51 protein-coding genes and 1 other RNA gene (2 of these 52 running past the window's edge) are annotated in these 57,671 nt (G+C 53.5%); 19 read left to right on the forward strand and 33 right to left on the reverse strand.

The window, feature by feature from the left end; all coding sequences use genetic code 11:
• The 7 genes from AACY82_RS10145 to AACY82_RS10175 form a co-directional block, all read right to left on the reverse strand.
• Positions 1–157, reverse strand: partial view of a DUF3301 domain-containing protein gene (locus AACY82_RS10145; RefSeq protein WP_339616697.1) — the 5' portion only. 161 nt of this gene lie to the left of the window's left edge; the window shows 157 of its 318 coding nt (coding positions 1–157); it begins with the start codon at positions 155–157; the stop codon falls past the left edge of the window.
• Positions 158–273: 116 nt separating this feature from the next.
• The gene (locus AACY82_RS10150) at positions 274–486 is read right to left on the reverse strand and encodes a cold-shock protein (protein WP_339616698.1); all 213 of its coding nucleotides are present in this window, start codon (positions 484–486) and stop codon (positions 274–276) included.
• A 155-nt stretch (positions 487–641) separates the two neighbouring features.
• Positions 642–983: a hypothetical protein gene (locus tag AACY82_RS10155; protein ID WP_339616699.1), complete on the reverse strand. Its 342-nt coding sequence runs from the start codon at positions 981–983 to the stop codon at positions 642–644.
• A 32-nt stretch (positions 984–1,015) separates the two neighbouring features.
• Positions 1,016–2,230, reverse strand: coding sequence for a UbiH/UbiF/VisC/COQ6 family ubiquinone biosynthesis hydroxylase (locus AACY82_RS10160; RefSeq protein ID WP_339616700.1), 1,215 nt, complete (start codon positions 2,228–2,230; stop codon positions 1,016–1,018).
• A complete protein-coding gene (ubiH, locus tag AACY82_RS10165; RefSeq protein WP_339616701.1) occupies positions 2,223–3,449 on the reverse strand; it encodes a 2-octaprenyl-6-methoxyphenyl hydroxylase in 1,227 nt (408 codons plus the stop codon). Before ubiH ends, AACY82_RS10160 begins: the two co-directional genes overlap by 8 nt.
• A gap of 1 nt (position 3,450) precedes the next feature.
• Positions 3,451–4,785 carry a Xaa-Pro aminopeptidase gene (gene pepP / locus AACY82_RS10170; RefSeq protein WP_339616702.1) on the reverse strand — a complete coding sequence of 445 codons (1,335 nt, stop codon included), beginning with the start codon at positions 4,783–4,785 and terminating at the stop codon, positions 3,451–3,453.
• Positions 4,786–4,848: 63 nt separating this feature from the next.
• The gene (locus AACY82_RS10175; RefSeq protein ID WP_339616703.1) at positions 4,849–5,433 is read right to left on the reverse strand and encodes a UPF0149 family protein; all 585 of its coding nucleotides are present in this window, start codon (positions 5,431–5,433) and stop codon (positions 4,849–4,851) included.
• Positions 5,434–5,628: 195 nt separating this feature from the next.
• On the opposite strand from AACY82_RS10175, the gene AACY82_RS10180 reads away from it, so the two are divergent.
• From AACY82_RS10180 to AACY82_RS10195, 4 genes are all read left to right on the forward strand, one after another.
• Positions 5,629–5,835: a TIGR02449 family protein gene (locus tag AACY82_RS10180; protein ID WP_339616704.1), complete on the forward strand. Its 207-nt coding sequence runs from the start codon at positions 5,629–5,631 to the stop codon at positions 5,833–5,835.
• Positions 5,836–5,872: 37 nt separating this feature from the next.
• Positions 5,873–6,172 (forward strand): cell division protein ZapA, encoded by a 300-nt coding sequence (locus AACY82_RS10185; RefSeq protein WP_339616705.1) that lies wholly within the window; start codon positions 5,873–5,875, stop codon positions 6,170–6,172.
• Between the two features lie 57 nt (positions 6,173–6,229).
• Positions 6,230–6,407, forward strand: a non-coding RNA gene (gene ssrS, locus AACY82_RS10190) — 6S RNA.
• A gap of 12 nt (positions 6,408–6,419) precedes the next feature.
• Complete coding sequence (locus AACY82_RS10195; protein ID WP_339616706.1) at positions 6,420–7,079, forward strand: 5-formyltetrahydrofolate cyclo-ligase; 660 nt, start codon at positions 6,420–6,422, stop codon at positions 7,077–7,079.
• Between the two features lie 445 nt (positions 7,080–7,524).
• On the opposite strand, the gene ilvA is transcribed toward AACY82_RS10195, so the two are convergent.
• Positions 7,525–9,039 carry a threonine ammonia-lyase, biosynthetic gene (gene ilvA / locus AACY82_RS10200; RefSeq protein WP_339616707.1) on the reverse strand — a complete coding sequence of 505 codons (1,515 nt, stop codon included), beginning with the start codon at positions 9,037–9,039 and terminating at the stop codon, positions 7,525–7,527.
• 141 nt (positions 9,040–9,180) lie between these two features.
• On the opposite strand from ilvA, the gene rpiA reads away from it, so the two are divergent.
• Complete coding sequence (gene rpiA, locus AACY82_RS10205; protein ID WP_339616708.1) at positions 9,181–9,855, forward strand: ribose-5-phosphate isomerase RpiA; 675 nt, start codon at positions 9,181–9,183, stop codon at positions 9,853–9,855.
• Positions 9,856–9,978: 123 nt separating this feature from the next.
• On the opposite strand, the gene rpmG is transcribed toward rpiA, so the two are convergent.
• From rpmG to radC, 3 genes are all read right to left on the reverse strand, one after another.
• Positions 9,979–10,134, reverse strand: coding sequence for a 50S ribosomal protein L33 (gene rpmG / locus AACY82_RS10210; RefSeq protein WP_012489089.1), 156 nt, complete (start codon positions 10,132–10,134; stop codon positions 9,979–9,981).
• Positions 10,135–10,149: 15 nt separating this feature from the next.
• Entirely contained in the window at positions 10,150–10,386 is a 237-nt protein-coding gene (gene rpmB / locus AACY82_RS10215; RefSeq protein WP_339616709.1) for a 50S ribosomal protein L28, read from the reverse strand.
• 319 nt (positions 10,387–10,705) lie between these two features.
• Positions 10,706–11,380: a DNA repair protein RadC gene (gene radC / locus AACY82_RS10220; protein ID WP_339616710.1), complete on the reverse strand. Its 675-nt coding sequence runs from the start codon at positions 11,378–11,380 to the stop codon at positions 10,706–10,708.
• 169 nt (positions 11,381–11,549) lie between these two features.
• Between radC and coaBC the strand changes: the two genes are divergently transcribed.
• The 4 genes from coaBC to slmA all read left to right on the forward strand — a co-directional run bounded on the left by coaBC (position 11,550) and on the right by slmA (position 17,047).
• The gene (coaBC, locus tag AACY82_RS10225) at positions 11,550–12,743 is read left to right on the forward strand and encodes a bifunctional phosphopantothenoylcysteine decarboxylase/phosphopantothenate--cysteine ligase CoaBC (protein ID WP_339616711.1); all 1,194 of its coding nucleotides are present in this window, start codon (positions 11,550–11,552) and stop codon (positions 12,741–12,743) included.
• Between the two features lie 47 nt (positions 12,744–12,790).
• On the forward strand, positions 12,791–15,322 hold the full coding sequence (locus AACY82_RS10230) for a phosphomannomutase/phosphoglucomutase (RefSeq protein ID WP_339616712.1): 2,532 nt from the start codon (positions 12,791–12,793) through the stop codon (positions 15,320–15,322).
• Positions 15,323–15,324: 2 nt separating this feature from the next.
• Positions 15,325–16,233, forward strand: coding sequence for an acetylglutamate kinase (gene argB / locus AACY82_RS10235; protein ID WP_339616713.1), 909 nt, complete (start codon positions 15,325–15,327; stop codon positions 16,231–16,233).
• A gap of 199 nt (positions 16,234–16,432) precedes the next feature.
• Positions 16,433–17,047, forward strand: coding sequence for a nucleoid occlusion factor SlmA (slmA, locus tag AACY82_RS10240; protein ID WP_339616714.1), 615 nt, complete (start codon positions 16,433–16,435; stop codon positions 17,045–17,047).
• 26 nt (positions 17,048–17,073) lie between these two features.
• On the opposite strand, the gene AACY82_RS10245 is transcribed toward slmA, so the two are convergent.
• Together AACY82_RS10245 and pyrE are read right to left on the reverse strand one after the other, a co-directional pair.
• Positions 17,074–17,700 (reverse strand): hypothetical protein, encoded by a 627-nt coding sequence (locus tag AACY82_RS10245; protein ID WP_339616715.1) that lies wholly within the window; start codon positions 17,698–17,700, stop codon positions 17,074–17,076.
• Positions 17,701–17,727: 27 nt separating this feature from the next.
• A complete protein-coding gene (pyrE, locus tag AACY82_RS10250) occupies positions 17,728–18,369 on the reverse strand; it encodes an orotate phosphoribosyltransferase (RefSeq protein WP_339616716.1) in 642 nt (213 codons plus the stop codon).
• 208 nt (positions 18,370–18,577) lie between these two features.
• Here pyrE and AACY82_RS10255 point away from each other — a divergent pair, with 208 nt between their 5' ends.
• Positions 18,578–19,348: an exodeoxyribonuclease III gene (locus tag AACY82_RS10255; RefSeq protein WP_339616717.1), complete on the forward strand. Its 771-nt coding sequence runs from the start codon at positions 18,578–18,580 to the stop codon at positions 19,346–19,348.
• A gap of 72 nt (positions 19,349–19,420) precedes the next feature.
• Here the strand turns inward: AACY82_RS10255 and rph are convergent, their stop codons facing one another.
• On the reverse strand, positions 19,421–20,140 hold the full coding sequence (rph, locus tag AACY82_RS10260) for a ribonuclease PH (protein WP_339616718.1): 720 nt from the start codon (positions 20,138–20,140) through the stop codon (positions 19,421–19,423).
• 162 nt (positions 20,141–20,302) lie between these two features.
• On the opposite strand from rph, the gene AACY82_RS10265 reads away from it, so the two are divergent.
• A complete protein-coding gene (locus tag AACY82_RS10265) occupies positions 20,303–21,169 on the forward strand; it encodes a YicC/YloC family endoribonuclease (RefSeq protein ID WP_339616719.1) in 867 nt (288 codons plus the stop codon).
• Positions 21,170–21,177: 8 nt separating this feature from the next.
• Here AACY82_RS10265 and AACY82_RS10270 read toward each other — a convergent pair whose 3' ends face one another.
• The 10 genes from AACY82_RS10270 to AACY82_RS10315 all read right to left on the reverse strand — a co-directional run bounded on the left by AACY82_RS10270 (position 21,178) and on the right by AACY82_RS10315 (position 30,981).
• A complete protein-coding gene (locus AACY82_RS10270) occupies positions 21,178–21,630 on the reverse strand; it encodes a hypothetical protein (protein WP_339616720.1) in 453 nt (150 codons plus the stop codon).
• A 270-nt stretch (positions 21,631–21,900) separates the two neighbouring features.
• On the reverse strand, positions 21,901–23,862 hold the full coding sequence (locus tag AACY82_RS10275) for a DUF2075 domain-containing protein (protein WP_339616721.1): 1,962 nt from the start codon (positions 23,860–23,862) through the stop codon (positions 21,901–21,903).
• Between the two features lie 39 nt (positions 23,863–23,901).
• Complete coding sequence (locus tag AACY82_RS10280) at positions 23,902–24,081, reverse strand: helix-turn-helix transcriptional regulator (RefSeq protein ID WP_339616722.1); 180 nt, start codon at positions 24,079–24,081, stop codon at positions 23,902–23,904.
• Positions 24,082–24,538: 457 nt separating this feature from the next.
• Positions 24,539–25,486 (reverse strand): glycoside hydrolase family 16 protein, encoded by a 948-nt coding sequence (locus AACY82_RS10285; protein ID WP_339616723.1) that lies wholly within the window; start codon positions 25,484–25,486, stop codon positions 24,539–24,541.
• Positions 25,487–25,667: 181 nt separating this feature from the next.
• A complete protein-coding gene (locus tag AACY82_RS10290) occupies positions 25,668–26,093 on the reverse strand; it encodes an FKBP-type peptidyl-prolyl cis-trans isomerase (protein ID WP_339616724.1) in 426 nt (141 codons plus the stop codon).
• A 58-nt stretch (positions 26,094–26,151) separates the two neighbouring features.
• Complete coding sequence (locus AACY82_RS10295) at positions 26,152–26,577, reverse strand: DUF488 family protein (RefSeq protein WP_339616725.1); 426 nt, start codon at positions 26,575–26,577, stop codon at positions 26,152–26,154.
• 87 nt (positions 26,578–26,664) lie between these two features.
• Positions 26,665–28,110: a sodium:solute symporter family protein gene (locus AACY82_RS10300; RefSeq protein ID WP_339616726.1), complete on the reverse strand. Its 1,446-nt coding sequence runs from the start codon at positions 28,108–28,110 to the stop codon at positions 26,665–26,667.
• A gap of 81 nt (positions 28,111–28,191) precedes the next feature.
• Positions 28,192–28,581, reverse strand: coding sequence for a RidA family protein (locus tag AACY82_RS10305; RefSeq protein ID WP_339616727.1), 390 nt, complete (start codon positions 28,579–28,581; stop codon positions 28,192–28,194).
• Positions 28,571–30,052 carry a D-aminoacylase gene (locus tag AACY82_RS10310; protein WP_339616728.1) on the reverse strand — a complete coding sequence of 494 codons (1,482 nt, stop codon included), beginning with the start codon at positions 30,050–30,052 and terminating at the stop codon, positions 28,571–28,573. Before AACY82_RS10310 ends, AACY82_RS10305 begins: the two co-directional genes overlap by 11 nt.
• A gap of 62 nt (positions 30,053–30,114) precedes the next feature.
• Positions 30,115–30,981 (reverse strand): MurR/RpiR family transcriptional regulator, encoded by an 867-nt coding sequence (locus AACY82_RS10315; RefSeq protein WP_339616729.1) that lies wholly within the window; start codon positions 30,979–30,981, stop codon positions 30,115–30,117.
• A gap of 299 nt (positions 30,982–31,280) precedes the next feature.
• Here AACY82_RS10315 and AACY82_RS10320 point away from each other — a divergent pair, with 299 nt between their 5' ends.
• From AACY82_RS10320 to AACY82_RS10330, 3 genes are all read left to right on the forward strand, one after another.
• Complete coding sequence (locus AACY82_RS10320) at positions 31,281–32,537, forward strand: amino acid deaminase (protein WP_339616730.1); 1,257 nt, start codon at positions 31,281–31,283, stop codon at positions 32,535–32,537.
• 74 nt (positions 32,538–32,611) lie between these two features.
• Complete coding sequence (locus tag AACY82_RS10325) at positions 32,612–34,993, forward strand: family 20 glycosylhydrolase (RefSeq protein WP_339616731.1); 2,382 nt, start codon at positions 32,612–32,614, stop codon at positions 34,991–34,993.
• Between the two features lie 127 nt (positions 34,994–35,120).
• Complete coding sequence (locus AACY82_RS10330) at positions 35,121–36,032, forward strand: SMP-30/gluconolactonase/LRE family protein (protein ID WP_339616732.1); 912 nt, start codon at positions 35,121–35,123, stop codon at positions 36,030–36,032.
• A gap of 11 nt (positions 36,033–36,043) precedes the next feature.
• Here AACY82_RS10330 and AACY82_RS10335 read toward each other — a convergent pair whose 3' ends face one another.
• The 8 genes from AACY82_RS10335 to AACY82_RS10370 form a co-directional block, all read right to left on the reverse strand.
• Positions 36,044–37,057 (reverse strand): LacI family DNA-binding transcriptional regulator, encoded by a 1,014-nt coding sequence (locus tag AACY82_RS10335; RefSeq protein WP_339616733.1) that lies wholly within the window; start codon positions 37,055–37,057, stop codon positions 36,044–36,046.
• Between the two features lie 303 nt (positions 37,058–37,360).
• Positions 37,361–39,379 carry a glycoside hydrolase family 97 protein gene (locus AACY82_RS10340; protein ID WP_339616734.1) on the reverse strand — a complete coding sequence of 673 codons (2,019 nt, stop codon included), beginning with the start codon at positions 39,377–39,379 and terminating at the stop codon, positions 37,361–37,363.
• A 216-nt stretch (positions 39,380–39,595) separates the two neighbouring features.
• On the reverse strand, positions 39,596–40,276 hold the full coding sequence (locus tag AACY82_RS10345) for a SapC family protein (RefSeq protein WP_339616735.1): 681 nt from the start codon (positions 40,274–40,276) through the stop codon (positions 39,596–39,598).
• A gap of 2 nt (positions 40,277–40,278) precedes the next feature.
• Positions 40,279–41,823 carry a tryptophan halogenase family protein gene (locus AACY82_RS10350; RefSeq protein WP_339616736.1) on the reverse strand — a complete coding sequence of 515 codons (1,545 nt, stop codon included), beginning with the start codon at positions 41,821–41,823 and terminating at the stop codon, positions 40,279–40,281.
• Between the two features lie 170 nt (positions 41,824–41,993).
• On the reverse strand, positions 41,994–44,948 hold the full coding sequence (locus AACY82_RS10355; RefSeq protein ID WP_339616737.1) for a TonB-dependent receptor: 2,955 nt from the start codon (positions 44,946–44,948) through the stop codon (positions 41,994–41,996).
• Positions 44,949–45,306: 358 nt separating this feature from the next.
• Positions 45,307–46,209 (reverse strand): aspartyl/asparaginyl beta-hydroxylase domain-containing protein, encoded by a 903-nt coding sequence (locus AACY82_RS10360; protein WP_339616738.1) that lies wholly within the window; start codon positions 46,207–46,209, stop codon positions 45,307–45,309.
• A 248-nt stretch (positions 46,210–46,457) separates the two neighbouring features.
• Positions 46,458–46,667 (reverse strand): hypothetical protein, encoded by a 210-nt coding sequence (locus AACY82_RS10365; protein WP_339616739.1) that lies wholly within the window; start codon positions 46,665–46,667, stop codon positions 46,458–46,460.
• 315 nt (positions 46,668–46,982) lie between these two features.
• Positions 46,983–48,113: a hypothetical protein gene (locus tag AACY82_RS10370; protein ID WP_339616740.1), complete on the reverse strand. Its 1,131-nt coding sequence runs from the start codon at positions 48,111–48,113 to the stop codon at positions 46,983–46,985.
• A gap of 453 nt (positions 48,114–48,566) precedes the next feature.
• On the opposite strand from AACY82_RS10370, the gene gmk reads away from it, so the two are divergent.
• The 3 genes from gmk to AACY82_RS10385 all read left to right on the forward strand — a co-directional run bounded on the left by gmk (position 48,567) and on the right by AACY82_RS10385 (position 51,786).
• Positions 48,567–49,184 (forward strand): guanylate kinase, encoded by a 618-nt coding sequence (gmk, locus tag AACY82_RS10375; RefSeq protein ID WP_339616741.1) that lies wholly within the window; start codon positions 48,567–48,569, stop codon positions 49,182–49,184.
• A gap of 186 nt (positions 49,185–49,370) precedes the next feature.
• Positions 49,371–49,631, forward strand: a complete 261-nt coding sequence (gene rpoZ, locus AACY82_RS10380; RefSeq protein WP_339616742.1) for a DNA-directed RNA polymerase subunit omega — start codon at positions 49,371–49,373, stop codon at positions 49,629–49,631.
• 40 nt (positions 49,632–49,671) lie between these two features.
• A complete protein-coding gene (locus tag AACY82_RS10385; protein WP_339616743.1) occupies positions 49,672–51,786 on the forward strand; it encodes a RelA/SpoT family protein in 2,115 nt (704 codons plus the stop codon).
• Between the two features lie 9 nt (positions 51,787–51,795).
• Here AACY82_RS10385 and AACY82_RS10390 read toward each other — a convergent pair whose 3' ends face one another.
• Complete coding sequence (locus tag AACY82_RS10390; RefSeq protein WP_339616744.1) at positions 51,796–53,085, reverse strand: DUF3300 domain-containing protein; 1,290 nt, start codon at positions 53,083–53,085, stop codon at positions 51,796–51,798.
• Between the two features lie 669 nt (positions 53,086–53,754).
• Between AACY82_RS10390 and AACY82_RS10395 the strand changes: the two genes are divergently transcribed.
• On the forward strand, positions 53,755–56,766 hold the full coding sequence (locus AACY82_RS10395; protein ID WP_339616745.1) for a TonB-dependent receptor: 3,012 nt from the start codon (positions 53,755–53,757) through the stop codon (positions 56,764–56,766).
• A gap of 238 nt (positions 56,767–57,004) precedes the next feature.
• A protein-coding gene (locus tag AACY82_RS10400) for a SapC family protein (RefSeq protein ID WP_339616746.1) crosses the window boundary here: on the forward strand, positions 57,005–57,671 show its 5' portion. The gene runs 53 nt beyond the window's last position; 667 of the gene's 720 nt are visible here — the first part of the coding sequence; its start codon is at positions 57,005–57,007; its stop codon lies off the right edge, out of view.

Below are 57,671 nucleotides of genomic sequence, written 5' to 3' on the forward strand. Positions count from 1 at the left end.
GCAGATACACGCTCTGGTCGAGCATCTGCACGTCCATTTCTTTGCAGTGGCGCAGTGCCCAGCCAAGCGCCACGGCTTTTGATTGCAGCGCGCGCCACCAGTAGTAGACCACGGCAACAATAACAAAACACCAGATAACAACGCTTAGATCAGACATATAGGCCTATACAAACACAAAAGCGCCCGCGCCCACACTGGGTGCGGGCACGGGCGCGAGTACTATTGCCGTGCGAGTTACCGCGCGCGCAAACAAAACTTTAGGTGGGTTGTGGCTTACAGGGCGGTAACGTTTTCTGCCTGCGGACCTTTTTGGCCCTCTACCACTTCAAAAGAGACGTTTTGCCCCTCTAATAACGTGCGACGGCCAGTGCCGTTAATAGCCCGGAAGTGTACAAATACATCCGCGCCGCTTTCGCGCTCGATAAACCCATAACCTTTTGCGTCATTAAACCATTTAACGACACCAGTGACCAATTGCTCCGACATAACACCCTCGTCTGCGTCCGTTGTCAGCCCGGCTGACCTTAGTTGTCCGTAACGTTGAGGCGCTTACATTAAACGTTACTGGTCAAAATTAAAGCACTTCAGTATGGCCAGTTCAATAGCTTTGTGGGCGATTTTAGACAGTCAATAACGCGGTTTTACGAGTCGGAGGAGGATTGTTTTATTTTGGGGCGGCGGCAGAAAACTTCGTGCAAATACAGGGCAATAATCACCACAGCAAAGCCCCCTAACATGGCAGGGCGCTTTACTTGCTCCAGAGCCAGCCCCTCTTTGGCCAGTTGGTAGCAGGCCAAGCCCCAGGCGGCAGCGGCAAAATATCCCCAGCGCATACGCTTCCAGACAAATACGGCAATAACCAAGGTTAGTACGGCGGCAAAAACGGTTTGTATTTTAAGTTCCGAGGCAAGCACTCCCGCACTGGCCAGCAACCAGAGCAATAACAAGGCGTTAAGCAGGTGGGGAATTTTTGATTTGGTCATGGTGTTTAGCTCGTTGGGTGATCAAGGGAGGCTTAGAGCGATAGTCCCATCGCCTGTTGCGCCAGTAAATTCTTTAACGCCGGCAGTGTGTTTACACCGCTTAAGGCGCGGTTGCGCAGCAGTGTAAGGCCCGGCTGGCGGCTGCCAAACAGGCGTTTAAAGCCCTCCATAGATGCCATCATGGTCAAGTTGTGGCCCATTCGCTGGCGCTCGTAGCGGCGCAAGGTGGCGTACTCGCCAGTGCTCAGGCCGCGCTCTTGGGCGCGCTGTAGCTCGCGCGTTAAGCAGGCAACATCCAGTAAGCCCAGGTTAACCCCCTGGCCGGCTAGCGGGTGAATACTGTGGGCGGCATCGCCGACAAGTGCTAAACCCCGCTGTGCGTAGCGGGTGGCGTGGCGCTGGTGCAAAGTAAAAGCATGGCGCGTGCTGACGTGCTCAATGGTGCCTAAACGGCGCTCAAAGTGACGCTCCAGCGCTTGGCAAAACTCGGTATCGTCAAGGGCCATAAGCGAGTCGGCAAACGCCTGATCGGCCGACCAAACGATCGAGCAGTGGTGGCCGTCGCTCGCGTGCGGGGTATCGATCAGCGGCAGCAGCGCCAGCGGCCCGGTGTTCATAAAACGCTGCCTAGCCACCAAGCCGTGGGGCGCTTGGCTGCGCACGGTGGCGACGATAGCGCTCTGCTGATACGACCACTGGCGCTCGTCGATGGCGGCCATTTTGCGCAGGAGCGAGCGGGCGCCATCGGCGGCAATAATCAGGGGCGCCTGCAGGGGTTCGTTGGTGCTTAACTCGACACCGTTAATGCTGCCATCGGGCTGGCGTAATAGCGCGCTAACGGGCTGTTGCCAGCGCTCGACGGCGGTTAATTCCAGGGCGCGCTCAAGGGCTTGGTTGAGTACCCGATGCTCGACAATATGGCCCAAGGTATCGCGGCCTAGGTCGTGGGCGCTAAATTCGATGTGACCGGCGCCCTCGCCATCCCACACATGCATATCGCGGTACGGGCAGGCGCGCTGCTCGGCCACGCTGCGCCATACACCGAGCTGCTCGAGCAGTTGGCGCGACGCCTCCGTCAGGGCCACCACGCGTGGGTCAAACGGTTCTGGGGCGGTCGCCGGCTGGGCCGCCGGTGCCACTAACGCGATGCGGGTATGGGGCGCCAGCGTTTGGCTGAGGTGGGCGGCGATGCTGGTGCCGACAATACCGGCGCCCACCACGATAATGTCGTAGTTTGTCCTAACCATGTCGGGCCTCCTGGGTTGTGCGGGTAAGCCCCATCATTTGCCTGCCAAAGGCGCTGCGCAGTGTCGGTGCCAGCTCCAGGCTGAGCAGCCCTAAGTGGCGCAAGGCAACCGCGGGTAGCGCTGTGGTGCTAAACAGCCGCACCATGGCATCGCCGGCGCGAGAGGTGATGGCCTGATCGCGCTCGCGCTGGGCAAGATAGCCTTGCAGCACACTCAGCTCACCGGGGCTGTCGCTGGCAGTAATGGTGCGCGACAGGGCCGCGCAGTCGCGCAGGGCCAAATTAAAACCCTGGCCGGCCACTGGGTGTAAAAAGTGCGCCGCATTGCCCACGAGCACTAAGTTTGAGCGCACTTGCTCGCGTGCTTGGCGCAGCACCAGCGGGTAGCTGTGGCGCTCGCTCGCCGCCATAAAACGGCCCAAGCGGTGGCCAAAGTGCTGTTGCAAACGCGCTAAAAACTCTGTGTCGGGTGCGTTTTGCAGGTCGCTGGCGCGATGGCTGGGTTGCGTCCATACCAACGCCATCTCGCGCGCCTGTGGCGACTGCCCAAGGGGCAATAGCGCCAGTGGGCCGGTTTCGGTAAAGCGCTCGTAGGCGACGCCCAGGTGCGGTTTAGCGCAGCGGACGTTGGCGATAATGGCGTTTTGATAATAGGGCTTGTCTTGGGTGGTAATACCCAGCGCTTGGCGCAGCGGCGAATTGGCGCCGTCGGCCAGTGCGGTTAGCCGCGCCGTTAACGGGGCAAGGTGGTTGTCGAGCATTAGACGACCGCTGCCGGCCTGCGGCACAAAGCCGGTAGCGCCGGCCTTGTGTTGCTGAATATTGCTCTGCTCGCTGAGCGCGCGCAACAACACTTGGCCCAGCCAGGTATTGGGCACAACATAACCTTGAGTGTCCATGCCGGTCGCGCTGGCATCCAGCATTTGGCCGGGCAAGTAACCGCGATCTGAGACATGCACGGCGCTGATGGCGGTGGCGTGGCGCTGCAGCGTTTGCCACAGGCCCAGTTCGTCAAACAGCTGCGCGCTGCCGGCCGATATCGCCGTGGCGCGGGCATCAAAGCTTGGGTGATAGGGGCCGCTGTCTGGCACGCGGGGGTGCGGGTCGACAATGGCAATGCGCCAGTCTGGCCTGGCGCGCGCGCACAGCAGCGCTAAGCAGGCACCGGCAGGGCCGGCACCGACTATGGCAAGGTCCAGTGGCGCCTCTTGCTCGCTCACCTTACGCGCCTCGCGCGCTGGCCGCCTCGGCCATTAGTGCCTCGATGGCGTCAATGGTTTTGGGGACGGTTTTGGTAAGTACCTCACAGCCGTCTTTGGTAATCAGGACGTCGTCCTCGATGCGAATGCCAATGCCGCGCCATTTTTGCGCGACCTGCTCATCATCGGGCGAGACATAAATGCCCGGCTCGACGGTCATTACCATGCCCGGCTCCAGCACGCGCCACTCGCCGCCGACTTTATAGTCGCCCACATCGTGTACATCCATGCCCAGCCAGTGGCCAACGCGGTGCATATAAAACCGGCGGTAGGCGCCGTCCTCGATGAGTTTGTCCAGCTCGCCCTCAAGCAAACCGAGTTTGACTAAGCCCTCGGTGATTACCCGCACGGAAACCTCGTGGGGTTCGTTCCAGTGGGCGCCGGGTTTTAGGGTGGCCATGGCTGCATCTTGGGCGGCCAGTACGATCTCGTACAGGGCGCGCTGCTCGGGGCTAAAGCTACCGCTGACGGGGAAGGTACGGGTAATGTCGGCGGCATAGCCTTCTAGCTCGCAGCCGGCGTCGATTAACACTAAATCGCCGGTTTTGAGGGCGGCGTCGTTTTCGATGTAGTGCAAAATACAGCCGTTTTTACCGCCGCCGACAATGGTGCTGTAGGCGGGGTGACGGGCGCCGGCCATGGCAAACTCGTGCAGTATCTCGGCCTCTAGCTGATACTCCATGACGCCGGGTTGGCAATAGCGCATGGCGCGGGCGTGGGCACGGGCCGAAATTTCGCCCGCCTCGGCCATAACCCGGGCCTCAGCGGCGCTTTTGTAAAGGCGGTTATCGTGTAAAAAGTGCGATAAATCTAAAAACTCGCCCGGTGGGGTCGCGCCCGAGCGCACCTTGGCGCGAATGGTGTTTACCCAGTCCATTACTTGCCGATCAAAACCGGCGTCTTTGCCCATGGCGTAATAGACCCGCTCGCGGCCCTCTAATAGGCCGGGCAAAATATCGTCGATGTCGTCGATAGGAAAGGCGTCATCGGCGCCATAATCTTTACAGGCGCCATCGGGGCCGGCGCGGTAGCCGTCCCAAATCTCGCGCTCGGGGTCGCGGTCGCGGCAAAACAGGACAAATTCGCCGTGCTCGCGACCGGGGATTAACGCAACTACCGCCTCTGGCTCGTGAAAACCGGTAAGGTAAAAAAAGTCGCTGTCCTGGCGATAGGGGTACTCGGTATCGCGCGAGCGCGTGCACTCGGGCGCGGCCGGCACGATGGCGATACTGTCCGGCTCCATAACGCTCATTAGGGCTTTGCGGCGGCGGGCGAATTCGGCTTTGGTGATGCGCATGCAGACCTCGATGTTCGGTGGTAAAAATCGCTTGCTACGTCGGTGCTTAATAGCCGCGTGCCATTAATGAAGCGTTTTAGTGCTTTTGGCGCTGTTGTCGGCCGTATCATATTCGCCAAAGGTTTGGCACAGGCTAAGGGCCGATAAGCGCACGTACTCGGCCACTTCGATAAAATCGGCTTCGCCGCTGGCGGCATCGTTGTCGTCAGCTTGTACTTGGATTATGGCGGCAAAGTCGCTTAACGTTTCCTGTACTTCCTCGGGTAAATTGCCGCGCTCAACCACGCCGGCGGCGCCAAAGCCGGATAAAAATCCATGGCACCACTGCGACAGCGCCTCTACCCGCTCGGACATGCCCTGCTCATCGTCAGGTAAAAACAGCACAAAGCTAAAACCTTTACCGGTCAGCTGTGCTTTAGTGTCAGTGAGTAATTTAATCAGCTCATCAACCGTGGCGGTATCAGGGGTTTCCGTTAGCGCCATAAACTCGTCCACCAAACGCAGCCAGTCGGCCTCGTTCAGCGGGGCACCACAGAGCCGGCCACACAGCATACCTTGCAGTTCGGCGGGGCTGTTTACGGCACCCAGTGGGTCGAGCAATTCGTCCCAGCGGTCAAATTCGCTTTCGGTTCTTTCGATTTCTGTCATGAGTAACCCTTCTATTAACGGCGCTTATGCTACCACGAGTGTTGTATTCGGCCTGATCTGGACAGCGCTATATGGGCAAATATCACAAAAAAATCGTGTGCTTTGGCTTATGCACGATATTGCGGCAACAACATTTGACCCTCTGCGTGGGGCGCAATATAGTAGCCGCTGAAGCCCAATTGGTCACCTGCCGCTATGTCTGAAGATTTTATACTTACACTGGAAGCTAAGCTGGATGAGTTGATTCGCCAGTGCGGTCGCTTGCAGCAGGAAAACGCCGAGCTAAAAACCCGCGAGAGCGAGTGGCAGCAAGAGCGAGTGCGTTTGGTAGAGAAAAACGAGCTGGCGCGCTCGCGCGTCGAGGCCATGATCACCCGACTGAAAAGTCTGGAAGCGCAGTAAAACTTGCTCCAGGCAACAGCCGCAAGAGGTATTTCCGGTGAGTAACGAAACCGTCAGCGTAAAAATTCTCGATAAAGATTATCAAGTGGCCTGCCCGGCAGACGAGCGCGTGGCGCTGGTGCAATCGGCGCAAGTGCTGGATGAGCGCATGCGTATGATCAAAAGCTCGGGCGGTGTTATTGGCTTAGAGCGCATCGCCGTGATGGCGGCGCTTAACCTCAGCCATGAGTTGCTGCTGGCGCAGCAGTCAGGCGCCTCGGTTGGCGCCAATCAAGCCTCGCTCGACCGCATGCAGAGTAAAATTGAAGCGCAGCTGGATCAATTATCCGCTAAGTAATCGCAATTGGTGGCAGAAGTTTTTGGGGTCGAACGGCAATTTGCGTTATAATACAAACACACCCTGGGATGTACGCCAGTCGACTAAGTCCTTGAGCCGATACTGCTGTACCAGGTAGTGCCTCGTCGGTATTTGTGAGCATGTCCGCACGACGGAAAGCCTAATAATATCGCAGGCGCCACCCCTTGAACTCTAGGGTTCAAGGCCAACTTGACAGCGGCATCTTGGGGTTTTTAATTTCTTGCCTATGACCCGCACCAACCTTCCCGTAACTAACAATACCGCTACCGATGCGCCAACGAGCGCGCGCTCCACTAACAGTAATCGTCGTGAATTGCGCCGCTTGCTACGTGCCCGTCGCCGGTCTCTATCGCCTGCAGTTCAAGCCAGGGCCAGTGCCGGTTTACTGCGTCAGCTGCAAAAACAACCGTGGTTTAACCGCGCGCAACGCATTGCCCTCTACTGGCCAAGCGATGGCGAAATAGACCCACGCCCGGTCGCGGCAACCGCTTGGCGGCTTAACAAGCGCTGCTATTTACCCGTGTTACACCCGTGGTTAAAGCGCCACCTTTGGTTTACCCCTTTTGCCCGCAACACCCGCTTTGCTCCCAATCGCTTTGGTATTCCCGAGCCAGTCGGTCCCGCCCGTGCGCCGCTTAATAATCGTCACCTAGATGTGGTGCTGTTGCCTTTGGTGGGGTTTGATCGCGCCGGCGGCAGGTTAGGTATGGGCGGTGGCTTTTACGACACCACGTTCGCGGCCAAGCGCCGTGGCAAAGGCTTTAAGCGCCCGCGGTTGGTGGGGGTGGCGCACAGTTGCCAAGAGGTTGATGCATTGGCACTGGCCAGTTGGGATGTGCCGCTCGATGGTATTGCCACCGAGCGGGAGTATATTGCGATTCGTTGATGGTTTTTTTGCTGTTTGATGTGTGGAGTCGCTCTTCTTTCAGGGCAATGTTAGTCAGTATATTTATAGTTAGCTTATTTCCAAGCTATCTACGAAGTATCGAGCCCCCTGCAGCCAGCCGAGCGTAGGCCTATTTTAGGGGGTAAGCAAATAGGACATTTGCGCAAGTCTCGTCAGGCAAGGGACTGCCTGTCGAGACGGCCCGCTAAAATAGGCCGGAGCGAGGGAACCCGAAGGGCTGAGATGCCGGGGTGGCCTCTTTTGATGACTTTTCTGGCCAAACAGAAAAGTCATTCGCCTGCCCGGCGACAGAGGGCAAGCAAATTTAAGACTACACGATAGACAGTCGTATGGTGCCGTGAGCTAGCAAATGGTAGCTTCTAAGTACTACGGCGACGATCTGCTTCAAGCTTTTAGTGTGAGGCTATGCAACCCGTAACCCCCATCAAGCCAAAAAGTACTGATACGCTTCGTTGTCCGTCTCATCCCAAAACGGATAATTGATCTCGGCCAAAAACTTTCTCACTTGGGCGCGCTCGGCCTCGGGCACTTGCATGCCGACTAAGACCCGGCCGTACGCAGAGCCGTGGTTGCGGTAGTGAAACAGCGAGATATTCCAGCGTCCGGCGACTTCGGTTAAAAATGCCAACAGGGCGCCGGGGCGCTCGGGGAATTCAAACCGAAACACCATTTCCTCGGAGACTTGTACCGCGTGGCCGCCAACCATGTAGCGAATGTGCAGCTTGGCCATTTCGTTGTCGGTCATGTCGACCAAGTCGTAACCCTTTGCGCGCAAGTCGCTTACCAGCTCTTCGCGGTCGCTGGGGTCGGTGCCTACTTGTATACCGACAAAAATACGCGCTTGGTCGGAGTCGGCAAAGCGGTAGTTAAACTCGGTGATGTTGCGTTTGCCCAGCGCGCGGCAAAATTCTTTGTAGGCGCCGGTGCGCTCGGGGATGGTTACCGCCAAAATGGCCTCGCGCTTTTCGCCAATTTCGGTTCGCTCGGAGATATAGCGCAGGCGATCGAAGTTGATGTTGGCGCCGCTGTCGATGGCCACTAAGGTCTGTCCCTCAATGTTGTTTTCGGCCACGTATTTTTTAAGCCCGGCAACGCTTACGCCGCCGGCGGGTTCGGCAATCGAGCGGGTGTCTTCAAAAATATCTTTAATGCCCGCGCAGATCTCATCGGTATTAACGGTAATCACGCCGTCGATGGTTTCTTTTAGAACGCGAAAGGTCTCTTTGCCGATTTGCGCCACAGCGACGCCATCGGCAAAAATGCCCACTTGCGGCAGCTTTACCCGGCGACCGCTCTCGAGCGCGGCCGCGAGGCAGGCCGACTCGGCCGACTCGACGGCAAAGACTTTAACATCTGGGCGCACGTATTTTACGTAAGCCGCGACCCCAGCACCCAGGCCGCCGCCACCAACCGGAACAAAAATCGCATCGATGTGTTTGGGGTACTGGCGCAAAATCTCCATCGCCACGGTGCCTTGTCCGGCAATCACATCGGCGTCGTCAAACGGGTGAATGTAGGTGAGGTTTTTTTCTTCAACCAATTTTTGCGAGTGCTTTGAGGCCTCGTCAAAATTATCGCCGTGCAGTACCACTTTGGCGCCACGGGCGCGCACTGCGTCCACTTTAATGGCTGGGGTGGTACGCGGCATTACAATGGTTGCTTTAACGCCCAAATGCTGCGCCCCCAGCGCCAGGCCTTGGGCGTGGTTGCCGGCCGAGGCGGCAATAACACCGCGTTTGCGCTCCTCATCGGTTAGCTGCAATAACTTGTTGTAGGCGCCGCGAATCTTAAACGAGAAGACCGGCTGCAGGTCTTCGCGCTTTAATAGGACATTGTTGCCTGTGCGCTGCGACAGGAGTCGCGCTCGCTCCAGTGGCGTCTCGACCGCGAGGTCATAAATGCGAGCATTAAGAATACGTTTTATGTAGGAGTCCGGCATGGCTAAGTCTATAGTTGAGTACAGCGATTGGATGGAAAGCTGCCCATCATAAACAATTTATACACGCCTTACATCCGCCGTCACATAATCGGCTGCCGAGCGAGTATAATAAGTGTCCCGATGACTCTCTGCGAGGTTGCCATGAACCAAGACCAGCTTAAGCAATCGGTGGCCCGTGCGGCTATCGAATACATTACGCCAAAACTGCAAGCCGATAGCATTTTAGGTGTGGGCACTGGCTCGACGGCAAATTTCTTTATCGACATGCTGGGCGAGCTAAAAGACCAATTTGCCGGTGCTGTGGCCAGCTCCGATGCCTCGGCCACGCGACTTAAAGCGCTGGGCATTGAGGTGCTGGATTTAAACAGTGTGGGCGAGTTAGTGGCCTATGTGGATGGCGCCGACGAGTCAAACGCGCAACTGGCGCTGATTAAAGGCGGCGGTGCGGCACTGACGCGCGAGAAAATTGTCGCCGCTGTGGCCCGCGAGTTTGTGTGCATCGCCGACGAGAGTAAGTGGGTCGATGTGCTGGGTAGCTTCCCGTTGCCAGTTGAGGTGATTCCTATGGCGCGCTCGTATGTGGCGCGCGAGCTGGTTAAGTTGGGTGGCAGTCCGGTGTATCGCGAGGGGGTGGTGACTGACAACGGCAATGTCATTCTCGATGTGCATCAGCTCGCGATTGTTGACCCCAAGCAGCTGGAGGCAGATATTAATCAGTTGACCGGTGTGGTCGCGAGCGGTTTATTTGCCCGCCGCGGCGCCGATGTGTTGCTGCTGGGGTGTGCCGAAGGGGTCGAGACGATATATCCGAAATAAACGTCGGACGTCTGAGCTCTGACGTAAAAGGTGCCCACGGCAGGCGTCCGAGCTCAGGCTTTAAGCACAAAAAAGCCCGACCATCGCTGGCCGGGCTTTTTTGTGCAAAGGTAAAATCAGTATTTACTTGATTTTGCCTTCTTTGTAGACAACGTGCTTACGAACAACGGGATCGTATTTTTTGATCTCCATTTTTTCGGGCATGGTGCGCTTGTTTTTGTCGGTCGTGTAAAAGTGACCAGTACCTGCAGACGAATTCAGACGAATCTTCTCGCGCATGATATATCTCCTAAATTAGACTTTTTCACCACGAGCACGCAGGTCGGTCAATACTGACTCGATGCCGCGTTTGTCGATCACTCGCATACCTTTTGCAGACACACGCAGTTTCACAAAGCGTTTCTCTGCTTCGATCCAAAAACGGTGAGTGTGCAAGTTTGGCAAAAAACGACGCTTGGTGTGGTTCTTTGCGTGAGAAACATTGTTTCCGGTCACGGGACGCTTGCCGGTAACCTGACATACCTTAGACATTGTTTTGCCTCTTAACCTGATTAATCGCGCTCGGCTGCTTGCCTTCATAAGGCCGACAGCAGCCCAGAGCAGAATTCATTGAGCAGCCTGTTTATCCAATCGCGGCTAGCCTGTGCGGGTTGTTTGATGTGCCATTTACCGGTGTCGGCAGCGGCACAATCCCGATCTTCAGGGTCAGCCGAACAACCCGGCCGCAAAGAGCCGCGTTTTATACCAAAAGCGCCCCCCAATATCAACGTCTAGTTGCTTTTTTGACCAGAAAAGTGCGAAATTTTGCTCAATTGGAGGGTTTGTCGGGTTTATGACCGGGTGGTGGCCGTTACAGCAGCCCAAGCTCGGCGAATGAGCTGACCTCGCCATCGCCGACAATCATATGGTCTAGCACCCGCACGCCGACCAGCTCCAACGCCTTAATTAAGCGCTCGGTGATGTGCCGGTCGGCCTGGCTTGGCTCGGCGACGCCCGAGGGGTGGTTATGGGCTAAAATCACCGCGGCACAATTGTTGGCCAAAGCCAGTTTGACCACTTCGCGAGGGTAGACGCTCGCGGCGTCTAACGTGCCAAAAAACAATGGCTCGTAGCGGATAAGCCGATGCTGGTTGTCGAGCATTAATAGAGCAAATATCTCCCGTGGGCTGTGGCGCAGCTGAGCGACTAAGTAACGACGCACCAGATCGGGGCTGGTGAGGGCGTCACCGGTGGTAAGTGTTTCGCTTAAGTGGCGGCGGGCCATCTCTAATACGGCTTGCAGCTGGGCGTACTTGGCGGAGCCCAGCCCTAACCCGCGGCAAAAATCCGGTTGCGAGGCCTCCAGTAACGGCCGCAGGCCGCCAAACTCGTGTAACAGCTCTCGGGCTAGGTCTACCGCCGATTTGCCAGCACAGCCAGTGCGCAAGAAAATCGCTAACAGCTCGGCGTCGGAGAGGCTGGTGGGGCCGCGCTGCAGCAGTTTTTCTCGGGGGCGTTCTTGCTCGGGCCACTGGTGTATCGCCATCGGAGGACTCCTTGTCGTCGGTTGCGGTCGGTGCCGCCGGGCGCTTTCCTGGCGCGTCGATATACGAAATTACCTTCAAGAATGGTATCTTTGTCGTTTGCGGTCAAGTTTACCGGCGCAAGCTGAGAAAACTGAGACAAATCCAGCCCTATGGCCAACGGAGTTTGGGATGTCCACTCTACAAAACAAGCGCATACTGCTGGGCGTGACGGGCGGTATTGCCGCCTATAAAACCGCCGAGTTGGTGCGCGAGCTGCGCCGCCGGGGCGCGAGCGTTCGGGTGGTGATGACCATGGCCGCTTGTGAATTTATTACGCCGCTTACGCTACAGGCGCTGTCGGGCAATCCGGTACATACGTCACTGCTCGACCCCGAGGCCGAAGCGGCTATGGGACATATAGAGCTGGCACGTTGGGCGGACTTAACATTAATAGCGCCGGCCAGCGCCGATTTTTTAGCTCGCTTAAGTGGCGGTATGGGGGACGATTTACTGTCGACCGTGTGTTTGGCGACACGCTCGCCTATCGCCATTGCCCCGGCGATGAATCAGGCCATGTGGGATGCGCCCAGTACGCAGGCTAATATTACCCGCCTGCGCCAGCGCGATTTCATCGTGCTGGGCCCGGGCAGCGGCGAACAAGCCTGTGGCGAGTTTGGCCCCGGTCGTATGCTGGAGCCAGTCGAGCTGGCGGCGCAGCTAGAGCAGATGTTCAACGTGGATACCCTAACCGGTAAGACCGTTGTGATTACCGCCGGCCCAACCCGCGAGGCGATTGATCCGGTGCGCTATTTGAGCAACCACAGCTCCGGCAAAATGGGTTACGCCCTTGCTGAGGCCGCGGCCGAAGCGGGGGCGCGTACGATATTGATCAGTGGTCCGTGTCAGTTGGCGCCGCCCGAGCGAGTTGAGCACATAAAAGTCATCTCAGCCGATGATATGTTGGCGGCCTGTTTAGATTACGCTGCTGGCAGCGATTTATTTATCGGCGCGGCAGCCGTGGCGGATTTTCGCCCGGCCAACATCGCCGAGCAAAAGCTGAAAAAGTCTGACGCTGACACTATGACGCTTACGCTTGTGAAGAATCCAGATATTATTGCCAGCGTCGCCGCGCTGGACGCGGCGCCCTTTACCGTGGCGTTTGCGGCAGAATCTGAGCGGGTCTTAGAGTACGCTCGCGATAAACTGGTGCGTAAAAAAGTCGACTGCGTGATTGCCAACGACATCAGTGCGGCGGGTATTGGTTTTAATAGCGACGACAATGCTGTGACCTTGATTGATCGCCGGGGCGAAACCCGTTTTGATCAGCGCAGCAAACCCCAGTTAGCGCGCGAGTTAATAGCTCTGTTGGCTGAGCGGTTGTAATCTACTGAGTCAAAAACAGGTTTCATAAAAAGTTAAAAGGACGCCTCATGAGCAAAAAGCCGGTTTCAGATCCTGCGGACAGTGCACCAGAATCCAGTACCGATGGTGCCACACCACGCATGACCCGCGCCGAGCGTCGAGCTATGGAGGCGCAACAACAGCTTTATAAAAAGCGTCATCAGCTACTGTTTATTTTGGTGGGCGTGACCATTGCCGTTAATGCCTTACTCGGGTTTTGGTTGTACGAGTCTATGGTGGTGCAAACCGAGCGACAGCGAGTGCAAGATGCTGCCACCGCGCGTGCCGGAAAAGCGGCAAGCGCCATTGAGAGTTATCTTGCCGAGCGCCGTGGCGAGCTAACGCGCTGGGCGCAAAATCCGGCGCTGCTGAGCGCTCTGCAAAGCGACGAGGCGGGTGCGCTTCATAACGTTGCCACCTTATTGGGTGTCGGCAGTGAGAACTTGTTGGCGCTGCGCGCTTTTACGTCGGGGCAGGCGCGTATCCAGCCTAACCATCAAGCGCCGCTGCGTTATGCCGAGTTGGATCTTTTGCGCCGCGCTTATCGCCGCCAGGACACCCTGCCTGAAGCCGCCCCTATCGATGGCGTGTGGCAGTTGCAGCTTGCCAGCGCCGTTCCTCCTCAGGGGGATAGCGTCACCGGGGCGCTGCTTGCGACTTATTCTGCGGATGCTATTAACCAGATTATTACGACTAATCAAGATACATTGGGCAGACTTTCGCTGCGCCAAGAGTTCTCCAGCGCCCGGCCATTTGAGCTACTCAATGATGGCGCCGGGCAAGCGGCACCGGCGGTAACGCGCAAAGTGGCGGGTAGTTATTTAAGTGTCGAGTACACGCCGTCGGCGGCTCTGGTCGCTCAGTCGAAAGAGCTGCCGGGCATGTGGCTTTTAGTGTTGAGCCTAACTGTGGTGGTGGGGCTGGTGTTGTCACTGCTGTTAAGTCGTGTGTTGGTCCGGCCGAAAAAAGCGCCGGCGGGCGAAGGGCTGGTGCTGCCCAAGCAGTATGTCGACGCCCAGGCAGAGGCAAAGCCAGAGCAAGATGGCGAGCGAGCCGGCGCGAGTGGCAATGCGTTGAGCCAGGATATTCTTGATATTGAAGTCATTGAAGAGGATGAAGATATTCTCGGGCTCGACCATAGCGCGCCGCGTCGGCCGGCCCCCGCACCGGCTCCACAAGCGCGCGAGGTACCGGATGATGTTTTCCGCTCATATGACATTCGCGGCGAGGTTGGCCCTGGCGGTATTACGGCCGAGCTGGCGCACCAGATTGGCTTAGCGCTAGGCAGCGAGGTACAAGAGCAGGGCGAACACAGTATTATCGTCGCGCGCGATGCTCGTACCCATAGCCCCGAGCTGTGTGAGCAGCTGATTGCGGGATTACTGGCCAGCGGTTGTGACGTTATTAATATTGGCGTGGTGCCCACACCGCTGATGCACTTTGCCACGTTTGAGCTGGATCAAACCAGCAGTGGGGTGATGGTTACGGCAAGCCACAATGCGGCGCCATACAATGGTTTTAAAATGGTTATTAACGGTGAAACGCTCGCCGATGGCGCCATTAAAGATATCCGCTCGCGCATCGTGGCCGGTAAATACCTTGAGGGCGACGGCCAAGAGCAGCACATAGAGGTAGTGGCCGATTATATCGATCGTATCTTCTCGGATGTCGCGCTCGCCGGTGATATCCGCGTTGTCGTCGATGCCGGCAATGCGGTGGCCGGTAGCGTCGCGCCGGCGCTGTTTGAAGAGCTCGGCTGCGACGTTATTGCGCTGCACTGCGAGCTCGATGGTAGCTTTCCTAACCACAATCCCGACCCGAGCCTTGAGGAAAACCTGCAAGATCTGTTGGCCAAAGTGCGTGAAACCGATGCCGACTTGGGGGTGGCGTTTGACGGTGATGGCGATCGTTTGGTGGTAGTCACACCCGCCGGACACATTATTTGGCCCGATCATTTATTAATGCTATTTGCCAAAGATATTCTCTCGCGTAACCCAGGCGCCGATGTTCTGTTTGATGTGAAGTGCTCGAAGCAGCTCAACCAGATTATCTCCGGCTACGGGGGCCGCCCCATTATGTGGAAGACCGGTCACTCGCATATGAAGCACAAAATGATTGAGACCGGTGCGCTGCTGGGTGGCGAATACTCGGGCCATATTTTTATTAAAGAGCGCTGGTACGGGTTTGACGATGGTCTGTATACTGCCGCACGCCTGCTCGAGATCATCACTTTGCGCGATCAATCGATCGACGATGTGTTTGCGGCGTTCCCAATGCTGCCCTCTACCCCAGAGATTCGCGTTGCCGTTGCCGAATCAGAAAAATTCGCTTTGGTTGAAAAGCTAATTGCTCAGGGCGAGTTCCAGAACGGCAAGGCCACCACCATCGATGGTTTACGCGTGGACTTTTCTAAAGGCTGGGGTTTGGTGCGCGCCTCTAACACTGGGGCAGAGATTACCCTGCGTTTTGAGGCCGAGTCCGAGGCGGTGCTGGAAAAGCTTAAGCTGCTGTTTAAACGCGAGCTTAAAAAGATTGATAACACTTTGAATTTGGACTTTTAATTATGTCACTGAACCGCGACGCGGCGATGAATATTGCCCAAGTGCTGACCGAGGCACTGCCTTATATTCAACGCTTTACCGGCAAAACCATTGTGGTTAAATTCGGCGGTAACGCCATGGTCGATGAAGAGCTGCAAAATAGCTTTGCCCGCGATATCGTGATGATGAAGCTGGTGGGGATGAACCCGATTGTGGTGCACGGCGGCGGTCCGCAAATTGGCGATTTGCTAAAAAAGCTTAATATCGACTCCGAGTTTGTAAACGGTATGCGGGTGACCGACAGCAAAACCATGGACGTGGTCGAGATGGTTTTGGGCGGCACAGTTAATAAACAAATTGTGAGCCTCATTAACCGCAACGGTGGCGAGGCGATTGGCGTTACCGGTAAAGACGGCCAGCTGATTCGCGCCAAAAAACTTGAGGTTAAAGCCACCAGCCCCGAGGTGTCCGCCTCTGAGATTATCGACATCGGGCATGTGGGTGAAGTCGCCTCGATCAATAAAGCGGTCATCGATATGCTGCTAAACAGCGATTTTATTCCGGTGATTGCGCCCATTGGCGTGGGCAAAGACGGCGCCTCTTACAATATTAATGCCGACTTAGTCGCCGGTAAAATTGCCGAAGTTTTACAGGCCGAAAAGCTGATGCTACTGACCAACGTCGCGGGTCTGCTGGACAAAGAGGGCAAAATTCTCACCGGGCTTTCCACCGCCCAGGTCGACGAGCTTATCGCCGACGGCACGATATACGGCGGTATGCTGCCGAAAATCGCCTGCGCCCTAGATGCGGTTAAGTGTGGTGTTACCAGCGCTCATATTGTCGACGGCCGTGTGTCGCACGCTGTGCTGCTAGAGATATTTACCGACGTTGGGGTGGGCACATTGATCACCAACAAGGCTATGCCGGCTTAAGTGAGTCTTTAACGCTGGCAACCGGCACGGGGCTGCCGCTAGAATAGTAACAGGGATAATAGAACACGCAATCGATAGAGTTTGGGGGCTTCGGGCGCACTCTATCGAGCTTTGCCAAATTGCGGCAAAGTCAGCACGACCAACGACAAACCGACCTGTCGCGATGAGAGCAGGCGTAAACGACAAGAGCAGTCGCGCTATGAGCACTAAAAGCAGTCAAAAAGTATCTCGCCGTCAACAGATCCTCGAGTCGCTGGCAACCATGCTAGAGGCCAGCCCTGGCGCACGTATTACCACCGCCGCGCTGGCGCGCGAAGTGGGCGTGTCCGAGGCGGCCCTGTACCGCCACTTTCCCAGCAAGTCGAAGATGTTTGAAGGCTTGATTGAGTTTATTGAAGAGACCATCTTCAGTCGTATTAAATTAATTTTAAGTGAAGAGCCCCAAGCGCTGCACCGGCTAGAAAAGATTTTGTATTTATTGCTAACCTTTACCGAGCGCAACCCCGGCATTACCCGCCTACTCACAGGCGATGCGCTTACCGGCGAGACAGAGCGGTTGCGCAACCGTATTGCGCAACTGTTTGAGCGGGTAGAGACCCAGTTAAAGCAAATTATTCGCGAGGCCGAGTTGCGTGAGGGGCTGCGCCCAAATTTGCCGTTATCGGCAGCAGCCAATATGCTTATGAGCTTGGCCGATGGGCGCATTACGCAGTTTGTGCGCAGTGAGTTTCGCCGTTTACCCACGCAGTACTGGGAAGATCAGTGGCCCATTATTGCGCAGGGTCTGATGCGTGAAAGCGCACCCGTCGCTTAGTCTTGCTTTGCCTGCGGCGGGCAACGCTAAGGGTTAATTTCTTTAAACCGTTCAATATCTTTATCAAATTTAGCGGCGGCGCCCTCTAGCGTTTGCCCGCGCTGCTCTATTTGTTTGTGAATCTCTACCAGCTCGGCCTCTAGGGCGGCAATATTGGTTTTTAAGGTGTCCGATACCGGCCGGCCGTTGCGCTCCATAATCCCCGCGCGGCGTTGTTGCTCCTCTAATTGTGAGGTAACACCCGAAAGGTTAGCGCGCAAAATACTCAGGTTGCCGCGCAGCTCTGTTAGGCTGCGTTGCTTGGCCGACTCAATATCTTTTACCGTACTAAAGCGCCGCTTTAATCTGGCATCCCATTCGGCCAACTCAGCCTCGCGGCGCATTCGTTCGGCGGCTCTCACAGCATCCGCCCCCTTGGGCGAGGCTTTTACTGTTTTGAGTATGCGCCCGGTGCTGGTAATAATGTCGTAGCCGCGCGCAGCGGCATCCGGTGGGATGCTTTGTTGTACCACCAAGTTGCCGTCTGCGTTTTTATACCTAAAGAGCACGCTATCGGGGCCAGTGTCTGGCTCCTCGGCCAACAGCGGTGCGCTTAGCAGTGCTAACGTTAACAGTAGTGCGCTGCAAAAATGTCCGCCGAGTGTGCTCTTCATCCTGTGCTCCTTGATATCGCTACGCGGTTAAACGCCGTACTGGTCGCGGTACGTTTTAATGGCTTCAAGTTTATTGTTGCCACCCTCTGTCTCAAGATAACGGATTATATCGTCAAGGTTAACAATACTGATCACTGGAATGCGATAGCTTTGCTCGACCTCTTGAATGGCCGATAGCTCCGCGCGGCCTTTTTCTTGCCGATCCACACCGATCAGCACCGCCGCTGGGGTGGCCTCAGACTGAGCGATAATAGCCATCACCTCGCGAATCGCGGTGCCGGCGGTAATCACATCATCCACAATAACCGTGCGACCGGTAAGTGGCGCGCCCACCAGCGAGCCGCCTTCGCCGTGGTCTTTGGCCTCTTTGCGGTTAAAGCAGTAGGGTACGTCTTGGCCGTGTTGCTCGGCTAGTGCTACCGCGGTGGCGCTGGCCAATGGGATGCCTTTGTAAGCCGGGCCAAAAACCAAATCGTACTCAACGCCGCTGTCGATTAACGCCTGCGCGTAAAACCGCCCCATTTTCGCCAGGCCGCCGCCGCTTTGAAAAAACCGCCCGGCATTAAAAAAATAGGGGCTAACCCGCCCGGACTTGAGCGTAAACTCACCAAACTGCAACGCTTGGTTGTCGATGGCCAGCTGGATAAATTCGCGCTGATAATCGTGCATATTTGTACGTTCCTTAGATGTAACCGGCAAAACACGCTATTATAAACAAGCGGACGAGCTGTGTAGAATCATTCTGCGTTGGTGAAAATTTAGCCAATAACAATAAGTTTTGCTAAAAAACACCGGCAAATGACTGTTGCCACGACGGCAGCTAACACAATCGATCCAAGCTCGGGTATCATACACAGTCCGCAATAAAGGGGCTAACATGAGAGTTATCAGTCTGAGCGTCGACGGTATTTTTCAAGCGGCGCAGCGCGGCCTATACGATTGGCTGGACAGTCAGGATGCGGACGTCATCTGCCTGCAAGATTTGCGGGCGCTCGAGTACGAGCTGGACGATGATGTTTTTCATCCCGAGGGCTATTTTGCCTACTTTTTCGATTCCGGTACGCCGCATTATAACGGCGTGGCGATCTACACCCGTAAGCAACCCAAAGCACTGATTTTTGGGTTGGGCTTTTCATCGGGTGTCGATATGGAAGGGCGCTATCTGCAGGTTGATTACGAGCATATGAGTATCGGCTCACTGCTCGCGCCCAGCGCCAGTTCAGAGGTTGAGTCACAAGAGGTTAAAATTAACTTTTTTGACGACCTGCAAGCGCACATGGAAAAAATCACCCGCAAGCGCCGCGAATACATCTTTTGTGGCAATTGGCAGATGGCGCATACGCCGCGCGATGTCACCGACTCAGATGCGCTGCAAAGCGAGTCTGGCTTTTTGCCCCACGAGCGTCAGTGGTTGAGCCAGCTGTTTAACCAGATTGGCTACGTCGATGCCTTTCGCCGTGCGATTCGCGATCCGGACGAATATAGTTGGTGGCCCAGTAACAAAATTGGCACCGGCCCTGGCTGGCGTACCGATTTGCAGGTGGCCTCTAACAACCTTGGCCAGCGGGTCGAGTATGGTGCTATCTACAAAAACGGCCAGTTCTCTAGCCACTTACCGGTGATTGTCGATTACGACATCGAGCTGTAATACCGCTGCGCGACAACCGCACAAAAAAGGGGAGGCATAAAATGCCTCCCCTTTTTTCTGGCTCGTTAATGTTTAGTGCTCTAGCGCCGCTTTTTGCAGGCGGTTGAGCTCGGCAATGCCGTCTTTGGCCAGTTTTAACATGGCCGAGAACTGCTCCTCGGTAAAAGGCTCGGCTTCGGCGGTGCCCTGCACCTCGATCATGCCGCCATCGTCGGCAATCACCACGTTCATATCGGTATCGGCGTTGGAGTCTTCCGGGTAATCCAAATCCAACACCGGCTCGCCCTGATAAATCCCTACAGAGACAGACGCAATCGCTCGCAGCATCGGTTTGCCGTTAACCAGCTGGTTGGCTTCTAGGTGCGCGATAGCATCTGCCAGCGCCACCCAGGCGCCGGTGATAGAGGCGGTGCGGGTGCCGCCGTCGGCCTGAATCACATCGCAGTCGATATGAATGGTGTTTTCACCCAGCTGCTTTAAGTCGACAGCAGCGCGCAGCGAGCGGCCAATCAAGCGCTGAATCTCGACTGTGCGGCCGCCCTGCTTACCGCGGGCTGCTTCGCGCCCCATACGGCTGCCGGTAGAGCGGGGTAGCATGCCGTATTCGGCGGTCAGCCAGCCTTGCCCTTGGCCGCGCAAAAATGGAGGTACGCCGGGCACAACGCTGGCATTACACAACACTTTGGTGTCGCCAAACTCTACCAGCACCGAGCCTTCGGCGTGCTTGGTGTAGTGGCGGGTAATAGTGATAGGGCGTAATTCGTTGGGAAGTCGTCCACTAGGGCGTTGCATATAAAGATCCTGTCGGTTTGCAAACTCAGGCGGTTGCCTGATGGCATGTGTTAACATCAAGGTTCATGTTAACGTTTTACCGCCGCCGGACAAAGGGCCTCGCTCGCGTTATTTGTTGTCCGGTTGTACTCAGACAGTAGCAACTAGACAAAGGGATCACCCATGCCACGCAGTATGACCGGATTTGCCCGGGCCGAAGCCAAATCCCCCGAATACACCCTAGTCTGGGAGGTGCGCAGTGTGAATCACCGCTACCTCGAAATGCATCTGCGCCTGCCCGAAGAATTTCGTGAAATCGAAACCGCCCTGCGCGAGACGGTGCGCAAAAAGCTCCAGCGCGGCAAATTAGAAGCCACCATCCACTTGCAGCCCGAGCAAGGCGGCGATGCCAGTATTGGCTTAGATCCCGACCGCCTGGCGCAAGTGGCCGATGCCTGCCGTCGCATCGACGCGCAAATGGATAACTGCGCGCCAGTTAACCCGCTTGAGGTATTACGCTGGCCCGGCGTACAAATCGTGCGCGAGCTAGACCGCGATGCTTTGCATGAGCGGTCACTGGCATTATTTGCCGACGCGCTCGATCAACTGATCGACAATCGCGCCCGCGAAGGCGCCGAGTTGGCCGTTTACATTAATCAGCGCCTCGATGCCATTGCCGCTGAGGTGGTTAGCGTGCGCGAGCAACTGCCCAATATTTTGCTAGCCCAGCGCGAAAAACTGCAAACAAAAATCGCCGCATTGGATGTAGAGTTAGACCCGGATCGCTTAGAGCAAGAGATCGTGCTAATGGCGCAAAAGGCCGACGTCGATGAAGAACTCGACCGTTTGGATACGCACATTATTGAGGTGCGCCGCACTTTAAAGCAAAAAAACTCCCTCGGCCGCCGGCTCGACTTTTTAATGCAAGAGCTCAACCGCGAGGCCAATACTCTTTCTAGCAAATCCGTGGTGAGTGAGACCACTCAAGCGGCGGTAGAGTTAAAAGTGTTGATCGAGCAAATGCGCGAGCAGGTGCAGAATATTGAGTAGATCCGGCGCTAGAACGCAAAGCCAGAATCAAACTCAAACGCCAATTGTGTTGGTGCGCGATATTGACGAAATTTTCTCCAGGGCCTGATCGCCTCATGTGGCAAGCCGCCGGTCTCTAGTGGCAAGGGCGTTTGTTGCTGTGCAAGCGTACGGACTTTTTGGTAAGTACGGTATGTGTGCGAGAGCGACAACTTTAAATGACGCGCGACATAGCACATTCGTCCCTTTTTCTGCTTCAGCAAACTCAGCCACGCGACGCTAACGCTCATTCCTTGTGCGGTAAGTTTCCGCTCGGCCAATAGCTCGTTATGGTCGTTATCCAGTGAGTCCTCAGCGGTTGCTACATCTGGCGTGGAGTCGTATAAACTACTTTCGCTATCATCCCAAGGTGTATCTAGGCTCGTTGCATAACGTACCGTGGTTTCGGTATAGCGCACCAACCGTTGGTAAGTATGAGCCAAAATAAGCTCGCGGTGCTCTGGGTTGGCAAAATCGATATCTATGGCGCGCTTTTTACGTAAAATTTCAGCCGTTACCCAAAACTCTCCTTTAACGTCATCCGCGGTCTGCTCCCCTCCAGTTTTGCGTACGATAGTGGCAATATTGCGGCGACAGTCTTTGATAAAACCTTGGTAGCTGGCGTAATCGATAGGGTTAATGCTCGAAAGTGTTAGGTGTGAAGATAAAAACTTGACTGTTTTAACTGTTTAACTCACGACTTAGCGATACCGCTAAGTCGTGAGTGGTTCGATGCCGCAGGATAATAAATAATTATAGGTGTTGTCGTAAAATCTAGGAGCTCGTGTGATGTATTCTGGTGTTCCATTGGGAACAAATATGACCATACCTTGTCTTGCTCTGGTGAGTAGTACGCGGTAGGCATTTTTTAGGTAACGCTGGTTGTCGAGGCTCTTGCGCCGCTGCCATTTACTTCCCTTAAATTGCCAGTGCTCAAAACAATCGTTGATATATCGATAGTCTGCGTCCCACGCGACTAAACACCAGTCGAGCTCCAAACCTTGAACCTGAAACTCGGTTGCGACATCTTCTAAAAAGTTTGAGGATCGAACGTCTTCAAAGTCGTTTAAAAACCAATTTCGTGGCTCTATTTCATTTTTAACGAAGATACCTTCTGGTTTTAAGCGTAGCGCGCCTGAAGATGCAATTATGCCGGTGGATTCGTTACCTCGTTGTTGCCCTCTAATCCATTGCTTGGCTTTCTTAAGGTCTCGAGTAATGTAAATGGGGTATTGGTTCTTGAGGTGGTGTATTTCGGATTTTGTGGCTAGCGTGTCACCGTCTACAAGATGATGTATTGCGTTTGATAGATGTTCGGCACGGAAAGATCGCATTGATGTTGATAAATGTAAGCCGGCGATTGACTTTGCTTGGGGGAAAGATTTTGTACTTAAACCGTCAGTAATGTAGTTGCCGTCAAAGAGCTTATTTGAGTAGTAAACGTCCCAATGGCTAAAGCGGTGCTCTAAGGCCTCGATCCAACCAGATAAACCAACTTCGCCGATGTATATTTCTTGTCCGCCACCGATAAGAGCGACAATCACCGACCAGTCGTCGTGGCGATTCATGAACTCAATTAAAAGCTCCGGCTCAGACATGGAAAAATCTGGTATATTACGCTTTTTTTGCATGAAGGAGCTGGCTTGCTCCTTGTTCCAGGCTCGTTGCGCTTCGTCAAAGATCGCAACCTTTTCTGGAGGCGTACTTCCATCAAGATGAGTGTCGCGGAAGCGATGTATGTTCTGGATCATTTGTTCGGTCTTTCGGCGCGCATCTTTAATGGCAATCTTTATGCTATTTTTTTGATCTTTAGCCAATGCCTCCTGAAGTACTGAAACCAACGGGCCATTGCCGCTAAGGAAAACAGAGTATAGAGCGTCGTCGGCACTGGAGTGCTGGCTGGCGATGTTCAACCCGACAAGCGTTTTTCCCGCCCCGGGAACGCCAGTTACAAAGCATATGGATTTTCGTTTGTTGTTTTTGCTGTATTCGATGATCTCATTAATTTTTTTACTTGTTGTTACGATACAGGTTTTATCAGCTTCGCTGTGCGTTATGTCGGCGACGTTGTGGGAACTATAAAGTGCTTGAGCTGCCTCGATAATCGTTGGGGTTGGAAGGTAGCCAGAGCTTAACCATGTTTGTATGTCGATTCTAGTTCGTTCTATTTTTTCAAGTACGTGATTGATAGTGCTTAAAAGGTTATTTGGTGAAGCACAGATAACCCTAGCAACCTTGTCTGAGTCTATCGTTAATGTGGTTTGAGTTTCTTGCGCTTGTGTTGCAAGAAGTATTGGTATTATGACTTTGTCATGACTCCCTTTGTGAAAGTTCTTTAGGTCGAGTGCATAGCCATGGCATTGTCGAATATCAGCAGAATAAAACTGTTTGGTGCCGACTTTAAATTCAATGACGAAGATGACACCCTCCAAGACTAAGATGACGTCTGCTCGCCGTCCCACCCTGGGGATGTACATTTCAATAAAAATATGAGCGTTGTTCGGCTGGAATGTCGCAAGCGCTTGCTTTAATAGCGCGACTTCTGATGCCCAGGCCCGAGTGGCGTTATTTTGAAGTGTTTGTGTGTGGGCGCTGGTTAGTTTCCCCAGGATAGATTCGGTGGTCTCGCTTAAAAACGTCTTAAGCGGGCTCGAATACATAGCCGGATTAATCATTGGCAGCCCCAATATCCACTAACTCTTTCGTTTCTACTTCTAGGGCTCGGGCAAGTTTAAACAGGTTAACAGGCTGACGTTGCGTTTGCCACGCTCGACACTGCTAATGTAGGTTCGATCGAGCTCTGCGAGTGCCGCCAGATTTTCTTGAGAGAGGTTTTTGCTTAAGCGTAACGCTTTGACTTTGTTGCCAAATGAGGCGAGTAGATGACCTGACATTGATATCTCCTTAATGGTCAGATCATCTTTTTATGTGGACAATAAGTCTACGGACTATAAGTCACATTGCGTGGGTTAATTAACCAAGTAAGTACGCAGCGGAGAGCAGGGACAAGAAGCGAATTGGTTCGTCTGCCGTGGGACTGAGAAATCGTTTTCTGCGATCGTTTTCACCTTAGGTGGTGTCGAACGCAACTTTATCGTCGAGCACGGAGCCCATGCCGGTGATGTCGGACAGCAGGCCTTTATCGAACGAGAGCTGGCGGGCTATGTTTTTAAAGTAACCACTGGGTTTATGTCGATGACATCGACAGGTTGGTAATATATGTCGATATTTGGCAGTTTTATCGACATGAGAGGTGCGCCGCTTACAGCTCTGAAGGTTACTCCTACAGCTCCTACCAGCGTCAAACCGCATCGAGAAATCCGGAGAGTAATACTACCCTCCGGCTTTTAATCACAAACCGCAGGGTGACGGCAGCGGTGGGTTGTGCGCTGGCACGCGGTCGATAAACGCTTGCTTGTTATCGCGCATGGACGTGACTTCGGCCATAACTTGGTCGGTGCTTAAGGCGACGCCTTGGCGGTGGTAGACCCAGTCGATATCCTCTTGGTATTCGCGCAGTTCGGGCGAGTCTACCGGGCCTTGTGAGCCGTCGGCGCCTTTGGGCATAAACCAGAGGTTAAAGTTCATAGACATGGGCACTTCTGGGTAGACGTTTTCGGAGTGTTCGGAGAATAGCTCGCCGTCGACATAGTAGCGGACTTTATTGTCCATTACGGTTAATACCAGCGTGCGCCAGCCGGCGTAGCTGCCCTCGCTACGGGTGTTTTCGTTGACCTTGGTCCAGGGTTCGAGCTGGAAGGTCTCCCAGGTGGTGCTCCACATGGCGGGTTTGTCTGGGTGGCCCCAGCCGCCGTTGGGCAGATATTCAAAATCGGTTTCGCTGTAGTCTTTGTCCATGGGCGCTTTTAGCGGGCTAATGGCGTAAAAGGTTTCGATGACTTCATCGCCATCTGGGCCAAAGGTCGGCTCGTCGCGAAAAAAGATGCGTGCGGCGTAAGTGCCCTCGCGGTATTTACGGGCGTGACAAATTTGCGTGTGGCGTGTGTTGGCGGCGGTGCCGTCGGTGACGGAGCTCATTCTGATGGCGCCATGTTCTGCCCCGGCAACATCGTCGGGGAACGACAAGCCAATCGCCGACCAGCTTGCACCGGGAATACCTGGGTGTCCTGTTTCGGTGCGGGCCTTCCAGCCATTGTCGTAAAACGCGCCTAGGGTTTGGTAGTTAAAATCGTCAAAGAATACCGGTGCCTCTGTTTGATTGTCGGTTGCCGCGAAGGCGGTGCTACACAGTAGAGACAGCAGCAGTGTTGAGCTGAAAAAGAGCGGTGTTTTTATCATTTTGACTTACCTCAGTTGGTGATGATCAGGCACCATTCTTTTTGTTTGAGACAACGTTGTCAACTTGGTTGCGCGACATTTACAGATACTAACAAAGGTTAACGGCGCGGGTGGAAGGTTAGGGGCGCCAAGGTAAACATTTAACGCGGTACCTGGGCTATTTTTGTCGCCTGCGGCCCGTTTAAAACATTACCTTTAACAATCGGATATCGAAAATTAATACGGCATTGGGGCCAATTTTATTGCCCACGCCTTTTTTGCCCCAGGCCAGTTCTGGTGGCACGACAAATTCAAACCGGGCGCCTTCTTGCATTAATTGTAAACCTTCGCGGATACCGGGAATGGCTTCTTTCATGGTGAACTCGTCGGGTATGCCTTCTTTGTAGGTATCGCCGATGATTTTACCGCCGACTAATTGAATCCGTTGATTCACCTCAACGCTATCGGTTTCGGTCGGCGCTATGCCACCGCCGGGCTCGACTTCTCGGTACAACAAGCCACTGGCGGTTTCTTGCACGCCGTCTTTTTGGCGGTACTTATCTAGGTAGTCTTCGCCGGCTTTACGGTTTTGGCCGGAGGAGCCTTTGTTGAGTTTTTTGTTGCTCATGGGGTGCCCGTTAGGAGTGTTAGCCCGTTATTTTAACGTCTGTCGGGACGCCGTGCAGCTATGGCTTTGATGATGGCTGATAACAGGTAGGCGAGCTGGGCTCGCTTTGGCACTGGCGGTCTTCCTCCGCGATGGCCTCTAGTAAGCATTGTCGCAATATCGGCAGGTGCGACTGGGCCGGATCGCGGCTGGCGGTAAGCAGTGTGAGGGTGCCGTTGCGCACGTGGCGCAGCAGTGGGGTAAGGCAGGCTGGGTTGCTGGCGAGCTCGTGGCGGTAGGCGTGGGCGAAGGCCTCATGGGTCAGCTCATCGCGGTGCCAACATTGGCGCAGGCCACTGGAGGGGGAGGCATCTTGATACCAATCGTCGATATCTAAGTCTTCACGCTTGCGCCCGCGCGGCCACAGGCGATCCACTAACAGGCGGATGCCATCTTGGGCGCTGGCACTGTCGTATAGCCGTTTGATGGCGACGACGGGTTTCATGGTGGCTCCTTGGTTGCGGCGCGTTGCTAAGCGCCTAGTTTAACGCTTGCGACGCCGGTAGCTCAAACCCGTGCTTTGTTACCGCTATTACAGCGATTCCATTTGCTCGCGCTCGTGCTCCAGTTGCGCCAGTGCTTGCTCGCGGTTAAGCGCATCCGGTGGGGTGAGCAAAGTAACCGTAATGCCTGCGATAAACGACACGAGTACCGCCGGGATAATGGGGTTGCCCCAGAACTCGCGGTAAAAATTGGCGATGATTAGCGAGGTAATGGAGGCGGCCAAGAGCGCCGCGAGTGCGCCTGTCCAGTTAAAACGCTGCCAAAACCGCCCCAGTAAGCCGCACACAAACAACCCGGCCATAACAGTGGCGATCATGGTGGTGATGTAGCCGATAATATCGTCAGACAATAAGGCAAATGTCAGCGCGATAAAAATAACCACCACCAGTGATACACGTGAGTAACCGACGACTTTATCGCGGGCGGGCATACGACCCGTTACTAAGCTGAATAAATCGCGCAATAAAATAGAGACACCGGCAATGGCATCGGAGCTGGCACTCGACATAGTGGCCGATAGCCCGGCGATCAGTACCAGCACCCCAATACCTAACGGTAAAACCTCGGCGGCTAAGTAGGGGAAGGCAAAGTTGCGATTGTCTAACTCGGGGTTGAGCGCGTACGCACCCATACCGATAATTGCAGGCACGGCCGAGAAGGCCAAATACAGTGTGCCCGAGGTATAGAACGATTTACGCACCGAACTGGTGTTATGGGCCGAATAAATGCGCTGCCTAAACGACGGTGTGGCCAATACCCCCACGGCAATAACGGCGATAAGCGAAAGACCACGAATAAGCCCGATAGACTCCAGCGCTAAAAAGGATACGTTGGCATCCGGTTGGGCGTTCATTAGGGTATTCCAGCCACCGACCTGATCGACGGCAAACAGTGCCATTAAAATAAAACCGACAAATAAAATAATGGCTTGCAAGGTGTCGGTCCAGACAACCGCGTTGTAGCCACCAATGACGACGTAAATGGCAAAGCTGGCGGCGATAATAATTTTGGCTAACTGTAAGTCGATATCGGCGATCCAAGCGAGATACAAACCGCCGCCTAAAATATGCGCGCCCAACCAGCCGATGCTGGCAATAAAAATTAATACCGCAACGATATTCTTAACCCAGCGATTGGCGCCTACATAGTAAGAGATCTCTTCGCTCATGGTCATAAATTTTAGGGCTCGCACCGGTGCAAACCATAAGCCGAGTAATAAAATACCGATGGCGCCACCGATGCCGTACAGTGTGCCGCCCCAGCCGTTAGCGTAGCCAAAACCAACGGCTCCCATGGATGAACCGGTGCCTACCATAGTGGCCACGGTGGTGCCTATCGTAAGAAAAATAGGTAAACCGCGGCCGGCGAGTAAAAAGTCTTCACCGCTTTTGTTGCGGCGCGAGACAAACATACTGAGTGTAATCAGTGCGGCAATGTAAACCGTTAAAGCGGTGAGAAAGATAGTGGTATTCATAGTGGGTGCGCAGTGTCACGAATTATTAGAATGATAGAAACCAAGCAGATTGTGGCGCCCGCGTTTAGGGCGCCACATGTATCATTCCGGCTTTTTGTAACAGATAATACCAACCTCGACTTTGCAGTCGACGACCAAATCGCACACCGAGCAAATACGTGCCGGTGGATGATCGCCAAAGTTATCTTTAAACACTTTGTTAAACGATTGAAAGTAACGCGCGTCGGTTAGAATGACGGTAAGGTGCACCACATGCTCACGATCGTACCCGGCGTTTTGCATAATCTTTAGGCAATTATCGATGGCCAGCTGCGATTGTTCGGCAATGCTACCCTCGACCACTTCGCCGTCAGTCATGGGAGTCTGCCCCGAGACATACAGCCAGCCATCGGCGCCCGCCGCGTGTGAAAAAGGCAAATGTTGCCCACCGGTACCGGTGCTACCCTCAGCGCCATAACGTTTAATGCTCACAAAGTTTCTCCTCTGTTAATAACGCGTCAGCCGCTTGTGACTGACGGAATAAAAATTGTCCGGCGCGGCCGGGCACAGTTTGGTTGGGGCAGTAACTTAACACCCCGTTTACCCACACGCGCTCGATACCGCTGGCGGCTTGTTGGGGATTTTCAAAGGTGGCGAGATCACGCACGTTTTGATAATCAAACAACACAAGGTCGGCCCAATTGCCGGGTTTTATTTCGCCGCGGCCATCCAGCTGAAACTGCCGGGCACTTAAGCCGCTCATTTTAAGCACGGCTTCGTTTAACGCGAATAAGCCTGTGTCGCGGCTGTAGTGGCCAATAACGCGGGGGAAGGTGCCCCACAAACGCGGGTGCGGGTGCGGATCTTTGGGTAGCCCGTCGGAGCCGATCATGGTGCGCGGGTAGCGTAAAATATTGGCAACGTCTTGTTCGGCCATACAGTAATACACGGCGCCAGCAGGTTGTAGGCGTTTTGCGGCGCTTATTAAATCGCATTGCCAGTGTTCGGCAATCTCGTGTAAATAGCGGCCGGCTTGTTCGGGCGCAGGCTCTGACCAAGTAATAAAAATATCGGTATCGCTGGTGACTTGCGCTAAATCTAAAGTGCTGGAGCTGGCGGCGTAGGGGTAGCAATCGCACCCGATGTTTTGCGTTTTTGCGGCGATTTCTAAGGTGTTAAGCAATTGCTCGCTGCGGCCCCAGTTACCTTTGCCGGCACATTTTAAATGCGAGATGATTAACGGCACTTTGCCGTGCTCGGAGGTGATAAACGCCTCGTCCATGGCCTCTAAAATACCGTCAAACTCAGTGCGTAAGTGCGTGGTATAAATACCGCCGGCGCGGCCGAGCTCGGCGACCATGGCTTTGACTTCGTCAATGCTGGATTGTTTTGCGCTGGCGTAGGCCAGGCCCGAGCTCATACCCAGTGCGCCGTCGGCCATTGACTGGCGTAAATCGGCGCACATGGACTCTAGCTCTGGCGCGGTGGCACTGCGGTTAAGCTCGCTCATGTGGTTGTTGCGAATCGCGGTGTGGCCCACTAATGCCCCGACATTAACGCTGGGCTGGGCGCGGCTAACGGCATTGGCGTAATCGCTAAAGCGCGGGTAGCAAAAATCCGATTGCTGGCCCAATAGATTGAGTGGGTCGGGCGGGGCGCATGTTAAGCGCACGGGGCTGGCGCTGATGCCGCAGTTACCGACAATCACGGTGGTGACGCCTTGGCTAATTTTGGTGGGCATTGTCGGGGCGTCGATAACATTAATGTCATCGTGGGTGTGCACGTCAATAAAGCCCGGCGCCAGATGTAAGCCTGTGGCATCGATAACCTCGCGGGCATCGCCTTTAAGGCTTATGGCGATATCGTGAATGCGGCCGTTTAAAAGGCCGACATCGGCGGTGTAAATAGGGCCGCCGGTACCATCGACTACTTGGGCGCCACGAATAACTGTATCAAAAACCATAAGAAACTCACCAACTCCATCCCTGGATTACCTCTGATTGATACACTCCGGGCGCCGGCGTGTCAGTCCCCTAAAGGTAGGCGGTCCTGACCTTGCTTGTGGTTGTCCAGAGTGTGTTTAATACGCCTGAGCGTTTCCCGGCTTTTGCGTTTGTGGCGGGTGGCGAGCTCGGTTGCCAGAACATCAATGGCCGCCAGCATCACGTAGCGCGAAGCACTGGGTTTAAAAATAAAATCGGTCTCCATCGTCTCGATGGGTACCAGCTGGTCGACGCCTCGGCCCAGCGGTGAATCTTTAGTGGTGATGCCCAGCGCGCGTGCGCCGTACTCTTGGGCAATCTCCATGGCATCTTGCACGTCGGGGCTGTAGCCGCCTACCGACAGGCAAATCACCACATCGCTGCTGTCTACCGAGGCCGAGGCCATGCGCATTAGCATCGGGTCGGAGTATGCCGCGGCGCTAAAACCTAAGCGAAACAAACGGTACTGAAACTCTTGCGCCATCACCGTTGAGCCGCCGCCCACCCCAAATATCAGCACTTGTTTGGCGGGCGATAACAACTCGATCGCGCCGCGAATGACCTTTTCGGTCATCAGTGCGGCATTGTGCTCTAGCGCCGTTTTTACGGCCTCATAAACCCCGTGGGTTGAGCTGGGTTCGACTTTTGCCTCGGTATAAAACCGTTGACCAACCGCCAAAGACTGCGCTAATCGCAGTTTTAAATCGCGCACATTGGTGCAATCTACGGCGCGCGCAAAGCGGGTAATTGTCGCTTCGCTTACGCCAGCGCGCTCGGCCAGCTCGCTAATATTGGCGTGCGCGGCAAACGTCATATCGTCCAGCACGACACGGGCTATTTTTTGCTCTGCGCCACGCAGCTGTCCAAACATGGTGCTAATGCGCGAGACAATGTCGGGTTCATGGGTCACGTTGGGTATCCTTCCATATCTTCTATGAGTCTTAAGGCGTGCGGCAGACGCTTTGGGGCGGCTGCCGCACTAGATATGAGAATACGCCAAACCAAGTATAACTGCAGTGATTGTAAGTATCAAAGATTGACTAAAAATATAGTTATTTATTATCATTGCGTTGAAAGCAAATATAGCGACGAGGCGACAAGGCCCCTAAGAGGCGCTAGAGTGGTGCGCCTAGATGCAGTGAGCGCCTCGTGCCTGTGCCCGTTGCACTCGCGATAAATTTGGTTATAACTCGATGTAAAAGGCCCGCCATGAGTGACAGTGCCCCCGTCCACCCTACCTCCGCGTATCTTCGTCCCGTCCTTGATAAAGGTACGGCCGGTGCGTCGGCGCCGACGTTAAACCTGCTGAGCGAGGCGGTGAGCCTGCCGGCGGCGGTTATTTATCAATCGCGGTTAGATAACAACGTCAGCTGGATGCAGCGCTTTGCCGCCTCCCGCGGTGTGGCGCTGGCGCCCCACGGCAAAACCACCATGACCCCGGCTTTTTTTCAGCGTCAGCGCGATGCCGGGGCCTGGGGGCTTACGGTTGCCACCGCGCCGCAGGCCACGGCGGCTTACCGTGCGGGTATTGATCGGGTGTTAATGGCCAACCAGTTAGTCGGCCGCGGTAATATGGCGCTGGTGGCCGAGTTGCTGGCCGATGCCTCGTTTGAGTTTTACTGCCTGGTGGACTCGGTGGCAAACGTCGAGCAGTTGGGGCGTTATTTTAAAGCGTGTGGCCTGACACTAAATGTTTTGCTTGAGATTGGCGTAACCGGTGGCCGTTGTGGTTGCCGCACACAAGAGCAGGTCGAAACTGTGTGTGCCGCGATTGCACGCGAACCAAATCTGGCGTTGGTCGGGGTAGAAACCTATGAAGGTGTTATCGGCGGCGCCGATGCGCCGGCCAAAATTCGTGAGCACCTACTAAAGGTGCGCAATATCGCCGAGCTATTAATGCAACGAGGTTTGTTTGCTGCCGATAAAGCCATTTTAACGGGCGCCGGTTCGGCGTGGTACGACATCGTTTGCGATGTATTTGCCGAGGTAGACACCGAGTTGTTTGTGCCGCTGATTCGCCCCGGTTGTTACCTGATTCACGATCAGGGCATTTATATGGAAGCCCAACAAAAAGTGCGCGAGCGCCTGGGTGATAGCTGCGCGGTAAGCGGCGATTTACAGTCGGCGTTAGAGATTTGGGCTTATGTGCAGTCGATTCCCGAGCCGGGCGAGGCGGTTTTAACCTTGGGTAAGCGCGACGCCGCCTTTGATGCCGGCTTGCCGCAACCGAGTTTGCATTATCGCCCCGGCTGGCAGGCGCCCGTAACGCCGCCGCCCGAGTGGGAGGTGTACCATATTATGGATCAGCACAGCGCCATGCGGTTTGACCCTAACGCCGATCTTAACGTTGGCGACATTATTGCGCTATCGACATCACATCCGTGCCTGACCTTTGATAAATGGCGCAAGTTGAATGTGATTGATGATAACTACAACGTGTTAGAGCAGGTGGATACGTGTTTTTAACCTTCGTTAAACGGTTTTGTAAGGGCGGGCCGTGTCTGGCGGCTGTTTTACTTTCGCTGGCAGCCGTGCCTTTAATGGCCGCATCGGATTCTACCGCTGGGCAAACACCATTAGCATTAATGCCGTATCCGCAGTCGGTAGTTCGTCAGGATGGGCACTTAGCCATCAAGGCGCCACTGCAGTTTGCCAACCCCGGCGCCGTTACCCCGCGGGCTAAGGCGGCATTGCAGCGGCTTAATACGGTTTTGTCCCGTCGCTCTGGGGTAAGCGATAATGCCGCTAGCGCGATCATTAAATTGCGCCCGTTAGAGAAAAGCTCTGGCGCCATTAATGCGCCCACTGAGGAGCTGAAACGCGCCGACGAATCTTATCAGCTGGCCATTAGCGATGCTGGCATTACCATTTCGGTCGCCACCGATTTAGGAGTGTTGCACGCGTTAACCACTTTAATGCAGCTGGCGGGCGATCAGGGCCCTGTACAGTTGCCGTATGTTGTTATCGACGATGCCCCGCGCTTTGCGTGGCGCGGCGTGTTGTTAGATTCCGTGCGGCATTTTTTACCAGTCGAGACTATCAAGCGTCAAATCGACGGCATGGCCGCAGCAAAGCTGAATGTGCTGCATTGGCACTTAACCGACGATCAGGGCTGGCGGTTTGAATCGAGCGCTTACCCTAAGTTAACCCAATTGGCCGCGAACGGTCAGTTTTATACTCGCAAAGAAATTTTAGCGGTTATTGCCTACGCCGATGCGCGCGGTATTTATGTGTTGCCCGAAGTTGATATGCCGGGGCATGCCAGCGCCATCGCGGTGGCGTACCCCGAGCTTATGTCTGCGCCCGGCCCTTACCAGCCGGAAGACCGCTGGGGGGTGCATAAGCCGTTACTTAACCCCGCCAACGAAGATGTTTACACTTTTGCCAAAACCATTTTGCAAGAAGTGGCCGAGCTGTTTCCGTTTTCTTATGTGCACATTGGTGGCGATGAAATCGACCCGGAGCACTGGCAAGCTAACGAGCACATTCAGGCGTTTATGGCAGAGCATGCACTGGCTGATGAGCACGCCTTACATACTTATTTTAACGCCCGATTAGCGTCTATTCTTGCCGAGCTAAATCGCAGTATGGTCGGCTGGGATGAAGTGTTGCACCCGGATTTAGCCGAGGGGACAGTGGTGCAAAGTTGGCGCGGGCCAGACGCTTTAGGTCGTGCCGTTAATGCCGGGTTTCCGGCGCTGCTATCGACGGGTTTTTATCTCGACCAACCGCAAAACTCGGCGTACCACTATCGGGTAACCCTTGCGCCGCAACCGCTCAGTATCGATGCCACCGCTCATAAAGGCGAGCGGTGGCGCAGCTGGAAGTTTACCATGCCGCGCAAGCGCGGCAGCGATGTGGCTGGCACTTTAAGTGTGATTGGCGCCGGTGAATCGTTACGCGGCTTTATCGATTTTAAGGGTAAATCGCGCGCCAGCGTGAGCGAGTTAACCTGGCGCGATGGGTATATCAGTTTTACGTTAGATACGTGGATGGGGCCAATGCACGCGGCGCTTAGCGTCGATGGTGATGGCTTGCACGGACCGGTGGTTGTAGCTAACGCACCCTACGCTTTAACGAGTGAGTTAGTGGGTAGTAACGAGGTTGCAGGCTCGGCGCTGCCAACGGCGATAGCCAAAGATCTTATCGTCCCGGACAACCAGCATCTGTTGCTGGGTGGTGAAGCGGCGTTATGGGCCGAAATGGTGAATGAGCACACCATTGATATTCGCCTTTGGCCGCGAGCGTTTGTGGTGGCCGAGCGCTTGTGGTCGAGCCGTGAATTGCGCGATGCTGATTTTATGTATCAACGCTTAGATCTTGTGTCTCAGTGGTCTGCCGAGGTGGTCGGCTTGCAGCATTTTGCTCAGCAGCGAGCGGCGCAACAAGCACTTGTGCCCGAGTCGCAGCGGGAGTTGGTCATAGCGTTAAGTCGCGCGTTGGAGCCCGCACAGTACTACCACCGTCACCATGAGAAGTCGACCAACGCGACTTATTCTCGCCGAGATTCGTTAAATAATTTTGCCGACTATTTGCCGGCTGAAAGTCGTTTTACGCAAAAATTTTCTGAGGATCTAAATCGTTGGGCAGAAGACCCTGACGATAACAGCGCACTGCTGCCGGTCAGAGCTCAGCTAAACCAATGGCACAAAGATGCAAGTGCGCTATTGATCAAGTTGCAAAAGCTCGACCCGGTTGATCTGTTGCCGGTAACTCAATCGCTGCAGTCGGTAAGTGATTGGGGGCTGCGTTTGTTAAACGCCGAGTCGAAAGATAAACCTATGACGGCGGCTCAGTGTAAGCAAGCTCAACTTGAGCTGGGTATGGCCATGCAAATTCAACACGAGATGATTGTTGCGCCGGCGCAACCTGTCGCGGAGCTATTGCGAGACTCTTGCTTTAAATTGCATCAACTCAAGTAAAATTAAAGTCTGTTCCATACTGGCTTTGGTGCCTGCGGGCACCTTTTTTATTCTTGCGCCTCAGCGCTTTGAGGTTTTATTAGTGACGCCCGAGACCTAATGCTCGGCAGGTAATGGTGTTAATACGATGAAAAATACAATGTTTTATCAGGTTTTAGCAATGTGCCTGATGGCGCAAGTCGCCGGCGCAGATGCACCGCCTGCCAGTGAGTCGGAGACCTGGTTGCCTGAGAATAGCTTTACGAATGGCGTGGAAGGGCCGGCGGTTGATGGGGCAGGTAATCTTTATGCGGTTAACCTTGAGCGCCAAGGGACTATTGGTATAGTGACGGATAAAAATAAAGCTCGAATTTTTATCGAGCTAGACGCCGACAGTGTAGGCAATGCTATTCGTTTTGACGGTGCTGGTGATATGTTGATTGCCGATTATGTGAATCACAATATTTTAAAAGTGTCTATGTCGGATAAGCGCGTAAGCGTATTCGCTCATGATGATGCGATGAATCAACCGAATGATATCGTTATTGCTGATAATGGTAGCGTATACGCCAGCGATCCTAACTGGCCCGACAATACGGGACAGCTTTGGCGCATCGATGTCGCTGGTGTAACCCATTTGCTAGAGGCGGGTATGGGCACTACCAACGGCATCGAGCTAAGCCCCGATGGCAGTGTTTTATACGTAAATGAGAGTGTCCAGCGTAATATCTGGCGCTATGATGTTGCCGCCGACGGGAACATTACCAATAAGCAATTGTTTTTTCAGTTTGCCGATTTTGGTATGGACGGCATGAGCGTGGATGTTGAGGGAAGCCTGTATGTTGCTCGCTATGGCGCTGGCAAAGTTGCCGTGCTTTCACCAGAGGGTAAGTTATTGCGCGAGATACAACTGAGCGGACAACACCCGACTAATATCACCTTTGGGGGCAAGGACGGTAAGCGTGCGTTTGTAACCATGCAAAAACGCGGCACGATCGAATCGTTTATCAATGATGTACCCGGCAGTGATTGGGCTAAATTGCGGGCAAAACACCAGTAGCCCAATAACGGCTAGCGCGTAGGCGCCGGCCCAGTACTGGCACGAACAATCAGTTCGTGTTTTAGCACGCGCTTAATGACTGGCATCGGCTCGCCATTAAGTTGCGGTAGCAATAATTCCATACAGACTTTACCGATGTCTGCCATCGGTTGCGCGACGGTGGTTAATGCTGGGTTACAGTAATTGGCATACGAAATATTGTCGAAGCCCAATACCGAAATATCCCGTGGTACTTGTAGTTGCTGCTTGTATAACGTGGATATGCAACTCAGGGCCATTTCATCGCTAAAGGCAAAAATAGCGGTAGGGCGGTTGGGGCACTGTATTAAATCTAACGTGGCGCGCTCGGCTTTTTCCAGGCCGTAATCTCCTACCTTTACGATACTGTCATCGTAGGCAATACCAGCTTTATGGATCGCACGGCGATAGCCCTCTAGGCGATTACGCGTGCTGGGGGACGTAAGGTTGCCGGCGACGACGCCTATACGTTTATGCCCGAGCGAGAGTAAATAATTGACGCCGTCTTCGGCGGCTAGGGCGTTGTCTATATCAACTTGTGCTAGACCGTTGACGGGGACCAGCTCGCAGGCGTTCACTAACGGCGGAAGCTGCTCGGATAGCGGAATCGAGGGCTCGACATCGAATGGCAGGCGTGGACAAAATAACAAAATACCGTCGGCTTGGCGCGAGCGTACCATAGCGGCAAACGAGCGCTCGCGGCTGACCATTTCTTGGGTGTCACCCAGCAAAAGAGAATAACCGTGTTCCAGTGCGATACTCTCGATGGCGCGAATCACGGGGTAGTTAAAGGCGCTGATGGCATCTGGGATAATCGCCACCAAGCGATTACTTTTGGCTTTGCGCAAACCGACGCCCAAGCTGTTGGGGGTGTAACCGGTTCGATTGATAATTTCCATAACCCGAAGGCGTTTTTCTTCAGATACCAGCTCAGGGTTGCGCAACACCCGCGATACGGTCGCTGGAGAAACCTCAGCCTCAATGGCTATCTCACGAATTCCGGTCACGGTCGGTGGCTCCTTGTATCATTGTTATTGTGCAGGGTAGCGCTTGATCATAACCAATACGTCAGAGCAGGTAAACGGTTGGGGTGGGTGACGGGAGAATAAAAAGAGGCGGAGTAGCACTCAGTGTGTGACTGAGTACGCACCCCGCCTAAGGCGAGAGCGTTCCTCTCGCCAGCTATGCCCTTGATCCTTTTTACGCTATTTAGCTGCCTAATATAGCGCTGAAAGGACCATAGCTGGTAAGTAGTGAGGCCCCATGAGGACGTGCGCTCGTTCCGTGAGCGTGTTGCTAATGCTTGGGTGTTACTGCTGCTTTAGACTAATAGCTACGCCACCGCCGGCAGCGAGGTCAATGTTAAGTGAATCCCCGGCGGTGACATCGCGCTCTTCAATCGTGTAGGCGCCTGGGTTATCGTGGTAGTGCGCATCGGGAGCGTCTTTATAGATGCGCGCCTGATAGTGTTTGCCGGGCGTTAGAAAGTCCAAGTCCAGCGTGGTCGTGCGTGGCTTCTCGTTGGTGAGAGCGCCTACATACCAATCGTTGCCGTTGCGCTCTTGTCGGGCAATGGCAATGGACTCACCGATTTCACCGCTCAGTACCCGGGTGGTTTCCCAGTCGACCGGGACGTCTTTGATAAACTGGAAGGCATCTAAATGCGCTTCGTAGTTTTCAGGGAGGTCTGAGGCCATTTGTACCGGCGAGTAAATCACTACATACAGCGCCAGCTGTTTTGCCAGCGTGGTATTTACCTGGTTGTTGGGCCGTGTTGGCAGCGTTAGCTCAAACGCGCCTGGGGTAAAATCCATCGGGCCTGACAGCAAGCGGGTGTAAGGGATAATAGCGGTGTGGCTAGGCGGATTGCCGCCATCGTCTGACCAGGCGTCGTACTCCTGGCCGCGGGCCACTTCCCGGGACAGTAAGTTGGGGTAAGTGCGGCGTTCGCCGGTGTCTTTTACCGTCTCGTGGGCCACCACCATAATGTTATGTTTTGCCGCCGTTTTAGTTACGTTCATGGCGTGCTCAACAAAGCGTTGGCCCTGATGGTAATAACCGTTGGTCAGGCGTTCGCCGGTTTCGACGTACCCGGTTTTTACGGCGAGCATGCCGTGATCTTGTAAGAACTGGTAGGCATCATCGAGCTGACTTTCGTAGTTATCAACCGCGGCGCCAGTTTCGTGGTGGCCAATAATGTACACGCCGTTTTTCTTGGCGTAAGCGGTGACGGCGTCAACATCGTAATCGGGGTACGCCTTAGTAAAATTAAAGTCGGCCCCCTGACCGTTAAACCACTCGCTGTCCCAGCCCTCATTCCAGCCCTCTACCAGCACCCCGTCAAAATCGTGCTTAGCGGCAAAGTCTATGTATTTTTTGGTGTTGGCGGTGGTAGCACCGTGTTTGGGGCCTTGCTTCCAAGTGCCCTTCTCTAAGTGCAGCTCCCACCAAATGCCGACGTATTTGCCGGGCTTAACCCAAGACACATCGCCCAGCGCATTGGGCTCGTTAAGGTTAAGGGTTAGATAGTTGGTGATTAAATCGCCGGGTTGCTCGGCCACCATTAGGGTGCGCCAAGGCGTTTTAAAAGGCAGCTGTACATTGGCTTTTACGTTTGTATGCGGGGTTAAGGGAACAAGCTCCGCTTTTAAGTTGAGAGAGCCATTGCCTTGTAGGTTCATCGTGCTGTAATCAGCGAGTGCCGCTTCGTGCAATGCCAGATAAAGACCACCTTTGGTCTCTAGGGTGACGGGCGTGTGAATCAGCGGAGCGTCTTTGATGTTACTGTGTTGATACAGATACTCGTACTGATTGCCTGCCTGTGCTGGCGTCCACCAGGCGTGGTGGTTGTCGCCTAAGTTAAATTCCGTTAACTCACTGGTAATAGCGACTTCTCGGGTGTCCCCAAAGGCGTCTAGCTCGTAGCGAAAGCCCAGGCCATCGTCGTAGAGCCGGAATACCAGGTTAAACTTGCGGTGCGCGCCGGATGATTCCTGAAGTGTTACCTGCAATTGTTGGTAATGATTGCGGATAAAACGCTCTTCGCCCCACGGTTGTTCCCACGTCTCATCGGTGTCTGTACGTGAGGTGGTTACCAGCTTAAGGTCGCGGTTAAGGGCGGCTTGATCTTTAAACTCAAAGCCCAGGGAGGAAGGCTTGATAATCGACTGTCCCAAATAAGATGCCGAGTAAAAAGCTCGCCCATTATCATCAAGAGAAAAAGTTAGCTCCAGATCACCGTTTGGCGATTTTTCAGAGATTTTTTCAGCCGCAGGTACGTAGTGACAGGTGAGCATAATGAGTGCCCCCAGAATCCAGTTATTTTTCATAATTATTCAGTCGTTGTTGTCGTTACTAAGATGTCTAAAAATTGTAATTTCGCGCCGTTAAAGATGCCATAGCAATACATTCGTTTAAGAGTAGAAAACGTTTTCATGGCTTTGAAAACGTTTTCGAAAAATATAGAGTGTCTCTCTCATCGATTAACGGTCTGATTGTTCTGGTTTTTATTGCTAAGGCGTTAGGTGTTAAAGGGTTTATTTTTGTCAAGATTTCAGGTGTGTGAGTTTTCTCATATTGTAAAGCGAGAAGTTCTGTGCGTAGGCGTATCTTGCAATTGTTAAAAACTTGTCTTTTTGATCGCCATCTATTAGTCGCTCAACTTTGTTTATATCTACGCTGTAAAGGCCTTCCAGGGTTACCTTAGGTTTATCGTTAAACTGAATCTCTGCTTGTAGTTTAGATACAAGGCCGAGCTCCAGGGCCGTTTTAATGTATGCGTCGGTTTCGCGATGGCCCTGATAAAGTTCGCTCAGTGCAGCCAGGGCGGAATCTAACTCGGGTGAGTCGTGTTTAAAGAGCTGGTCGCCTCGGTTAATGCCAGCCGAGTCGAGGTTGATGCCTATCATTGGCTCGCTATCTGGCGAGTGATCGATGGCCAGCAGCGGTAGCCTGCGTATATTTAGAGGCAGAGCCTCATCGTCTTCTGTGCTCTTGTCGTCTAATAACGTCGCCTCATCTGACACGCCCAGCAGTACCGAGCAGCTAAATTTTCCGGTTTCTCCGTCTTTAACAAAAACAATCGGGTAGTGGAACATGAGTGTAAAAAACTCGGATATTACCACTGGTATTAAGCGTCGCTTAAAATAGGATGCTCTTGCCTCAGAAAAATCAACGTTAAGGTCCCGGTGAGTGCTTTCGTCTAGTATTTCGATTCTAGGTTCCATAGTTATATCTTTTGTAAGCCGTGTTTTTTTATGGCGTCTATAAGCTGACGGTTTTTGGGTAAGGAGCTAAGCAGTGCGTCTAGGTTTTTTCTCTGCCTATTGATTTTATGCTCTGTACTTTTTAGGTTTTTATCACCCGGATCATGTGTGGTGGTTTTAAAGTTCATGCCATACAAAACGTAGCAATAGCTCTCTAGCGGAAAAACATCGGCTCTGCTTAAAAAGTCCAGTATAGAAGGGCTTTTTTCTTGCCACATGTCTAGTTTATTTAGCAGCTCACGAGGGATTGAGTCTGGATCTGTGTTGTCGCGCCAAAACTGACTGTCGCGACGGTTTGATAGGCAGTAATGGAGCTTTAAAAACTCGATGATTGAGTCCCAGCGGTACCGAAATATATCGTTAAATTGCTGCTCGCAACGTGACAGCCCTGAATTTTTGAGTGGTAGCTTTTCTGCAATCCAGTAGGCTGAAAGCTCGACCAAGAGGATTGAAGAGGCCTCTAAAGGCTCGACAAATCCTGCCGATAAGCCCACGGCAACACAGTTTTTAATCCAGAATTTTTCTCTGTGCCCCGGCGTGTACTTAATGGCTTTTACGGGGAGGTCGCGGGCCTTCTCGCCAATATAGTTTCTAAGTACTTGCTCGGCTGCTTCATCGCTGGTGTGGCGGCTAGAGTATACGTGGCCGATACCGCGACGGCTTTGTAAGCCTATATCCCATATCCAGCCCGAGCCAGTTGCGGTAGATAAGGTGTGGCTAGCGATGTCAGGCTCTAGCTCGTAAGGGCACTGCACGGCAACCGCGCTATCGCAAAACAGTACGTCACTTTTATCGATAAAAGGCACCTTAAAGTGTTTGTCGATTAGCAAGGCGGAAAACCCCGAGCAATCAATATAAAAGTCCCCATCTAGCTCAGAGCCGTCTGCCAGCGTAAGAGCCGATATCGCGCCATCGGGCTCTGCCCGTACGCCGACGACGTCGTTCACCTTATGGATAATGTTCAGGTTTTTAACGCAATGCTCTTTAATAAATGTCGAGAACTTATTTGTATCCAGATGATAGGCGTAGTTAAGGTTGCCTTGGTATTCGGGGGTGGTAATCGCTTTGGGGGCGAGTCCGGCTTCGCAGGCCGCCTCCTGATGACAGGTCGCCTGGGAATAGGACAGGCCGCTGCTATTAAACTTGTTAAGCCAGTGGGTAATGGTATTAAGCGGCCCCACGTTGGCGGGAAGCATCAGTGGGTGGTAGTAAAAGTCGGTGTCAGAGTCTTCAGCCCAGCGGTTGAAGCGCGCTCCTTGTTTGAAGGTCGCATCGCAGTCGCGTATAAAGTCGCTCTCAGACACACCAAGTGCTTGCAGTGTTGTTCGCAGTGAGGGCCAAGTTCCTTCGCCCACGCCAACATTGCCAATTGTGGCTGATTCAATCAGGGTGATGTTTATGTCTCGTCCTTGCTCGCGAGCGCATTTGGCAGCAAGAATTCCCGCGGTAAGCCATCCGGCTGTACCGCCACCGACGACGACTATATTTTTTATGTCGTTATTGTTCATTTTATTTTCAACATTATTGTAGGTTTTTATCGCTTAAATATGTTGTTTCATTATTGTTCTTACGAGTCATCGGCAGATCGTGAAAGACGCAGAAAAACAATAATGAAACGACAAAAGACCTTGGTGCCGGGAATAAGCACCAAAGTCTTTAACGCCGTTAAACCGTTATCTTAAAAAGATGCACGGAGACCGACGGAGTAGCGTGGTCCGCTCTCTTCAGCCAGAAGGAACTGATTGTCATATCGACCATGCCAGCGAGTTTCTTCACCGGTAAGGTTGATCCCTTCTAAAAACACCGAAACATTATCGGATATGTTGTAGCTTGCACTTAAATCAAGTTGTCCGTAATCCTCTACAAATGTGGGCTCCGAGACACCACCTTGATCGAGCGATTGTAAAAAACCATCGCGGTAGTTGTAAGCTAAACGTGCAGAGTAAGTGTCATTTTCGTAGAAGCCGACAATGTTGTAGGAATCGCTCAGGCCAACCAAGGCGAACCCTTGATCAAACTTGGATTTATCGTACTCAGCGTTGGTATCTACGAAGGTGGCGTTTGCCATCATGCCAAAGCCAGTGTCACCAAACATATGCTGCACCGCCAGCTCATAACCATTGACATCGGCGGTCTCTACGTTTGATGGTTTGGTTACCGAGAACTCGATCACTTGATCATTGGGGTCGACAATGTCTGATGGAGCGCCGCCCGGCGGAATAATGTTGATACTGCCAGTTGCGGGGTCGGTAATTGGCTCGCCGTCTTCACCGATAAAGGTTTGGCCGCTAGTGGCATTAACGATAAAGTTATCAACTTGCTTGTAGAAAACCCCCACCGAAGCGTAGCTACCGGGAGCGTAGTACCATTCCAGCGATAGATCGATGTTATCTGACTCTAATGGCTCTAAGTCAGGGTTACCTGCCGTAACAGGGTAAGGGCCATTTTGCTTAAGGTCTCTGAACTCGAGGTTCGGCCGTAGCTCTTGCATGGATGGGCGGGTAATGGTTTTTGAGTAAGCGGTGCGTGCGACTAAATCATCGGTTAAATTAATTTTGAAGCTCGCGTTGGGTAAAAATACCGCGTAATCAGACTCCAGCTTAGTTGGCGTAACAGGAGAAAGTATCTCATTCAGTACTTCCGCACCTTCTGCCTCTACCCGAAGAATAGATGCCAGGTTGCCGGTAATCGTTAAGTCAGTTTTTTCATAGCGCAAACCGGCTACCGCGCCGTAGGGAAGCCCACCGAGATCACCTGCAAACTCTAGTTGGGTGTAAAGCGACAGAATATCTTCTTCGACGTCGTAAGACTCAGAGGGAACCTCCACGGTTGTGAATGGAACGCCGACATGGCCCTCGTAGATCTCGCGGAACTCGTCGTGATCAAACTCCAGCCATTGGGTTTGGATGTTTTCGCTACCGCTGACACCACTCAAGAAGTCAGAGCCTGCATCAAGTACCGAAATCTGAGGCGGAGTAATTTCAGTCCAGAAATATTCACCACCGCAGAACATACAGTTGAGGGTAGCGCCCGGGCCTACATAAGCGCGGGGCTCGTTCTCGGCAACGGTTGCAGCTTCCGCTTCGGTTAGGCCGCGCCCGGTTGTAAATTGCTGACGGTCTTTGGCACGACTTTTAAGCGAAGCGCCAAAGTCTGCTTTGATCAAGCCGCTCGATTCATTGGAGTTGAAGGCGCCGGCAATTTTAAATTGATCAATGGTGTCGTTGACCACTCGGCCATTACGGATCGTAAAGCCCGGACGTAGGTTGCTGGGATCGAGGTAGTCGCTATTGGGGATGGTCAGGTTAAAGTCGCCGTCTGGCTGATAGGGGACTGACCCAGTGCCAGACTCGAAACCTGAAATAGCGGGGATAAATCCGTCGCCTAAGTCCCAAGTCAAGCGGTTGCGGTAGCCCATGGTTACTTGCGAGTTACCAAAGCCCATCGGGTCGTCATACTCGGAATCAGACCGGTAGGCATCCACCGAGACACTGAAGGTGTCGGTGATGTCCCAACCAATGTTAAGCCCGCCCACCAAGGTGTTGGATTTTCGGTTTTCTTTAATGGCGTTGAATTCAGTGGCCTGTACCGCCCCTTCGCCCTCTCGCTTGTCGGCGATAAAGTGAGTGACTGTGCCGTTTTCATCGGCGGTGACGTCTCGCCAAGAAGGGCGGCTACCAAACCAATGCACCAACATGTTTTGGTCACGTTTTAGCTCAAAATCCGAGTAAAGTACGTCTGCCGTGACGGTAATGTCTTCCGTGGGTGCAAACTGCAACACTAGATTGGCATTGTCGCGGGTGCGCCGATCGCGCTGCGCTTGAATAAAATGGTTTTGCGGAAGGTACAAACGTCCATCGGGGTTGGCGTTGGAGGTTAGTTCGGTTTCATCCGGGTACAAGCCCGAGCCTGAGTCGGCCTCTACGCGTGCCCAGTTGGCATTGGTGACACGGTTGACCTTAGATTCACGCTCAAAGTGGTTGTACGCGAATAGTATGCCCAAGGTATCGTCGGCAAAATTGCCGCTGTAAAGGACAGAGGCCTGGGGGCTGCCCTCTTCTGCTAGCGTTTCATAGCTATATTTGACTGTGCCGGCAACTTTATCGCCAACATCAAAGGGGCGAGGCGTTTGCAGATCGATAACGGCACCAATACCGCCAGAGTCCGTAAGGGCAGAGCCGGTTTTGTTTACCACCAGAGAGCTGACCATTTCGGATGCTAAGGTGTCAAACTCAAAGTCGCGGTTGATGTTTTCTGAGGTTAACTGTCGGCCGTTCATTGTGACCACATTAAACCCGGGGCCAAAACCCCGCACCGTCACAAATTTGCCCTCACCACCTTCGCGGTTGATGGAAACCCCAGGAACACGTTGCAGTGACTCTGCCAGGTTTGTGTCGGGGAATTTGCCGATATCTTCGGCATTGATGACATCGACGACACCAGAGGCGTCACGCTTCTCATCCATGGCTGAAGTCAGCGCTTGCCTAACACCTGTGACAATCACCTCTTCCATCATGCTGTCTTCGCCAGCTCCCCCCTCTTGGGCAATTGCTAACTGCCCTAAACCTACCAGGGTGCAGCCCGCTACTGCACTGGCCAGTAAGTTCCTTCTAAACCGTTGTTGCGTTTTCATTCGCGGCTCCTCTTTTATTATGTAGTCGCTGTAAGTCTGTAGTGGGGAACGCTACCCTAGTGCTGTTTGTGAGTCGTGCCACCTAGCGTTGAATTGCAACCTGGCACTGGGGTATTCCCCGATTTTTGCTTGGACGTTATCGTGTTAGTTGGCGTTGTTCCGATCAGGCGAACATACGCTCTAACTACGGCCATGCTAATGCCGGGCTCTTTTGAGTGTCTATATAAAGGAGGGGGCTGATGGCCTGAAAACGTTTTCCATAAGGTGAAAACGTTTTCACTGCAGGCGGGATGAAAATCAAAAAACTGGCGCTTAATTTATAGTTTAAGCGCCGATTGCGTTACTCTGTTGATCAAGCTTAAGCGAAGAAAAATAAGTAGATGAGCAGTGCGTAAAGGGCATACTGTAATGTGTAGTACAAACGACGGTTATAGGCTTTGAGTTTTTTACCGACAATACGAATCTGATACACGGAGCCAAAAATCCGGTTGAGAAACCCGATTTTATCGCCCGGCATGTTTTTAGTGGCAGAGGCGGACATAACAACGCGGGAGAAGCCGCGGTTGATCCAGTCAATGGGAGCAAAGGTGACTGGACGTTTAATGTCCAGGAATAAGACGATGCGATTTGCCTCGGTGGTGTTTTCGGCGTAGTGGATATAGGTCTCATCAAACATTACCGCTTCGCCGTCGCGCCAGCTGTAGGGCTCGCCGTCCACATTGATAAAACATTTATCATCGTTAGGTGTGACTAACCCCAGGTGATAGCGCAATGAACCAGCGTAGGGGTCGCGATGTTTTACCAAGGTAGCCCCGGGCGGCAGCATGGCAAACATGGCGCCTTTGACGGACGGTTGCGCCTGCAGCAACGCAATGGTCTTAGGGCACAGTTTTGCCGCTGATTTTACAGGGTCGCCGTACCAGCTTAGGTAAAAGCGCTTCCAGCCGGTGCGAAAAAACGAGTTAAAACCCAAATCATCGAGATCGTCAGAGGCTTTAATTTGTGCCTCATGGTTAAGTGCCAGCGCTTCATCGCGAATGATCTGCCAGTTGTCTTGCAGTGTTTGCAGCTCGGGAAAGTGACTGACCTCCATGTAGGGCGTGTTTTTTTCGCGAGAAAATACGTAGAACAGGCAGTTGAGTGGCGCCATTAGATTAGAGTGGTCGGTGAGGCGGCGAGTCCATTTTTGATGGCGCACTTTACCTCTTAGCTGCACGTAGCAAGCGCAGACAACAAATAGAGCAAAAACAGCAATCCCCATGGATCATCTCCTTTTGTTTCGCATGGCCCGCTCATATTGGTACGCGCGTTATTAATGCTACCCGTTAGTGTTCGGGTACATTGAGGTTGGCGGGTTACATTATTGTTGTTGCGAATGTGATCAGTAAAAATACAACAGCGCGCAAATCGCTGCACGCAAAGCGCCATCATAGCGCAAGGCGCAAGGCGCGGGGAGTAGCGGTTAGCAAAAATGTGTTAAGGGTGGGCGGCTGTTTGGTTTTTGAGCGGCTACAGATTTTTATCGACGGCATCCACCATGGCTGCGATACCGCCACCTCGCAGCTTATTTAATAAAACCTCAAACTCGTTTAGCTCGCAGGCTGCAATGCGGCCGTTGGCGTCCGGGTGTAAGCGCCCTTTGCTCACCATCGTGTCGACAAAGTCGCGGCTGGTGCCGAGGCGCATGGCGCACTCGTTTAGATTTAGGGTTTCGCTCATGTTGGGCTCCGGTACTGGTGTGAAAGCGGTGGTGTTGTGAACTGATGCCGTAATGATACCGCTATCTTGCGGGACGTGGGAAACGCTGGTTCGACGATGCGTGTTAATCGCTAAAGCTCTTTCGCTCTCCATTGCCGTTTAGGCGGTCACACCGTGGGATTTTGCTACATGTTGACGTGGGACAATACTGACGTAAAGGCCGTTGATGGCCCAGGGTTTGGGGCGCCTCGCTACATCGTTATTGGCGCCGCGTGGTGGCAACAGTTTATTCGCAACCCTCTAGCCGAGAGGGTTGCGGCGCTCTTATGGCGGGGTTTATTTTTCGTCCTGAGCCCAGCGCGGCAGCGGTTTTTGGCTAAAACCATCCGGCACTTCAAATACGCTGTCGTGTACTTGATCAATACTGGCGCTGGTTACATGATAGCGATAGGTCAGTACGGGCTCAGAGGCGTCAGGTGTGAACTGTTCTTTAACAGCGTCTCCCACGACGCTGCCCGCCACATCTTTGAGAGAATCTAACGGGTTGCTTGAAGCGCCTACATCGGCGGCCTGAGGTTTGTCTTCCGGGCACGCTTCTGCGTCCCGGTACCAGTTTAGGTCGATGCTCAGAGGGTAGCCTTTAACGGTGGCGAGCTTTTGGCTGACCTCGTTGTTCCACGCTTGTGAGCTGCTGTCTGTGTCGCCGCTAAAGGCCGATAAGGTGCGGAAGATGTCTTCGGGTAAAAATTCGGCCAGTGGGTTGTTTTCGAGGTTGGCCTGTTTGACGTAGGCGTCAGTGACTTTTTTATGAATAGCCCAAACCTCCTGCATCTCTCCGGTGGGCGGCGTGGTCCAAAAATCAATTTTAAGCGTGCTGTGGTTTTGACGCTGATTGCTGTCCTCTTGGGTAAGCTCCCAGGTAGCCGCATAAAGCTTTGCCGGGTAGCCGTTGAGGGTTTTGCTTTGGCCGGTATCTTTTACTGTAAAGGTGTGCTCGGTCAGTGTTAGCGCGCAGCCGCCGGAGGCCTCTGGCTCGTATGTGGTGTCTTGCTCTGTCTCAGCCTGCTCGGGGCGGCTTGCCGCGTTAAGCAAGTTTATTAGGCTTGGGCATTCTGCAATGTCGCACTCGTAATATTCTCGCTGGTTAAAGTCCACCATCATTGCGCGATTTTGATCCAGCCGGAAGATATCTGCACTGTGCAGGTCGCTAACGAGCATTTTGCCCCACCAGGAGTCCATGGTGGAAGTGCCTTCGATAGTGCGCCGGTCATCCCGGGTGTAGACCACCTGGGTGCCGCGAAAGTCGGGTAAAAGCGACCCTTGCACTTCGCTATTAGCGTGAATGACGGCAGTCGTGTGGGTGGGAGTATTGTCGACTTCGGGAGGTTGGTATTTGGATGGGGCAGATGTGCATCCGGCGAGGCCGAGGGTCAGGGCCGCGGCTGTTGCGAAAAAGGGTTTCTCCATTGCTTAAAGCTCCATGTTAGATTGCTGCAGGGATTCTGGTTAGGCGATTTGATCGCCCGCGAGCGACTCATTTAACGTTACGCGGTAGCCTACCAGATTGCTGGTTCTGTAAGGTGACCGGCGCCGCAAAATTGACCCGTACTGGGGGTTACTCATGGCTCGCGCTCGCGGGGATGCTGATGGGAAACTTCTGATTTTAAGGAGAATATATCGCCGTAGAAATTTGCCGGATTGTTTTTGGGGGCTATAGATAGATTTGGCAATGTTCATTATAGTGAGCGTTTATGGTGGATGGTATGTCCGTAGGTGGTGCACACGTGGTTCTTCATTCGTCATATCGAGTTGCCTAATCGGTGAAAAACTGAGGCGGCAGCAGCGAGCGCTTTGTGCAAATTACGCTGCAAAAAACGTTTAAAACGCTCCGGCGTCGGTTAAAGCTCTGGATAACACTTTATGACAAAAGGCATCTTGTACACCGTATCGGCCCCGTCGGGCGCCGGTAAAACCAGTCTGGTTCACGCCTTGGTGGAGTCTAACCCCGAGGTGTGTGTGTCGGTTTCGCACACCACACGCGCTAAGCGTCCCGGTGAGGTCGATGGGCTCAATTATCACTTCACCAGCCATGAACAATTTGAATCGATGCTGGAGCAGGGCGCCTTTTTGGAGCACGCACGGGTTTTTGGCAACCTATACGGCACTAGCCAGCAGTGGGTTGAGCAGACGCTTAACTCTGGAATTGATGTCATCTTGGAAATCGATTGGCAGGGCGCCGAGCAGGTGCGCCGTTTGATGCCCGATACGGTCAGCTTGTTTATTTTGCCGCCGTCGTTACCGTGCTTGCGCCAGCGCTTAACCGGCCGCGGGCAGGATGACCCCGAGGTGATCGCGGCGCGGATGGAAGAGGCAATGAATGAAATATCGCACTATGTCGAAGCCGATTACCTGATTATTAACGACGATTTCACCATCGCGCTTGCGCAGTTTCAGGCATTGATCACCAGTCAGCATTTACGTCAGCAATTTCAGGCTCAGCGTCATCGCGAGTTACTAAGCGCGCTATTGGCAAAATAATCCGGGCGATTAAGGTCAGGGCGCTTCCCCTGCTGGATATTTTGTGTACAATGTCGCCCCCGCGTCGCGCCTCCTCTGGTTCTTAACGCGTTTGTACCGCATAATACCCCTGTCGGGTGCGTAATCTGCGCCCGCCTATTTTAAGCTGACAGAAAATTTAGACTGACAGAAATCGACGGAAAACTTATGGCACGTATTACTGTTGAAGATTGCTTAGATCATGTAGATAACCGCTTTGAGCTGGTTATGGTAAGCAGCAAGCGCGCCCGCCAATTGGCGGTGGGCGGTAAAGAGCCACATGTGGCCGAAGAGAACGATAAGCCTACCGTGATCGCATTGCGCGAAATCGAAGAGGGTTACATCGATGCCAGCATTTTGCTGGAGCGCGACGAGCCGGCGCCAGCGCCACGGGCCGAAGAGCACCATAGTTTCGATTCGCACATTTAACTCTGCTGCGGGGCTAACCCGCTAATTTGGGAGGATCGCGTTGTTAACCATTGAGGCACTGAGCCACCGGCTTTCGTCTTATTTGGAACCCTCACAAATTGATCAGGTCAAGCGCGCCTACTATTACGCCGAGCAGGCGCACGACGGCCAGATGCGCCGCTCGGGTGAGGCCTATATCACTCACCCGCTAGCGGTCGCCGACATCTTGAGCGGTATGCACATGGACCATCAGAGTTTGATGGCGGCCATGCTGCACGATGTGATTGAAGATACCGGCATTGCCAAAAAATCTATTGCCAAGCAATTTGGCGATACCGTCGCTGAGTTAGTCGATGGTGTTAGTAAGCTCACGCAGATTGAGTTTGAGTCTCAGGCTGAAAAACAGGCCGAAAACTTCCAAAAAATGGCACTGGCCATGGCCGATGACCTGCGGGTTATCTTGGTTAAGCTGGCCGATCGCCTGCACAATATGCGCACCTTGGGAGCCATGCCGCCCCATAAAAAGCGCCGTATCGCCAAAGAAACCCTAGAGATTTACGCCCCCATTGCCCATCGGTTGGGGATGAACGACTTGCGCCTAGAGTTTGAGGATCGCGGCTTTTACGCTATGTACCCGCTGCGCGCGACGCGGATGCAAGCCGCGCTTAAAACCGCGCGCGGCAACCGCAAAGAGCTGGTAGAGCAGATCCAAGAGGCGATTGAAAAACGCCTGAGGCGTGAAAAGGTCAATGCGGTGGTGATTGGCCGCGAGAAGCACCTGTACAGCATTTATCAAAAAATGCGGCAGAAGAAGAAGTTTTTTAAAGAGATTATGGATGTCTACGCCTTTCGCATAATCGTCGATAGTGTAGATGCGTGCTACCGCACCTTAGGGGTGGTTCACAACCAGTACAAACCGGTGGCGGGCGAGTTTAAAGACTATATCGCGATCCCCAAGGCCAATGGCTATCAGTCTTTGCATACCGTATTGGTCGGCATGCACGGGGTGCCCATCGAGGTGCAAATGCGCACCAAAGAGATGGATGAGATGGCCAACACAGGTATTGCCGCGCACTTTTTGTACAAGTCTGGCGGTGATGATGCCTTAAGCAGCAGCCACAACCGTGCTCGTCAGTGGGTGCAAGGGCTGCTCGAGATGCAGCGTCGGGCCGGTGATTCGCTGGAGTTTATCGAGAACGTTAAAATCGACCTGTTCCCCGATGAGGTGTATGTCTTTACACCCAAGGGTAAAATTGTCGAGTTGCCCCACGGGGCGACGGCGGTGGATTTTGCCTACGCCGTCCACACGGATATCGGTAACTCTTGTGTGGCCTGCCGTATTAATGGCCGCCTAGCACCCTTATCGCAGCCGCTGCAAAGTGGTCAGAAGGTCACCATTATTACCGCATCGGGTGCCCAGCCTAACCCTAATTGGCTTAATTTTGCCATCTCGGGCAAAGCGCGCAGCGCGATTCGTCACTACCTTAAGCACCAGCGCCATCATCATTCGGTTACCCTCGGTAAGCGCATGCTGGGCCGCGCGTTGGCCGATATCGATTTGGATGTGGATAGCTTGAGCGACACGCATACCGAGAAGCTCCTTAGCGCCACCGGGCTTGCCTCAATCGAGGCCTTGTATGAGGACATTGGCTTGGGCAACCGCATTGCTTATGCCGTGGCTAAGCTGTTGCAGCCCGATGCCGATATCACCCCGCGTGGCGGCAGTATTTACTCGCCATTGACCATCGATAGCTCCGATGGGGTCTTGATTACCTTTGCCCGCTGTTGCCGTCCGATCCCGGGGGACCCAATTATCGGCCATATCAGCTCGGGCAAGGGCTTAGTGATCCACCAAGAGACGTGTCACAACTTAGCCGAAATTCGCAACAACCCTGAGAAAATCAGCCACGTTAACTGGGCGCCAACGGTATCGGGCGAGTTTTTAGTGGATATTCGGGTAGAGGTTGAATCTGAGCGTGGCATCATCGCCACTTTAGCCACACGTATTACCGAGCAGGGCGGTAATATCGAGAATATTCATGTCAATGAGCGAGATGCCCATAACAGTGTGATCAACCTGTGCATCGGCGTGCAAAACCGCATCCATCTCGCCAACATCATGCGCCGAATTCGCAACCTGAGCTTTGTGATTCGGATCCAGCGCAGCAAGAATTAATATTGCGCGTTAATCTCTGATTCTCCCTCCGCGGCTAGCACCGCCATTGCTGGGTGCGCGCCGCAGAGTCGCCGCCCGATTGCCACCAGCGTTGTGGCTAGGGGCGGCGCGGCGCTCAATGGTGCGCGGCGAGCCGCTGTAGGCCGGGCGGCTGGTGGTGGGGCTGCGTTTAATGGTGGATGGGGTGGCACGAGGGCTCTGTTGTGTTCGCACAGAGTGATTAGGCTGTTGGTACTGAGCGCGCGGGGTGACACGCTCAGTGCCCGAGCGCACTGCGCCGTTGTTATTGCGAACTGTTGGCTGCCGGCGAGGGGCTTGTGATTCGGCCCGCGGTTGCACGTTGCGAGTAGCATTGTGGGGCGCGCGGGTGACATTGCCGCCACCAACGGCATTTAAACGGCTGGAGTGATGGCGCAGCTGACGGGTGACTTGCTCGCGCTGGCGATCACTGATAGCGCGGCCGCGCTCGGGCTGTACTGGCCGTGCTCCCTGCCAAGCTTGGCGGTAGCGTACATTGCGGCGGTGGGTATGATCGTGCCGCCAATGGTGGGTGTACTCTCGGTGGTAGCCGTAGCGCCGGTGTGAGCCATAGTAGTAAGGCCGGTTGACGTTAATTACCACAGTGCGGCTGGGCCAATAAAAGCCACTAAAGTAAAACCAATCACCTACGGGGGCCGATACGCCCCAGTAAAAACCACTGCGATACCTAGGTGGGTGGGGCCAATAGACCGGTGGGTACGCCGACCAGCGCCACGAGCCGTAGACCGTACGGGTATCGTAATAGGGAACGTAAACCACTTCCCTTTGTACCGGCTGAATCACGATTTGCTTTTCTTCGCGCACCACCGTTTGGTGTTCCATTTCTTGTAAGCTGCCGTTATCCCAAGCTTGCTGGCGCAGTACTTGTACGGCCTCTAAGGTTCGCTCTTCATCGGCTAAAAAGGCCTCCCCCAGCTCTTGCGACCATAGTAAGTCCTCACTTAGTCGGTCGAGTAAGTCCGGGAACGCCAGCAGCGCTTTAACGCTTGGGTCCCAGGGCTCGTTATCGGCGCGGTTAATCGCCTCTTCACCCGTCAGCCCTTGGTGTTGTTTGGCCCAGCGATCCGCCTGAACAATCTCCAGCGGATAGGTCGTGGCAATCAATACGTGGGTAAGCACTGTGTCTGGGTATAGCGCGATGGGCGCCAGCAGCTGTTGCAGCTTCTCGTCGCTAAAGGTGTTTTCGGCACAAGCCAGTGAGGAAAACAGTAGTAACACGCCGGCAAGAGCGCGCTGCAAGGTGGTTTTAATGGGCTTCATAATGGCCTCCAAGTGCCTAAAGTAGCGTAGGCCCTAATGTGTGTTGGCCTTAACGGGATTAGGCCTGGCACCAGTGTAACGCGGCTAACTTAATGCCGCCTGAACACGCTCGCAAATCTTTGACTTGCCTGAGTATAAGACTCCCTTGCCTGGGAGCGGTTCTGTAAGCGCCACCGAGCTAACGCAAGTTCACGGGATACCAAGGCGCTGCACTATCTATTTGTTAGGTAAGAGTGTCATTCGCACTGGCGTCTGTCGGGTACCGATAAAATGCGTTGTTGGCTGTTTAGATTCGCTGCGTTTTTATGTGTCCTGCCGCACAAAGTACAACATTATCGGGGAGCAAATGAATCGCCGGCTGGGTGTTTCTGGCCCGCAGAAAGAGGCTTTAGCGCGTGCTTTATGGCTGCCAAACCCCAACTTTACGCTGCCGAGCCTGCGTCCCACGTATTTTTTTGCTCGTTCTTGTCTTAATTGTAATATAAGATAACTATTTGAATTTAAAGGAATTTATGTGTCCCGCTTTGGGTTAGGCAAAGTGAGACTCGCCATGTTATCGCTCACTGTCAAAGTGGGACGACGGTTTTGCGGCACTGCGCGATATTGGCTAGGGATGGGCCAGCACACGTTGGCCAGCTATAAAAATAAATGTTTTTGAGGATCAGCTTCATGATGACCAAACACAAGTTTAGAAGAAATCTCATCGCCTCCGCGGTTGCATCGTGCACAATCGCTGGGGCGGCAAATCTTGCCCATGCGCAAAATGATGACGAAATGCTCGAAGAGGTAGTCGTCACTGGTATTCGTGCCAGCCTCGAGCGTTCTATGGATATCAAGCGAGACTCACAAGGTGTTGTCGATGCCATCTCTGCGGAGGACATTGGTAAATTCCCTGATACCAACCTGGCAGAATCGCTACAGCGTATTACCGGTGTGTCGATTAACCGTAGCAACGGTGAAGGCTCGAAAGTCTCCATTCGCGGTTTTGGCCCTGACTATGTTTTGGTTACCCTGAACGGTCGTCAGATGCCGGGCTCGACCATTGAGGCAACCAGCGTTTCTGGCTCTCGTTCGTTCGATTTCTCCAATATTGCCTCAGAGGGTGTTAGCGGGGTTGAGGTTTACAAAACCGTCCGTGCGGCTGTTCCCGCCGGTGGTGTAGGTGGTACCGTCAATGTTAAAACGGCGCGTCCTTTTGATAATCCCGGGCAGCAGCTTTCTGTTGGGGTTAAAGGCGTCTACGACGATTCAGCCACCGATCCGAGTTTGACCCCAGAGGTCTCTGGGCTTTATAGCAACACCTTTGCGGATGATAAGTTCGGCATAGGTTTGTCTATGAGCTATCAAAAACGCGAAGGCGGCAATGCGAATGCCGAGATCGGTACCGGTTGGCGCTATTTTGAGGCCGGTGCTGAAGGTTGGGGGTCGATTCCCAATCTGCAGGACACGGACTTCCACACCAACCCGCCCAGCCCTGAAGATGGCGATATTTATGGTGTGCCCCAGCAGACTGGCTACAGCTTTAATGAGTACGAGCGCGAGCGCTTGAATGGTCAGTTAGTGTTGCAGTACGCGCCAACCGATAACATCGTTGCGACTCTGGATTACACTTACGCAGAAAAAGAAGAGTCTGCTAAGTTCTCCGATGTGGGTGCGTGGTTTAACTTTGGTGCCAATCGTCGCACCTCCTGGACTGACAATGGCGCTGGTGCCGTTGAAGCGCCTTATATGTACGAGGAGTTCGGGCTTAACGGTGCGGACTTGACCTTTGGCTCTGGTTACAACTCAAGCGTCAATACCAACGATTCGCTTGGCTTTAATATCGAGTGGAACGTGTCTGATCGTCTGACTCTGGGTTTCGATGCCCACTCCTCAGAAGCTGAGTCCAAGCCAAACAGCCCGTATGGTAACAGCAACGTTATCACTACTTCAGCATTCTTACGTGACTCATCTGCCGTGTACTTGGGTGAAGACTTCCCGGTACTCAATGTGGGTGTATCCAAGACTCCTGAGCTTGAAGACCTGCAAATTACCGGTAGCTCGTTCCGTAATGCACGGATGGTTCACGAAATCGACCAGTTCCAGTTTAACGGTAACTTTGAGTTTAACGACGTCTTCGATATGGACTTTGGTGTGTCGAGCATCGAGCAGAGCAACCGTTCAACGTTTGCTAATAACCAGCGTGATACCTGGGGTGGTCTGGGTAACCCGGGTGATGTGCCGATGGATGGCTACACTATGGACGACATTGCCAGCTACTTTGATAATGTAAGTGGTACTGGCAACGAGAACCTGCTGGCCTCTAGATTTGTAGCGGACTTCGATAAGGTTGTTCAATACGCCGCAGAGAACCTGGATGACGGCGGCGGCTTCTCGAACTGCGCCAATGGCAGCACCTATTACTGTATGAACCCGACCCCAGATGATGTTCGTATCATTGAGGAAGATTCAAACAGCGCTTGGGTACAACTTAACGCGGACACAGATATTGCCGGCATGCGCACTCGCGCGTCTGTGGGTGTACGTTGGGAAGACACTGAAACCCGCTCATTCGCCACGCCAATCGAAGATCAGTTTACTGGTGAGGTAGCTTGGATCGGCGGTAATGAGATGTACCTGCTGACGGCCGATGATTACACCGTTGATCCGGTAGCGGTTGGTACAGGTGGTTACGACTACTTCCTGCCAAGTGTTGATTTGGCCGTGGATGTCATCGACGACGTAGTAGTCCGCGCTTCTTATGGACGTAGCTTAGGTCGCCCATTGTGGAACGAGATGAGTGCTTTGTCTGTAAGTCGTGGTCCTCTTTCGCCTCAGTCAATGTTCCCAGGTTCGCCTGGCGGTGGCGCGACTCGCGGCAACATCAATCTAAAACCCATCTTATCGGATAATATCGACTTATCTGTCGAGTGGTACTATGGCGATGCGAGCTACGTTTCTGTCGGTTACTACAAGAAAGACGTAGAGAACTTTATTGGCTCTACCGTGAACCCAGAAGAGCTGTTTGACGCGCCAGACCCATCACAAGGGAGTCGTCGTGATGCGGCTGTTGCGGCTGACCCGAACAACCAGTGGAGCACCGGCGCTGTTCGCGAGTATATTGTTAACAACACAGCTCCAGGTGAGCCGGGTGTTGACTTCACCAAAGAGCCGAGCTGGGTTCTGGGTTTGCCGGGTGATCCGAACGTCATCTTCAATGTTACTGAGTTCGTAAACCAAGAAGACGCGTCATTTGATGGTTGGGAATTTGCTGTACAGCACAACTTCTGGGAAACTGGTTTTGGCGTTGTAGCGAACTACACAATTACCGACTCTGACACAAGCTTCGATGACCTGGATATCGTCAATGGACAGTTTGCGTTGACCGGTTTGAGCGACACTGCCAACTTCATCGCGTTCTACGAGAAGAATGGTCTGCAGATGCGCGTAAGCTACAACTGGCGTGACGAGTTCTTGTCTGCGACAGGCGATGGCACGGGTGCCAACCCGACCTATGTCGAGGCCTATAGCCAGGTTGACTTGAATGCGAGCTATGACATCAATGATAACTTTACTGTCTTCATTGAAGGGCTTAACGTAACTGACGAGTATACACGTACGTTTGGTCGCAATGATCTCTTGACCAGAGGCGTATACACAGGGGGCCCACGTTATAATATTGGTGCCCGCTATACCTTCTAAATGTAAGAGTAAAGTGGTAACGCGTTTATAGCGCACAAAAAAGCCGCTGTTGATCAGCGGCTTTTTTGTCTCTAGTATTTTTAATGATCGGTAGGCTCTCTCATTGGGCTGGTACTAGTACAAGAATCCATGCAGCAACATTGGCGTGTGGATATTGCTCGGTACTGGTGGAACCTTGCGCAATGAAGGGGCATACTAATCAGACCCCGATAATAATAGTCGAAAGGCATTAGATTCTATGAGTGTAGAGTTGGTAAATAAAAATGATCACCAAGGCGTGAAAGTGATTACGCGAAAGTCGGAAGATTTTGGCGATAATGTAATGCTAACGCAAACATTCCCACTTGAGTTTCGCCACCTTCAGCCGCATTACCCGATACTGTTTCAAAAGGTACGAGATACTGACCGGTTTATTGCGGTAGCCCTGTTTGGTTTTGAAGAGGGGGAGAACCTCTTTCTTGAAGATTCCGGTTGGGGTGCATCTTACGTTCCGCTGATGATACAGCGCCAACCCTTTCAGATAGGTTTTCAGAATAAAGAAGACGGTGTTGAGCGTGTGCTGCACATCGATATGAGCAGCCCCAGGGTTAGCACGAGCGAAGGAAGCAACCTCTTCTCTGATCACGGGGAGCCGACGGAGTTTCTGGATTATATGGCTTCGGCGCTAGAGACGATTCACCTTTGGGCCGAGCAGGGTGATGATTTTGACAAGGTGCTGTCCGGCTATGATCTGCTGGAGCCGGTCACCTTCGATATTACCCTGGAGACAGGGCGTCAGGCTCAAATGCTGGGTTTTTACACAATTAATGAGGATGTGTTGGCGAAGTTAAGTGGTGAAGCGCTCGGCGAGTTGAATGAAAAAGGCTACCTGATGCCAATCTACATGGCGATTGGCTCACTGGGAA

It is taken from the genome of uncultured Gilvimarinus sp. (genome assembly GCF_963972205.1).
GTDB classification, from domain to species: Bacteria; Pseudomonadota; Gammaproteobacteria; order Pseudomonadales; family Cellvibrionaceae; genus Gilvimarinus; species Gilvimarinus japonicus.

Coding starts and splice junctions, on each gene's coding strand:
- AACY82_RS10195 (WP_339616706.1), top strand. CDS start 6,420: ATGACCCGCACCAACCTTCCCGTAACTAACAATACCGCTACCGATGCG.
- AACY82_RS10175 (WP_339616703.1), bottom strand. CDS start 5,433: ATGACAGAAATCGAAAGAACCGAAAGCGAATTTGACCGCTGGGACGAA.
- AACY82_RS10320 (WP_339616730.1), top strand. CDS start 31,281: ATGAGTGACAGTGCCCCCGTCCACCCTACCTCCGCGTATCTTCGTCCC.
- AACY82_RS10395 (WP_339616745.1), top strand. CDS start 53,755: ATGATGACCAAACACAAGTTTAGAAGAAATCTCATCGCCTCCGCGGTT.
- AACY82_RS10285 (WP_339616723.1), bottom strand. CDS start 25,486: ATGATAAAAACACCGCTCTTTTTCAGCTCAACACTGCTGCTGTCTCTA.
- AACY82_RS10325 (WP_339616731.1), top strand. CDS start 32,612: ATGGCCGCATCGGATTCTACCGCTGGGCAAACACCATTAGCATTAATG.
- AACY82_RS10150 (WP_339616698.1), bottom strand. CDS start 486: ATGTCGGAGCAATTGGTCACTGGTGTCGTTAAATGGTTTAATGACGCA.
- rpmG (WP_012489089.1), bottom strand. CDS start 10,134: ATGCGCGAGAAGATTCGTCTGAATTCGTCTGCAGGTACTGGTCACTTT.
- pyrE (WP_339616716.1), bottom strand. CDS start 18,369: ATGCACGATTATCAGCGCGAATTTATCCAGCTGGCCATCGACAACCAA.
- AACY82_RS10230 (WP_339616712.1), top strand. CDS start 12,791: ATGAGCAAAAAGCCGGTTTCAGATCCTGCGGACAGTGCACCAGAATCC.
- AACY82_RS10160 (WP_339616700.1), bottom strand. CDS start 2,230: ATGGTTAGGACAAACTACGACATTATCGTGGTGGGCGCCGGTATTGTC.
- AACY82_RS10310 (WP_339616728.1), bottom strand. CDS start 30,052: ATGGTTTTTGATACAGTTATTCGTGGCGCCCAAGTAGTCGATGGTACC.
- AACY82_RS10350 (WP_339616736.1), bottom strand. CDS start 41,823: ATGAACAATAACGACATAAAAAATATAGTCGTCGTCGGTGGCGGTACA.
- radC (WP_339616710.1), bottom strand. CDS start 11,380: ATGGCGATACACCAGTGGCCCGAGCAAGAACGCCCCCGAGAAAAACTG.
- AACY82_RS10330 (WP_339616732.1), top strand. CDS start 35,121: ATGAAAAATACAATGTTTTATCAGGTTTTAGCAATGTGCCTGATGGCG.
- rpoZ (WP_339616742.1), top strand. CDS start 49,371: ATGGCACGTATTACTGTTGAAGATTGCTTAGATCATGTAGATAACCGC.
- AACY82_RS10245 (WP_339616715.1), bottom strand. CDS start 17,700: ATGAAGAGCACACTCGGCGGACATTTTTGCAGCGCACTACTGTTAACG.
- gmk (WP_339616741.1), top strand. CDS start 48,567: ATGACAAAAGGCATCTTGTACACCGTATCGGCCCCGTCGGGCGCCGGT.
- coaBC (WP_339616711.1), top strand. CDS start 11,550: ATGTCCACTCTACAAAACAAGCGCATACTGCTGGGCGTGACGGGCGGT.
- AACY82_RS10345 (WP_339616735.1), bottom strand. CDS start 40,276: ATGGAACCTAGAATCGAAATACTAGACGAAAGCACTCACCGGGACCTT.
- AACY82_RS10290 (WP_339616724.1), bottom strand. CDS start 26,093: ATGAGCAACAAAAAACTCAACAAAGGCTCCTCCGGCCAAAACCGTAAA.
- rpiA (WP_339616708.1), top strand. CDS start 9,181: ATGAACCAAGACCAGCTTAAGCAATCGGTGGCCCGTGCGGCTATCGAA.
- slmA (WP_339616714.1), top strand. CDS start 16,433: ATGAGCACTAAAAGCAGTCAAAAAGTATCTCGCCGTCAACAGATCCTC.
- AACY82_RS10365 (WP_339616739.1), bottom strand. CDS start 46,667: ATGAGCGAAACCCTAAATCTAAACGAGTGCGCCATGCGCCTCGGCACC.
- AACY82_RS10340 (WP_339616734.1), bottom strand. CDS start 39,379: ATGAAAAATAACTGGATTCTGGGGGCACTCATTATGCTCACCTGTCAC.
- AACY82_RS10370 (WP_339616740.1), bottom strand. CDS start 48,113: ATGGAGAAACCCTTTTTCGCAACAGCCGCGGCCCTGACCCTCGGCCTC.
- AACY82_RS10360 (WP_339616738.1), bottom strand. CDS start 46,209: ATGGGGATTGCTGTTTTTGCTCTATTTGTTGTCTGCGCTTGCTACGTG.
- AACY82_RS10155 (WP_339616699.1), bottom strand. CDS start 983: ATGACCAAATCAAAAATTCCCCACCTGCTTAACGCCTTGTTATTGCTC.
- AACY82_RS10355 (WP_339616737.1), bottom strand. CDS start 44,948: ATGAAAACGCAACAACGGTTTAGAAGGAACTTACTGGCCAGTGCAGTA.
- pepP (WP_339616702.1), bottom strand. CDS start 4,785: ATGCGCATCACCAAAGCCGAATTCGCCCGCCGCCGCAAAGCCCTAATG.
- AACY82_RS10255 (WP_339616717.1), top strand. CDS start 18,578: ATGAGAGTTATCAGTCTGAGCGTCGACGGTATTTTTCAAGCGGCGCAG.
- rpmB (WP_339616709.1), bottom strand. CDS start 10,386: ATGTCTAAGGTATGTCAGGTTACCGGCAAGCGTCCCGTGACCGGAAAC.
- AACY82_RS10180 (WP_339616704.1), top strand. CDS start 5,629: ATGTCTGAAGATTTTATACTTACACTGGAAGCTAAGCTGGATGAGTTG.
- AACY82_RS10295 (WP_339616725.1), bottom strand. CDS start 26,577: ATGAAACCCGTCGTCGCCATCAAACGGCTATACGACAGTGCCAGCGCC.
- AACY82_RS10390 (WP_339616744.1), bottom strand. CDS start 53,085: ATGAAGCCCATTAAAACCACCTTGCAGCGCGCTCTTGCCGGCGTGTTA.
- argB (WP_339616713.1), top strand. CDS start 15,325: ATGTCACTGAACCGCGACGCGGCGATGAATATTGCCCAAGTGCTGACC.
- AACY82_RS10280 (WP_339616722.1), bottom strand. CDS start 24,081: ATGTCAGGTCATCTACTCGCCTCATTTGGCAACAAAGTCAAAGCGTTA.
- AACY82_RS10300 (WP_339616726.1), bottom strand. CDS start 28,110: ATGAATACCACTATCTTTCTCACCGCTTTAACGGTTTACATTGCCGCA.
- ilvA (WP_339616707.1), bottom strand. CDS start 9,039: ATGCCGGACTCCTACATAAAACGTATTCTTAATGCTCGCATTTATGAC.
- AACY82_RS10265 (WP_339616719.1), top strand. CDS start 20,303: ATGCCACGCAGTATGACCGGATTTGCCCGGGCCGAAGCCAAATCCCCC.
- rph (WP_339616718.1), bottom strand. CDS start 20,140: ATGCAACGCCCTAGTGGACGACTTCCCAACGAATTACGCCCTATCACT.
- AACY82_RS10275 (WP_339616721.1), bottom strand. CDS start 23,862: ATGATTAATCCGGCTATGTATTCGAGCCCGCTTAAGACGTTTTTAAGC.